The 41,150-nt window shown below is 60.8% G+C and carries 35 protein-coding genes and 1 pseudogene; 26 read left to right on the top strand and 10 right to left on the bottom strand.

Going from position 1 to position 41,150, the window contains the following annotated elements:
• A partial coding sequence (alaC, locus tag LQ215_RS20975; protein ID WP_230152409.1) for an alanine transaminase occupies window positions 1-1,091 on the bottom strand: 1,091 nt, incomplete at its 3' end.
• A gap of 208 nt (window positions 1,092-1,299) precedes the next feature.
• Here alaC and LQ215_RS20980 point away from each other — a divergent pair.
• Together LQ215_RS20980 and LQ215_RS20985 are read left to right on the top strand one after the other, a co-directional pair.
• Window positions 1,300-1,962, top strand: a complete 663-nt coding sequence (locus LQ215_RS20980) for a LysE family translocator (RefSeq protein ID WP_230152410.1) — start codon at window positions 1,300-1,302, stop codon at window positions 1,960-1,962.
• 79 nt (window positions 1,963-2,041) lie between these two features.
• Window positions 2,042-2,530 carry a GyrI-like domain-containing protein gene (locus LQ215_RS20985; protein WP_230152411.1) on the top strand — a complete coding sequence of 163 codons (489 nt, stop codon included), beginning with the start codon at window positions 2,042-2,044 and terminating at the stop codon, window positions 2,528-2,530.
• Window positions 2,531-2,665: 135 nt separating this feature from the next.
• On the opposite strand, the gene LQ215_RS20990 is transcribed toward LQ215_RS20985, so the two are convergent.
• A complete protein-coding gene (locus LQ215_RS20990; protein WP_230152412.1) occupies window positions 2,666-3,151 on the bottom strand; it encodes a GNAT family N-acetyltransferase in 486 nt (161 codons plus the stop codon).
• A 140-nt stretch (window positions 3,152-3,291) separates the two neighbouring features.
• Here LQ215_RS20990 and LQ215_RS20995 point away from each other — a divergent pair, with 140 nt between their 5' ends.
• The 3 genes from LQ215_RS20995 to LQ215_RS21005 all read left to right on the top strand — a co-directional run bounded on the left by LQ215_RS20995 (window position 3,292) and on the right by LQ215_RS21005 (window position 5,465).
• Window positions 3,292-3,726 carry a YybH family protein gene (locus LQ215_RS20995; protein WP_230152413.1) on the top strand — a complete coding sequence of 145 codons (435 nt, stop codon included), beginning with the start codon at window positions 3,292-3,294 and terminating at the stop codon, window positions 3,724-3,726.
• 67 nt (window positions 3,727-3,793) lie between these two features.
• Entirely contained in the window at window positions 3,794-4,138 is a 345-nt protein-coding gene (locus LQ215_RS21000; protein ID WP_003198606.1) for a YciI family protein, read from the top strand.
• Between the two features lie 91 nt (window positions 4,139-4,229).
• The gene (locus LQ215_RS21005) at window positions 4,230-5,465 is read left to right on the top strand and encodes an RNA polymerase sigma factor (RefSeq protein ID WP_230152414.1); all 1,236 of its coding nucleotides are present in this window, start codon (window positions 4,230-4,232) and stop codon (window positions 5,463-5,465) included.
• Between the two features lie 194 nt (window positions 5,466-5,659).
• Here the strand turns inward: LQ215_RS21005 and LQ215_RS21010 are convergent, their stop codons facing one another.
• The 4 genes from LQ215_RS21010 to LQ215_RS21025 form a co-directional block, all read right to left on the bottom strand.
• Window positions 5,660-7,003: an imelysin family protein gene (locus LQ215_RS21010; protein WP_230152415.1), complete on the bottom strand. Its 1,344-nt coding sequence runs from the start codon at window positions 7,001-7,003 to the stop codon at window positions 5,660-5,662.
• A 267-nt stretch (window positions 7,004-7,270) separates the two neighbouring features.
• Window positions 7,271-9,322 (bottom strand): putative bifunctional diguanylate cyclase/phosphodiesterase, encoded by a 2,052-nt coding sequence (locus tag LQ215_RS21015; protein WP_230152416.1) that lies wholly within the window; start codon window positions 9,320-9,322, stop codon window positions 7,271-7,273.
• A 295-nt stretch (window positions 9,323-9,617) separates the two neighbouring features.
• Complete coding sequence (locus tag LQ215_RS21020; protein ID WP_230152417.1) at window positions 9,618-10,214, bottom strand: superoxide dismutase; 597 nt, start codon at window positions 10,212-10,214, stop codon at window positions 9,618-9,620.
• Between the two features lie 175 nt (window positions 10,215-10,389).
• Window positions 10,390-10,992, bottom strand: a complete 603-nt coding sequence (locus tag LQ215_RS21025; RefSeq protein ID WP_230152418.1) for a LysE/ArgO family amino acid transporter — start codon at window positions 10,990-10,992, stop codon at window positions 10,390-10,392.
• Between the two features lie 97 nt (window positions 10,993-11,089).
• Here LQ215_RS21025 and LQ215_RS21030 point away from each other — a divergent pair, with 97 nt between their 5' ends.
• From LQ215_RS21030 to LQ215_RS21050, 5 genes are all read left to right on the top strand, one after another.
• On the top strand, window positions 11,090-11,989 hold the full coding sequence (locus tag LQ215_RS21030; protein ID WP_230152419.1) for a LysR family transcriptional regulator ArgP: 900 nt from the start codon (window positions 11,090-11,092) through the stop codon (window positions 11,987-11,989).
• Window positions 11,990-12,074: 85 nt separating this feature from the next.
• Window positions 12,075-13,067, top strand: coding sequence for an NAD-dependent epimerase/dehydratase family protein (locus LQ215_RS21035; protein WP_230152420.1), 993 nt, complete (start codon window positions 12,075-12,077; stop codon window positions 13,065-13,067).
• A 106-nt stretch (window positions 13,068-13,173) separates the two neighbouring features.
• A complete protein-coding gene (locus LQ215_RS21040) occupies window positions 13,174-14,046 on the top strand; it encodes an ATPase (RefSeq protein ID WP_230152421.1) in 873 nt (290 codons plus the stop codon).
• A 188-nt stretch (window positions 14,047-14,234) separates the two neighbouring features.
• Entirely contained in the window at window positions 14,235-15,077 is an 843-nt protein-coding gene (locus LQ215_RS21045) for a cache domain-containing protein (protein WP_230152422.1), read from the top strand.
• Window positions 15,078-15,198: 121 nt separating this feature from the next.
• Window positions 15,199-15,387 carry a nucleoid-structuring protein H-NS gene (locus LQ215_RS21050; RefSeq protein WP_230152436.1) on the top strand — a complete coding sequence of 63 codons (189 nt, stop codon included), beginning with the start codon at window positions 15,199-15,201 and terminating at the stop codon, window positions 15,385-15,387.
• 820 nt (window positions 15,388-16,207) lie between these two features.
• On the opposite strand, the gene LQ215_RS21055 is transcribed toward LQ215_RS21050, so the two are convergent.
• On the bottom strand, window positions 16,208-16,408 hold the full coding sequence (locus tag LQ215_RS21055; RefSeq protein ID WP_230152437.1) for a nucleoid-structuring protein H-NS: 201 nt from the start codon (window positions 16,406-16,408) through the stop codon (window positions 16,208-16,210).
• Between the two features lie 820 nt (window positions 16,409-17,228).
• Between LQ215_RS21055 and LQ215_RS21060 the strand changes: the two genes are divergently transcribed.
• The 8 genes from LQ215_RS21060 to LQ215_RS21095 all read left to right on the top strand — a co-directional run bounded on the left by LQ215_RS21060 (window position 17,229) and on the right by LQ215_RS21095 (window position 27,946).
• On the top strand, window positions 17,229-18,854 hold the full coding sequence (locus LQ215_RS21060) for an ABC transporter substrate-binding protein (protein WP_230152423.1): 1,626 nt from the start codon (window positions 17,229-17,231) through the stop codon (window positions 18,852-18,854).
• Between the two features lie 306 nt (window positions 18,855-19,160).
• Entirely contained in the window at window positions 19,161-20,762 is a 1,602-nt protein-coding gene (locus LQ215_RS21065) for an ABC transporter substrate-binding protein (protein ID WP_230152424.1), read from the top strand.
• A gap of 173 nt (window positions 20,763-20,935) precedes the next feature.
• Window positions 20,936-22,309 (top strand): OprD family porin, encoded by a 1,374-nt coding sequence (locus LQ215_RS21070; RefSeq protein ID WP_230152425.1) that lies wholly within the window; start codon window positions 20,936-20,938, stop codon window positions 22,307-22,309.
• 75 nt (window positions 22,310-22,384) lie between these two features.
• Window positions 22,385-23,980: an ABC transporter substrate-binding protein gene (locus tag LQ215_RS21075; RefSeq protein ID WP_230152426.1), complete on the top strand. Its 1,596-nt coding sequence runs from the start codon at window positions 22,385-22,387 to the stop codon at window positions 23,978-23,980.
• A gap of 74 nt (window positions 23,981-24,054) precedes the next feature.
• Window positions 24,055-25,065 carry an ABC transporter permease subunit gene (locus tag LQ215_RS21080; RefSeq protein ID WP_014336601.1) on the top strand — a complete coding sequence of 337 codons (1,011 nt, stop codon included), beginning with the start codon at window positions 24,055-24,057 and terminating at the stop codon, window positions 25,063-25,065.
• Between the two features lie 10 nt (window positions 25,066-25,075).
• Window positions 25,076-25,987 carry an ABC transporter permease subunit gene (locus LQ215_RS21085; RefSeq protein ID WP_230152427.1) on the top strand — a complete coding sequence of 304 codons (912 nt, stop codon included), beginning with the start codon at window positions 25,076-25,078 and terminating at the stop codon, window positions 25,985-25,987.
• A gap of 10 nt (window positions 25,988-25,997) precedes the next feature.
• Window positions 25,998-26,966, top strand: coding sequence for an ABC transporter ATP-binding protein (locus LQ215_RS21090; RefSeq protein WP_230152428.1), 969 nt, complete (start codon window positions 25,998-26,000; stop codon window positions 26,964-26,966).
• Complete coding sequence (locus LQ215_RS21095) at window positions 26,966-27,946, top strand: peptide ABC transporter ATP-binding protein (protein WP_028237338.1); 981 nt, start codon at window positions 26,966-26,968, stop codon at window positions 27,944-27,946. Before LQ215_RS21090 ends, LQ215_RS21095 begins: the two co-directional genes overlap by 1 nt.
• 220 nt (window positions 27,947-28,166) lie before the next feature.
• Here LQ215_RS21095 and LQ215_RS21100 read toward each other — a convergent pair whose 3' ends face one another.
• Entirely contained in the window at window positions 28,167-28,556 is a 390-nt protein-coding gene (locus LQ215_RS21100; protein ID WP_230152429.1) for a hypothetical protein, read from the bottom strand.
• A gap of 295 nt (window positions 28,557-28,851) precedes the next feature.
• On the opposite strand from LQ215_RS21100, the pseudogene LQ215_RS21105 reads away from it, so the two are divergent.
• Window positions 28,852-29,004: pseudogene (locus LQ215_RS21105) on the top strand (oligopeptide/dipeptide ABC transporter ATP-binding protein); the annotation flags it as partial.
• 171 nt (window positions 29,005-29,175) lie between these two features.
• On the opposite strand, the gene LQ215_RS21110 reads toward LQ215_RS21105, so the two are convergent.
• Window positions 29,176-29,451 carry a hypothetical protein gene (locus tag LQ215_RS21110; RefSeq protein ID WP_230152430.1) on the bottom strand — a complete coding sequence of 92 codons (276 nt, stop codon included), beginning with the start codon at window positions 29,449-29,451 and terminating at the stop codon, window positions 29,176-29,178.
• A 901-nt stretch (window positions 29,452-30,352) separates the two neighbouring features.
• On the opposite strand from LQ215_RS21110, the gene LQ215_RS21115 reads away from it, so the two are divergent.
• Window positions 30,353-30,715 (top strand): DUF4440 domain-containing protein, encoded by a 363-nt coding sequence (locus tag LQ215_RS21115; protein ID WP_230152431.1) that lies wholly within the window; start codon window positions 30,353-30,355, stop codon window positions 30,713-30,715.
• An 84-nt stretch (window positions 30,716-30,799) separates the two neighbouring features.
• On the opposite strand, the gene LQ215_RS21120 is transcribed toward LQ215_RS21115, so the two are convergent.
• Window positions 30,800-32,383, bottom strand: a complete 1,584-nt coding sequence (locus LQ215_RS21120; protein WP_014336596.1) for a peptide chain release factor 3 — start codon at window positions 32,381-32,383, stop codon at window positions 30,800-30,802.
• 333 nt (window positions 32,384-32,716) lie between these two features.
• Here LQ215_RS21120 and LQ215_RS21125 point away from each other — a divergent pair, with 333 nt between their 5' ends.
• The 6 genes from LQ215_RS21125 to LQ215_RS21150 all read left to right on the top strand — a co-directional run bounded on the left by LQ215_RS21125 (window position 32,717) and on the right by LQ215_RS21150 (window position 41,048).
• Complete coding sequence (locus LQ215_RS21125; RefSeq protein ID WP_003197761.1) at window positions 32,717-33,433, top strand: ABC transporter permease; 717 nt, start codon at window positions 32,717-32,719, stop codon at window positions 33,431-33,433.
• Between the two features lie 25 nt (window positions 33,434-33,458).
• Window positions 33,459-34,361, top strand: a complete 903-nt coding sequence (locus tag LQ215_RS21130; protein WP_230152432.1) for a glycine betaine ABC transporter substrate-binding protein — start codon at window positions 33,459-33,461, stop codon at window positions 34,359-34,361.
• 15 nt (window positions 34,362-34,376) lie between these two features.
• On the top strand, window positions 34,377-35,030 hold the full coding sequence (locus LQ215_RS21135) for an ABC transporter permease (RefSeq protein WP_230152433.1): 654 nt from the start codon (window positions 34,377-34,379) through the stop codon (window positions 35,028-35,030).
• Window positions 35,027-36,184 carry an osmoprotectant ABC transporter ATP-binding protein OsmV gene (locus tag LQ215_RS21140; protein ID WP_230152434.1) on the top strand — a complete coding sequence of 386 codons (1,158 nt, stop codon included), beginning with the start codon at window positions 35,027-35,029 and terminating at the stop codon, window positions 36,182-36,184. The genes LQ215_RS21135 and LQ215_RS21140 overlap by 4 nt, the downstream gene beginning before the upstream one ends.
• Before the next feature lie 501 nt (window positions 36,185-36,685).
• Window positions 36,686-37,849 carry a type III PLP-dependent enzyme gene (locus tag LQ215_RS21145; RefSeq protein ID WP_003197753.1) on the top strand — a complete coding sequence of 388 codons (1,164 nt, stop codon included), beginning with the start codon at window positions 36,686-36,688 and terminating at the stop codon, window positions 37,847-37,849.
• A gap of 673 nt (window positions 37,850-38,522) precedes the next feature.
• Window positions 38,523-41,048 (top strand): PepSY domain-containing protein, encoded by a 2,526-nt coding sequence (locus LQ215_RS21150; protein WP_230152435.1) that lies wholly within the window; start codon window positions 38,523-38,525, stop codon window positions 41,046-41,048.
• Window positions 41,049-41,150: the final 102 nt, after the last annotated feature.

Consider the following 41,150-nt stretch of genomic DNA (forward strand, 5'->3'; position numbering starts at 1 on the left):
AACCCCACCCCCGGCGAGACGCAGACCTTGGCTTCGGCCAACAGCTTCTTGGCAAACTCCAGTGAGCCCAAATGGGCATAGGCTTCGGGAATCTTCGCCCAGACGTACATCGACGCCTTGGGGTTTTCCACCATCCAGCCCAGTTCATGCAGGCCCTTGACCAGCACGTTGCGGCGCTGGCGGTATTGCTCGGCGATGTCGCGCACGCATTGCTGGTCGCCTTCCAGGGCGGCGATGGCGGCCACCTGCAGCGGGGTGAAGGTGCCGTAGTCGTGGTAGCTCTTGATCCGCGCCAGGGCGTTGACCAGTTCCGCGTTGCCCACCATGAAACCGATGCGCCAGCCGGCCATGTTGTAGCTCTTGGACAGGGTGAAGAACTCCACCGCGATGTCTTTCGCGCCGGGCACCTGCATGATCGACGGGGCTTTCCAGCCGTCGTAGACGATGTCGGCGTAGGCCAGGTCGTGGATCACCAGCACGTCATACTGCTTGGCCAGGGCGATGACCCGTTCGAAGAAATCCAGCTCCACGCATTGGGCGGTGGGGTTGGAGGGGAAGCCGAGGATCATCATCTTCGGCTTGGGAATCGAGCCGCGGATGGCCCGCTCCAGTTCGTCGAAGAAATCCACCCCTGGCACCAGCGGCACCGAACGCACCTGGGCGCCGGCGATCACCGCACCGTAGATGTGGATCGGATAGCTGGGGTTGGGCACCAGCACGGTGTCGCCCTGGTCGAGGGTTGCCAGCATCAAGTGGGCCAGGCCTTCCTTGGAACCGATGGTGACAATGGCTTCGGTTTCCGGGTCGATGTCCACCTCATAGCGGTCCTTGTACCAGCGCGAAATGGCGCGGCGCAGGCGCGGGATGCCTTTGGACGTGGAATAGCCGTGGGTGTCTTCACGCTGGGCGACGGTGACCAGTTTTTCCACGATATGCGGGGGCGTGGCGCCGTCGGGGTTACCCATGCTCAAGTCGATGATGTCTTCGCCGCGCCGACGCGCAGCCATCTTCAGCTCGGCAGTGATATTGAATACGTACGGGGGGAGTCGATCGATGCGCGCAAAGCGGCGCGGCGAACCTTGGTCGGCCATTGTTGCCTCGAGATACGTGAGCGCCCGGAACCGTCCGAGCGACGTTGGCCACTGCGGTGGCCTGCGGCGCAAGATAATCGGGCGGATGTCGGATTGTCCAGTAGCGGCGCGCAACTATTTTCGACGACACTGTCGACCTCGCCACGCAGCCTTCAACGGCGGCTGCGGGCAGTTGAATTCGCTGTATCCCAATCGAACGGAATGAATGATGGAATTTTCCAGCGGTTTCCTGCTGAGTCTCTCCCTGTGCCTGGACATTGGCGTGGCCAATATTGCGATGATCACCTTGGCGATGCAGCGCGGTTATTTCCAGGGTTTCGCCCTGGGCCTGGGCACCTGCGTGGGCGACCTGGTCTACGCCGTCCTGGCCCTGGCGGGCATGACCGTACTGCTGCAATACGAGGCGGTGCGCTGGGTGCTGTGGCTGGGTGGCTCGGTGCTGTTGCTGTATTTCGCGGCGAAGATGGTCCATTCGGCGATCTATCACAGCGCCGTGCTCGCCGAGGCTGGGGAGGTGCAGGGCAACTCCTCGCGCCAGGAGTTCTTTCGCGGGATTTTCCTGGCCATGTCATCGCCCAGTGCCATCCTCTGGTTCGCTGCGGTGGGCGGGACATTGATCGCGCGTTCGGGTGGTGGCACCTTGCTCAGCTCGGCGCTGTTTCTCAGCGGTTTTCTCTGCGCCGGGCTGTTGTGGTGCGCGGCCCTGTGCCTGGCGGCGACCCAGGGCGGCAAATTGTTGGGAGATAAACTGCTGCGTTACTCCTATTGGGCATCCGCGGCGATCTTCTGCTATTTCGCGGTGTACGTGATCGTTTCTGGCTACAACGAGTTTGTCGGAAAAGCCATCACCAGCGCCTTGCCTGGAATCTGACAAGCGAAACGGCCCTGGCAATCACGGTTTGGCTTCTATACTGCCAAGCCCGACTTCACGTTTGCTGGAGTGTTGCCGCATGGAAAAGCAAAAAAGCGATTGCACCGCTGAACCGCGCTTTGAACAGGGACGTTTTCAGCTCATCGCCGGCTTTGGTGCCCGGTTTACCCAGGAAACTGCCCAGGATATTCCTTTGCTCTGGGAAAAGTTCCTGCCCTGGCTCGGCAAGGTGCCAGGGCAGAAAGATGAAGTGACCTACGGCGTGTGTTGCAACCCGGACGGCAAGGGTGGTTTTGAATATATCGCAGGGGTGGAAATCAGCCGGCTCGACGACCTGCCGGAACAATACCGCTGGATCGAAATACAGCCGGGGTATTACGCCGTCTTCGAACACAAGGGGTCGTTGAAACAGCTACCGGACACGTTCCAATACATCTGGAACGTGTGGCTACCGCATTCCGGACATACAGCGGCGCAATTGCCGGAGTTCGAGCGCTACAGCGAGGACTTCAACCCCAGGACCGGCGAAGGCACCCTGGAGATCTGGATCCCGCTCCAGCCGAGCTGATCGTTGGGGATCCCTGTGGGAGCGAGCTTGCTCGCGATAGCGGCGGATCAGCCAACGTCGATGTCGACTGATATGCCCTCATCGCGAGCAAGCTCGCTCCCACATTTAGCGCCTATTGATCGTTGAGTCTGTTTGTCAAAACTCCAACCCCATCCGCCGCTCGTAACCGATGCGGCCCTTGTAGGCCTCGCCACTGTCGACCCAGCCCAGCCGGGTGTACAGGCCGATGGCCGAGTCGTTATCGGCATCGACCGAGAGCTCCAGCCCGCGGATTTCCGGCCAGGCGGCTCGCGCCACGGCGGGCAGCGCTTGCAGGCAGGCCTTGCCATAACCTTTGCCCTGGGCCCGGCGGTCGACTTGCAGGGCATGCAGGGTGGCGCTGTGTTCACTGGCCCAGGCGGGCAATACCGGTGGGCGCTTGAGCAGCAGGAAGGCCACCGGCACCTCTTCTGCCAAAAGTGCAAACCCTTTGACCCCGGGGCCGGGCTTGGACAGCAGTGTGTGCAGGGCACCGTGGATATCGCCGGCGAACTTGATCTGTTCGGGGTGGATTTCGATGGCACTGACCTGTTCGCGTTGCAGCGGGGTCAGGTCTTCGTAGGGTACGAGCTGAGCGGTCACAAAAACATCCAATGTTTGCCAGCAGAATAGGATCTGGATTCTAGCGAATTTTTTCTTTGAATTATTTTTGTTGGGTTGTCGATTCGCTGTTTCTCCAAACGACAAAGGGTGTCTTCAACAAAAACCTGCGGAGAATCACCATGAATACCCAAGCCACTGAAACCGAAATCAAGGCCCTGATCGACACCTATCGCCAAGCGGTCATGGCCAAGGACGTCGAAAAGGTCATGGCGCTCTATGACGAAGACATCGTCTCGTTCGACGCGATCCAGGCCCTGCAATTCAAGGGCAAGGCCGCGTACCGGGCCCATTGGCAAGCCTGCATGGAAATGTGCCCCGGCCCGCACAAGTTCGACTTCCATCAGGTCAAGATTACCCCGGCCGAGAACATCGCCTTCGCCCACTGGCTGGCCTATTGCGGCGGCACCAACGACAAAGGCGAGGAACAGGCCTGCTGGATGCGCGTAACGGCCTGCTACCAGCGTGTAGCCGGGCAATGGCGGATCGTCCATGAACATTGGTCCGCGCCGTTCGACCCGATGGCGGGTACGACGCTGTTCGACCTGCAACCCTGATCGTCGGTTTTATTGCCGAGCCTCATTCTGCCGTCCATAGTTGATCAGTCCGATCGCGGAGCCTTCCATGAAGTACCTATGCCTGGTGTATAGCAACGAACACACGCTGCACAACTCGCCCGACAGCCCGGAGGACGCCGAATGCATGGCCTATGCCGAATCGATCCAGGGCAGTGGGCGGATGCTGGCCGCCGAGGCCTTGGAGTCGGTGCAGACCGCTACCACGGTACGCATGCGCGGCGGCAAGCTGTCGATCACCGACGGCCCGTTCGCCGAGACCAAGGAGCAACTGGCGGGGTTCTACCTGATCGATGCCAAGGACCTCAACGAAGCCATCCAGGTCGCCGGCAATATCCCGGCGGCCCGGGTCGGCTGCGTCGAAGTGCGACCGGTACGCCAACTGAACCCCTGAGCAACATTCACAACAGGATGATTTCGATGAAACGTGATCCTGCATCCTTTGCATTGTCCCTCAGCCCAGTGACCCAAGGCCTGCCCGACTGATGTCGGTCGAAGCGGTCAAGGCGCGGGTCGAGCAGGTTTACCGGCAAGACTCGCGGCGGATCCTGGCGACACTGATTCGCCTGCTGGGGGACTTCGACCTCGCCGAAGAAGCCTTGCACGAGGCCTTCTTCATTGCGGTCGAGCGCTGGCAGCGCGACGGAGTGCCGGACAACCCGCGAGCCTGGCTGGTGTCTGCCGGGCGTTTCAAGGCCATCGACAGTTTGCGCCGGCGCGCGCGTTTCGCCGCGTCCCGGCCGCTGTTGATCGCCCAGCTCGAGGAGCTGGAGCAGGGCCAGTGGAGTGACGAAGACGTGGAAGACGATCGCCTGCGGCTGATTTTTACCTGTTGCCACCCAGCCCTGGCGGCGGATGCCCAGGTGCCCCTGACGCTGCGGGAAGTCTGCGACCTGACCACCGAGCAGATCGCCCGGGCGTTCCTCGCCGCCCCGGCGGCCATTGCCCAGCGTATCGTGCGGGCCAAGGCGAAGATCCGCGATGCCAGGATCCCCTACCAAGTGCCGTCCCGCGCGGAACTGCCGGAGCGGTTGGACAGCGTGTTGCGGGTGATCTACCTGGTATTCAACGAAGGTTATTCGGCCTCGATGGGTGCCGAGCTGACCCGCGAAGACCTGACGCGCGAAGCCATCCGCCTCGGGCGCCTGCTGATGGAGTTGCTGCCTGAGGCTGAGGTCATGGGGTTGCTGGCGTTGATGCTGCTGCACGAATCCCGGCGCCCGGCGCGAACGTCGTCGACCGGTGAACTGATCCTGTTGGATGAACAGGTGCGATCCTTGTGGGATGCCGAGCTGATCACCGAAGGCTGTGCGTTGGTGGAAGCCGCGCTGAAGACCCGCCGGTTCGGGCCGTACTGCCTGCAAGCGGCAATTGCGGCGGTGCATGCCGAAGCGCCGACGGCAGAGCAGACCGACTGGCCACAGATCGTCGGGCTTTATGATGTGCTGCTGCGCGCCGTGCCATCGCCGGTGATCGAACTCAACCGCGCTGCTGCCCTGGCCAAGCGCGATGGACCGGAAGCCGGCTTGCGCCTGGTCGAGGCGATCCTGGGGCGTGGGGAGTTACTGGACTATCACCTGGCCTACTCGGCGCAGGCGGAATTCTGTCGTCAACTGGGACGCTTGGACGAGGCGAGGGCCGCTTACCAACGAGCGCTCGAACTGACGCAACAATTGCCGGAACGGCGGTTTATCGAAGGGCGGCTTGCGGGGTTGCAGTGATGGCCCACAAGGATCGTGATGGCTGATCACGCATTTTCGAAACGTCAGAAACCACTGTGGGAGCGAGCTTGCTCGCGATGGCGGTAGACCGGCCAACATCAATGTCGACTGATAGACCCCAATCGCGAGCACGCCCGCTCCCACAGGTTTTGTGGCTTGGCTGGCTGCGTTAACCTTCAGCCAGCCGGCGTTGATCAGAACTCGTGATCAGCGCTGTCCGGGTTCAGGTCGCTGATGCCCAGTTTGCCCGCAGCCTGTTCGATCGAACCGGTCTGCTTGACCAGTGCGGCGATGGCGTCGCGCACGATCTGGTTGCCCGCGGTGTTGCCGGCGGCGATCAGTTGGTCGTAGTGCTCACCCTTGTTGGCGTGATCGACCATGACCTGGATCTTGGCCTCGGTGTCGGCCAGGTCGGCCTTGAGCGCGGTGTCCGCGGCCGGATCGGCCTTGGCGACCAGGGACGACAGGCTCGCGCCGGTCATCTTGGTGCCGTCGACGCGGGTGTATTCGCCCAGGTACACGTTACGTACGCCCTTGGCATCGTAGAAGTGCGAGTTATGGGTGTTGTCGCTGAAGCAATCCTGCTCGTCTTCTGGCGAGTTGGCTTCCAGGGACACCTTCATGCGTTCGCCCGCCAGTTCACCCAGGGACAGGCTGCCCATGCCGAACAGCATCTTGCGCAGGCCGCTTTCGGCGGGTTCGGCTTCCAGGGTGGCGCGGTAGTTGTCGGCCACGTTCGGCTTCCAGTTGCCGACCATCTCTTCCAGGTCGTTGACCAGCAACTGGGTCACGGACTTGAGGTAGGCACGACGACGGTCGTTGTGACCGCCGGTGGCGCCAGCGCCTTGCAGGTAGTCCGACGCCGGGCGGTTGCCCGCGCCCGGGCCGGTGCCGTTGAGGTCCTGGCCCCACAGCAGGAATTCGATGGCGTGGTAGCCGGTGGCGACGTTGGCCTCGGAACCGCCCAGCTCGTTCAGGCCGGCAAGTTTTTCCGGAGTGATGTCCTTCACGTCGACCTTGTCTTCGCCGACCTGGACTTCGGTGTTGGCGATGATGTTGGCGGCGGCGCCCGGGTTACCCAAGGCGTGCTCGTAGGATTTGTCGACGTAGTCGATCAGGCCCTCGTCCAGGGGCCAGGCGTTCACCTGGCCTTCCCAGTCGTCGATGATGGTGTTGCCGAAGCGGAACACTTCGCTTTGCAGGTAAGGCACGCGTGCGGCGACCCAGGCAGCCTTGGCGGCTTTCAGGGTTTCGGCGTTCGGCTTGGCCAGGAACGCGTCGACGGCGGTTTGCAGGGTTTTTGCCGTGGATTCGGCATCGCTGTAGACGGCATAGACCATGTCGGCATAGTGCGCGACAACGGCCTTGGCGGCAGTTTCGTCGATTTTGCCAGCGGCAGCAGGGGCGACCGGTGCCGCGGTGCTGGCGGCAGGCGTTGGCGCTTGTGGCGCGGCGGCCTTGTCTTTGCCTTCGCCGCAACCGGCGAGGGAAATAGCGATGGCCAGCAGACTGGCGGTAGCCAGGGGCATACGAATCATGGCAAATCCTGCTTCGATGATGGATGGGACAGGCGCGAGGGTGCGCAAAACTGCGACATAATGCGAAAGATTTGCATTATGTGTAAAGGGTTGCAGGTGTAAATATTTCTTATTTGATGATGGGAGATTGCCGCCTTCGGCAATGTCTGTAGGAGCTGTCGAGCGAAGCGAGGCTGCGATCTTTCCCCGGACACTTGAGTCTCAAGCGAAAGATCAAAAGATCGCAGGCTTCGCCAGCTCCTACAAAGGCTTGGCGCTCGGGGGGAGTTAGATGATGGAAATCTTGCTGCGCTCGGCCTGCTTCAGGTAAAGGCCCAATTCCCGTGCCGGCAGCGGTTTGCTGTAGTAATAGCCCTGACCTTCGTGGCAGCCCTCGGCGATGATGTAGGCTTCCTGCTCGACCGTCTCGACGCCTTCGGCAATGACCTGCATCCCCAGGCTCTTGCCCAACTGGATGATGGCCCGGACGATGGTTGCATCGTCCTCGTCGTCAAGCAGGTCCTGGACGAAGCTCTTGTCGATCTTGATCTTGTCCAGCGGCAGGCTCTTGAGGTAGCTCAGGGACGAATAGCCGGTCCCGAAGTCATCGATGGCAATCAGCGCCCCGGAGCGGCGCAGGCTCAGCAAATGCTGGGCAGCGGTGGTGATGTCTTCCATCAGGCCGGTCTCGGTAACCTCCAGCTCCAGGCTGCGCGGCGGCAGCCGGTACATCTGCAGGAGATTGTTCACCACCCGCGGCAGTTCGGCGTGGTGCAGTTGCACCGTCGACAGGTTGACCGCCATGCGCAGGTCGAGGAAGCCCTGGTCGTGCCATTCGCGCAATTGCCTGCAAGCCTGGTCCAGCACCCATTCACCGATGGCGATAATGGTGCCGTTCTGCTCGGCCAGGGGAATGAACAGGTCCGGCGGCACCAGGCCGTGCTCGGGATGGTGCCAGCGGATCAAAGCTTCGGTGCCCACCACCCGCAGGTCGCGGTAGCTGATCTGCGGCTGGTACACCAGGCTGAACTGCTCGCGGGCCAGCGCCTCGCGCAAGTCTTTCTCCAGTTCGCGACGACGGCGCATCTCGCTGTCGACGCTGGCGATGTAGAACTGGTAGCGATTGCGCGAGCGGCTCTTGGCCAGGGTCATGGTCTGTTCGGCTTTCTGCAACAGTTTCTCGGTGCTGTCGCCGTCTTCGGGAAAGAGGGTGATGCCGATGGTGGCCCGCAGGCGGATTTGCTGATCGTCGATGGCGAACGGCGCTTCCAGGTCATCGAGGATGCTCTGGGCCAGTTCGGCCGCCTCGTAAGGCTGTTCGATGTCGGCTTGGACCAGGGCGAACTGATCGCCCCCCAGCCGCGCCAGTGCGCCGAGCCGACCACTGTGGGCCCGCAGCCGATCGGCCAGGGCCAGCAGCAACTGGTCGCCGGTTTGATAGCTGAACTGTTCGTTGATGCCCTTGAAGTCATCCAGCCCCACACACAGCACCGCCACCCGGCGTTGCAGGCGTCCGGCGTCCACCAGGATCTTGTCCAGTTGCTGCTGCAGTTGCTGGCGGTTGGGCAGGCCGGTGAGGAAGTCGTACTGGGCCATGCGCAGCAGGCTGTTTTCCGCTTCGTGGCGCAGGTGCGTGTTGCGCTCGATGGATTCGAGCAGTTGGTTGGCCGTATTGATCCACAGGCCCAGCTCGTTTTGTTCGTGACCGCGCAACTGCGGGATCTTGTGCGCGCTGGGGCGATCGGGGTTGATTTCGGTCAGGTGCTCGATGATCCGCGACAGCGGTTTGGTCAGCAGCCAGTGGTAGACCAGGTACAACACCAGGCCCATGGCCAGGGCCCGCAGCATTCCGGAAATGAAAATGATCACCGAACTGACGATGAAGCCCTCGCCGTAGGTGGCGGTGTCGAGGGTAATGCTCAGGTCGCCGTAATATTCGCTATAGGGCCCGCGTCCCACCAGTTGCGTGGTGAAGGTGCGCTCCTTGCCCAGGATCAGGTCGGTCAGCCAGCGGCTTTCGGAGTGCTGCAAGGGCCGGGTTTTTTCGGCGAGCATGGTTTCGCGGGGATGGCCGATGGAAGCCATGCGGACGGCTTCGTCCTGGAACAGGCCCTCGATCACTTGCATGCCCATCTCCCGGTCCAGGCTGTAGACGGCCTGGGTCGAAGGATCGCGGAACATGTCGAGGATCCGCTGGGCGTCACTGGCGACGGCCTGGTTGGTTTTGTAGGCATCGAACACGATCTGGGCGCAGCTCAAGACCATGCCAACGATCAATGCCGAGAGGAGCACGACCCGGAGCAACTTCACAGACAAGCTGTTCTTGAGTTCCAGCTTCAAAGAGTGGTTCCTTGTTCCGTGCGGGTAGCGTCAAGTTGCCATGAGTATTGGCAATCCTGTGATGTCAGTCAAAGGGACAATCAAACACAAGGGTTTTCGCTTGAAACCTGACCGATGTACGTTTTTTCCAGAGTGATTGCTCTACGACCATTGTGTCGGTTGGAAGGCGCCGCAACTTGAGCCCTCCAGGGATTTTTTCTTGGAGTCCAGACCCGAAGGTGTTTTGCCTGCGGTCATTTTTGCCTGGCAAAAAAAACCCGGCACGACGCCGGGTTTTCTTGTCTGGCATCGGCGCTTAGGCGGTGAAGGCTTTGCCTTCGAACTGCTCGGCGACGAATTTCCAGTTGACCAGGTTCCAGAACGCCTCGACGTATTTCGGACGAACGTTGCGGTAGTCGATGTAGTAGGCGTGTTCCCACACGTCGCAGGTCAGCAGCGGGGTGTCGCCGCTGGTCAGCGGGTTGCCGGCGCCGATGGTGCTGGCCAGGGCCAGGGAACCGTCAGCCTTTTTCACCAGCCAGCCCCAACCGGAACCGAAGGTGCCGATGGACGTCTTGCTGAACTCTTCCTTGAACTTGTCGAACGAACCGAAGGCCTTGTTGATGGCTTCGGCCAGTGCGCCGGTTGGTTGACCGCCGGCGTTTGGCGCCAGGCAGTTCCAGTAGAAAGTGTGGTTCCAGACCTGAGCGGCGTTGTTGAAGATACCGCCCGAGGAAGTCTTGACGATTTCTTCCAGGGTCTTGCCTTCGAACTCGGTGCCAGGCACCAGGTTGTTCAGGTTCATGACATAGGTGTTGTGGTGCTTGTCGTGGTGGTATTCCAGAGTCTCTTTGGAGATGTGCGGCTGCAGGGCATCGTGTGGATAGGGCAGCGGCGGCAATTCGAAAGCCATGGTGATTCTCCTAATCAGGTCAGTTGCGGTGAGCGCAAGGCCGATCACGGGCGGCCAGACTAGCGCCGGGGAGTTTGTACTCTTTGCGGCGCAGGAGTCGGATCATAGCACCGGGGGTGCGGCATAACCACGCAACAACTGTGTGGGATAGAGGTTCCAGAGCGGTTTGGAATAATCAGCCGTTGACGATCAATTGCACCGCCACGCTAAACATCATCGCCGCTACCAGCAGGTCGAGGATCCGCCAGGTGCTTGGGCGAGCCAGCCAGGGGGCCAGCCACGCAGCGCCGAAGGCCAGGGTGAAGAACCACAGCAGCGAGGCGCTGGCCGCGCCCACGACATAGGCGCCGGGCACGCTCTGCTGGGCACCGAGGGAGCCGATCAGCAGCACGGTGTCGAGGTAGACGTGGGGGTTGAGCAGCGTCACCGCCAGCGCACTGAGCAGCACCGCCCGTAGCGAGCGCACGGCCTGGTTTTGCCCCTGTTGCAGGCTTTGCTTCGAGCAGGCCCGGCGTAGGGCCAGGCTGCCGTACCAGAGCAGGAACGCCGCGCCGCCCCAGCGGGCAATCGACAGCAGCAACGGACTCTGGGCCAGCAGGGTCGCCAAGCCGAAAACCCCGGCGGCGACCAGCAGCGCATCGAACGTGACACACAGCGCCGCCACGGGCAGATGATGTTCGCGGCGCAGGCTCTGGGCCAACACAAACGCGTTCTGCGCGCCGATGGCCATGATCAGCCCGAGGGCCACCAGCAGACCGTTCACATAACTTTGCCACATGATCTTTACTCCCCATCGATACCTGAATGCTGGCCATTCTCCGGCGGTAAGTTGTATAAGAAAAACCAATCCTGCTGATTGCTCATTAGGAAAACTGATGTTCGATTACAAATTGCTTTCTGCCCTGGCTGCCGTGGTCGAGCAGGCCGGTTTCGAGCGCGCGGCCCAGGTATTGGGTTTGTCGCAATCGGCCATTTCCCAACGGATCAAACTGCTGGAAGCGCGGGTCGGCCAGCCGGTGCTGGTGCGTGCCACGCCGCCCGCACCGACCGAGATCGGCCGCCGTTTGCTCAACCACGTCCAACAGGTGCGTCTGCTTGAGCGCGACCTGCAAAGCCTGGTGCCGGCCCTGGATGAAGAGGGCTTGCCCGAACGGCTGCGTATCGCCCTGAATGCCGACAGCCTGGCAACCTGGTGGGCGGCGGCCGTGGGCGATTTCTGCGCCGAGCATCACCTGTTGCTCGACCTGGTGGTGGAGGACCAGACCGTTGGCCTCAAGCGTATGCGCGCCGGTGAAGTGGCGGCGTGTGTCTGCGCCAGCGAACGTCCGGTGGCGGGCGCCCGCAGCGTTTTGCTGGGTGCGATGCGCTACCGGGCGCTGGCCAGTCCGGCGTTCATCGCCCGGCATTTCCCCGACGGGGTGCGGGCCGATCAACTGGCGCATTCGCCGGCATTGGTGTTTGGCCCGGATGATTTCCTGCAGCATCGCTACCTCGCGTCCGTGGGCGTGGAGGGCGGTTTCGAGCATCATCTGTGCCCCTCGTCCGAAGGTTTCATACGTCTTGCTGAAGTCGGACTGGGCTGGGGGCTCGTACCGGAGCTGCAAGCGCGCGAGCAGGTGGAGCGAGGCGTGCTGGTGGAATTGCTGGCAGATAAACCGATCGATGTGCCGCTGTACTGGCATCATTGGCGCAATGGCGGGCAGTTGCTCGGCTTGTTGACCGAACAGTTGATCCGCTCCTGCCGGCAGTCGCTGGTGCCTTGGGAGGCGCAGTAAACGTCAAGCTGCAGGTAAAAGCGGCGCACAGATAAATTTGCAGGTTGTAGCGCGAGGCTCGTAACCGCATTTCTTAGGAGCATTCATGAAAATTCTGGTCACCGGCGCGAGCGGCTTCATTGGCGGACGCTTTGCGCGATTCGCCCTGGAGCAAGGCCTGGATGTGCGGGTCAATGGTCGCCGGGCCGAAAGCGTGGAGCATCTGGTGCGTCGCGGTGCACAGTTTGTCCAAGGAGATCTGAGCGACCCGCTGCTGGCCCGGGATTTGTGCCTGGATGTCGAAGCCGTGGTGCATTGCGCCGGCTCCGTGGGGCTCTGGGGCCGCTACCAGGATTTCCACCAGGGCAATGTCCAGGTCACGGAAAATATCGTTGAGGCCTGCCTCAAGCAGAAGGTTCGCCGCCTGGTTCATCTGTCCTCGCCGTCTATCTACTTCGACGGTCATGACCACCTTGGGTTGACCGAAGAGCAAGTGCCCAAGCGCTTCAAGCACCCTTACGCTGCCACCAAGTACCTGGCCGAGCAGAAAGTCTTCGGCGCCCAGGAGTTCGGCCTCGAAGTGCTGGCCCTGCGCCCGCGTTTCGTGACCGGCGCCGGTGACATGAGCATTTTCCCGCGCCTGTTGAAAATGCAGCGCAAGGGGCGCCTGGCGATTGTCGGCAACGGGCTGAACAAAGTGGATTTCACCAGCGTGCAAAACCTCAACGAAGCGCTGCTCAGCAGCCTGCTGGCGACCGATTCAGCCTTGGGCAAGGCCTACAACATCAGCAACGGGGCACCGGTTCCGCTGTGGGATGTGGTCAATTATGTGATGCGCCAGATGGAAGTCCCACAGGTCCGGCGTTATCGTTCCTACGGCTTGGCTTATAGTGTCGCGGCCCTGAATGAAGGTTTCTGCAAATTGTGGCCGGGCCGCCCCGAACCGACGCTGTCGCGCCTGGGCATGCAGGTCATGAACAAGGATTTCACCCTGGACATCAGCCGGGCCCGGCATTATCTCGATTACGATCCGCAGGTCAGCTTGTGGACCGCCCTCGATGAATTTTGCGCCTGGTGGAAGGTCCAGACTGCCCGCTGATCGCCCCGTCATGAACCGAGTGCCAGGTTCGGGGTCAATCGGTGCGGCGGGCGAGGGGGTTATACTCGCCGAATCAAGCCATCACCGGTTTCCCAAAGGTTGAACCATGCCCATGCGTAACGATGCCAACGACGACTTCGATGATGTACCGAGCCTGCGGATGCGGGCCGACATTCCCGATGACGATGATTTCCTGCCCAACCGCCAGCCTCATGTGCAAGCGCGTCCGGCGCCCGTTGCCGCGGCCAAGGTCAAAGGGCCCAGCACCGGGCCGCTGTGGGCATTGGTCGGCGCGCTGCTGTGTGCGTTCGGTTTCCTGGCCTGGTGGAGCTTTCAGCAGATTTCTCTGATGGAGCAGCAACTGGTGGCCACCCAGGAGAGCTTTGCACGGATCAGTGAAGATGCGGCGGGACGACTGCAGGAGTTTTCCGGCAAGGTCGTCGCCGGCCAGTCCAATGTGATGAGCGACAGTGAGGCCTTGAAACTGCAGATCAAGCAGTTGGAAAGCAAGCTGCAGGATCAGGGCAAGCAATTCGACAGCAAACTGCTGGAGCAGTACAAGCAACAGCAAGCCACCTTCGGTCCGTCCGCCGACCTGGACAAGGAACTGGCCCAGCTCATTGCACAGGCCACTGAACAGCAGAACACCAACACTCAGTTGCAAGCTTCCAACAAGGAGCTCCAAGCCCAGGTCAAGACGCTGGCGGCGGAAGTTACCGCCCTGAAAAGCCAAGGCGAGGGTGGTGCCCTGGATGCTCAGCTCAAGAGCATCGGTGCCGACATCACCGCATTGAAAAGAGCCACCTCCAACTCGGCCATCGATCGCCTGGAGCAGGACGTGCTCGTGCTCAAGAGCCAGCAGGACAAGGGCGGCAACACCGCCGAGTTCGACGCCTTCCGCGGCCAGGTCACCCGTAACATCAACACCTTGCAGGCGCAGATCCAGCATTTGCAGCAGCAACTTAGCGCTCGACAATAAGCCTGAGTGGACCTGATGTTCGGCCCACGCCTATCCCTATAGGAGCTGCCGAAGGCTGCGATCTTTTGATCTTTCGCTCAAGACTCAATTGTCTGGGAAAAGATCGCAGCCTCGTTGCACTCGTCAGCTCCAACTTACCCCACGCCGTCTACGCTCTTGAAACACCAACAAGAACGAGGCGCGCGCATATGGGTTTTTTTCACAGGATGGTCTGGCTGGGCGCTATGTTTGTGCTGGGGCTGGCACCGGTTCATGCCGCGACACCGGATGACGGCCAGGCGGCCCGGGCGCTGCTGGAAAAGGCCTTGGCCTATTACCACGACAACGGCGACAAAGCCTTTGCCGCCTTCAGTCGCCAGGGGGAATTCGTCGACAAGGATCGCTACGTATTCGTGGTGGATACCCAGGGTGTGATGCTCGCCAGCGGCGGGCCTTCCTCAGCGTTGATCGGGCGAGACGTGTCCGAAGTACTGGGGCCGGACCTGCGCAAAGCCTTCAAGGACGCCTTGAAAACTCCCGAGGCCAGCGGCATCCAGCAAGCCGAGTACCGTTGGCAGAACTGGGCGGACGGCAAGGTCGAGCGCAAGCATGTGTATTTCCAGCGTGTCGGTGAGCGAATCCTGGCCGTCGGCTACTACCTACCCCGGGCTTCCGCCGAACAGGCCCGGGCATTGCTGGACAAGGCCTCCGGCGACCTGCTGAAAAACGAGAAAGCCACGCTGACGGCGATCAACTCCCTCAAGGGCGGGTATTTGCAGGATGACTTGTATGTCTTTGTGGTTGACCTCGATACCCGGCGGTATGTCGGCCATGGCACCAACCTGCGCTTGATCAATACCGATTTTGCCAAGGTCAAGGACCCCGATGGCAAACCGGTGGGCGAGCCGATCCTGGCCATGATCGGCAAGCAGGATGTGGGGGAGTATGAGTATCGTTGGAAGAACCCGGTGACCGGGAAGGTCGAGGACAAGCATGCTTACCTGAAGAAGGTTGGGCATTTTCTGGTGGCTGTGGGGTATTACAGTCCTTGAGGGGGGGCTTCGTTTGTGTGTATATCCGTTGCTGCGGTAACGGCTACTTAGGGTTCCGCTCTTACAGCGGGTCACTTTTGGAAGAGCGCCAAAAGTAACCAAAAGCGCTTTGCCCCACCACTTGGCACCTCGCCTAGGCTCGGTGTGCCCTCACTCCGGCATTGCTCCGTGGGCCCGCCGCGAAGGGCCATCCATGGCCCAGCGCGGCTACCTCGGCATCCATGCCGAGGTGCCCACTGCGCAACGCCTGCGTTCGGCCATCGTGGTTAACGGGGCGCCTGAGATCAACGTCCACCGCGAGGCGGCCTAGTAGCCGACCTGGTTCATGGTGGGACCGCGTTTCTCCTGTGGGAGGGGCTGGGTGCACATGGATTTTGTGTCTGCTGAAAATCCAGTGTGGGAGCGGGCTTGCTCGCGAAATCGGTGGTTCAGTCAATGAGGATGTTGACTGTGCCGGCCTCTTCGCGAGCAGGCTCGCTCCCACAGGGGGCTGGGTGCACATGGATTTTGTGTCTGCTGAAAATCCAGTGTGGGAGCGAGCTTGCTCGCGAAGGCGACATAACAGCCGACGAGGATTTTGAATGTACTGGCCTCTTCGCGAGCAAGCCCGCTCCCACAGGGGAAACGCGGTCCCACCAAGAACCAGGTCGGCTACTAGGCCGCCTCGCGGTGGACGTTGATCTCAGCGCCCCGTTAACCACGCTGGCCGAACGCAGGCATTGTGGAGTGGGTATCCCGGCATGGATGCCGGGATAGTCGCGCTGGGCCATGGATGGCCCTTCGCGGCGGGCCCACGGAGCAATGCCTTCGTTCAGGCACACCGAGCCTAGGCGAGGTGCCAAGTGGTGGGGCATGAGCGTTTTGCTTACTTTTGCGCTTCTCAAAAGTGAGCCGCCGTCAGGGCGGAACCCTAAGCAGCCGTTACCGCAGCAATGGATATGTACCCAGCCAAAAAAACCCTGGCCGGCTGTCAGGCCGCCTTCGCGAGCAGGCTCGCTCCCACAGTTGGATCGGAGTATGACCGGGAAAGCCAGGTCGGCTATTAGGCCGCCTCGCGAGCAAGCTTTGCTCCCACAGGTCCTGCTCAAACAGATCTGATGGGTGTACGACCAGGACAGCCAGGTCGGCTACTAGGCCGCCTCGGGGCAGACGTTGATCTCGGGCGCCCCGTTAACCACGCTGGCCGAACGCAGGCATTGTGGAGTGGGCATCCCGGCATGGATGCCGGGATAGCCGCGCTGGGCCATGGATGGCCCTTCGCGGCGGGCCCACGGAGCAATGCCTTCGTTCGGGCATGCCGAGCCTAAGCGAGGCACCGAGTGGTGGGGCATGAAGCGTTTTGCTTACTTTTGCGCTTCTCAAAAGTGAGCCGCCGTCAGGGCGGAACCCTAAGCAGCCGTTACCGCAGCAATGGATATGTACCCAGCCAAAAAAAACTGGCCGGCTGTCAGACCGCCTTCGCGAACAGGCTCGCTCCCACAGTTGGATCGGAGTATGACCGGGAAAGCCAGGTCGGCTATTAGGCCGCCTCGCGAGCAAGCTTTGCTCCCACAGGCCTGACCTATGTATGACCAGACAGCCTCGCCCCTAAAACAACAAGGCGCCACCCAGTGAAACCGCAGGTTGCGCCGGGTACCACCCTCAACTCATGAGCAATGACGGTGCAACGTCCCCCTAACGCACGAATGCCAGCACAAATGCTCCAGCAGAATCGGATCAAGACCATCGTCAGCATGAATAAAGCAAGCACATCAAGCGCGCAAAAAATGGCGAACATGCTGCAATGATTTACATCTGCCCCCCCGATAACCGACAACCGACTGGAGCGATAAACAGGGATTTCAAACTCAGCCCATAGCCCCCATACCCATCTACGGCGCGGGTTTGAAGTGGTAACACCCGCCCATTCCCGGTGCACTACAGCCGAAAAACGCCCCCGAAAAGAGCGTGATTTACCCCGAAAAAACACCCGCAAACGATCAAATGCGTCAGAAGTTATACAGATGCGACATTAAGGTACGTTCGTGCCACTGTTTCGGACTTGTGACCGCTCTGGATCTTGCATTGGGTATGGGGCCTGCATAAGTATCCGCAGGACGACTCACGAGGTCGCCCTCAAATCCAAAAATGACAACAAATCATGAGGCCAACATGCTTAAACAAGCGGTCATTCCGTTTTTAGTCGGCGCAAGCTTATTAGCCAGCGCACCTTTCGCCCAAGCCGCGACTAACCTGGTGTTCTGCTCCGAAGGGAGCCCGGCCGGTTTTGACCCTGGTCAGTACACCACCGGAACCGACTTCGACGCCTCTGCAGAAACCATGTTCAACCGCCTGACCCAGTTCGAACGTGGCGGCACCGCCGTGATTCCTGGCCTGGCGACCAAATGGGATATTTCCGAAGACGGCCTGACCTACACCTTCCACCTGCGTGAAGGCGTCAAGTTCCATACCACCCCGTACTTCAAGCCGACCCGCGAATTCAACGCCGACGACGTGCTGTTCACCTTCAATCGCATGATCAGCAAGGATGACCCGTTCCGTAAGGCCTACCCGACCGAATTCCCGTACTTCACCGACATGGGGATGGACACCAACATCACCAAGATCGATAAAGTCGACGACCACACCGTCAAGTTCACCCTCAAGGACGTCGACGCCGCGTTCATCCAGAACCTGGCCATGAGCTTCGCCTCGGTCCAGTCCGCCGAATACGCCGCCCAGTTGCTCAAGGAAGGCAAGGCCTCCGACATCAACCAGAAGCCCGTCGGCACCGGCCCGTTCGTGTTCAAGAGCTACCAGAAAGACTCCAACATCCGCTACACCGGGAACAAGGACTACTGGAAGCCTGAAGACGTGAAGATCGACAACCTGATCTTCGCCATCACCACCGACCCGTCGGTGCGCATGCAGAAGCTCAAGAAAAACGAATGCCAGATCACCCTCTTCCCTCGCCCGGCCGACCTCAAGGCCCTGAAGGAAGACAAAGCACTGAAGATGCCTGACCAGGCAGGTTTCAACCTGGGCTACATCGCTTACAACGTGATGGACAAGATCAAGGGCAGCAACGAGCCGAACATTCTGGCCGACCTCAAAGTTCGCCAGGCGCTGGACATGGCGGTCAACAAGCCGCAGATCATCGACTCGGTGTACCAGGGCGCCGGCCAGCTGGCGGTCAACGCCATGCCGCCGACCCAATGGTCCTACGACACCACCATCAAGGACGCCAAGTACGACCCTGAGAAGGCCAAGGCGCTGCTCAAGGAAGCCGGCGTCAAGGAAGGCACCAACATCACCCTGTGGGCGATGCCGGTCCAGCGTCCGTACAACCCGAACGCCAAGCTGATGGCCGAGATGCTGCAGTCCGATTGGAAGAAGATCGGCCTGAACGTCAACATCGTCAGCTACGAATGGGGCGAGTACATCAAGCGTTCCAAAGGCGGCGAGAACCAGGCGATGATCATCGGCTGGAGCGGTGACAACGGTGACCCGGACAACTGGCTCAACGTGCTGTTCGGCTGCGACTCGCTGGCCGGCAACAACTTCTCCAAATGGTGCGACAAGAAATTCGACGGTCTGGTCAAGGAAGCCAAGCGCACCACTGACCAGTCCAAGCGCACCGAACTCTACAAACAGGCACAACACGTCCTCAAGGATGCCGTGCCGATGACACCTATCGCTCACTCGACGGTGTATCAACCCATGCGCGCCAACGTGCAGGACTTCAAGATCAGCCCCTTTGGCTTGAACTCCTTCTACGGCGTCAGCGTCAGCAAATAAAGACAGGCAACGGCGGCGTCCTCAACGTCGCCGTTGCTGTATCTGCCGAGACCAAGACTCAGGAAAACGCCTACATCCAAAAGCACTGCGTACCACAGCAGTTGGTTTAGGACGTATCGCCTTTTCCCACAAGTCTTTCAGGCATTACGCATTTACCGCCTGGCCCACGACTCCTAACGTCGAGGCCTGGATGGCTTGCCAACCCTGCGGCATCGCTACGCAATGGAATGAGCTCAGTGCGCCGGACCTGTCCCCGGAAGGACACCGGTTCACTGTTAAAACACCCCGAACGAGAGAGGGAGCGTCATGCGCCATACCTTGGTTTTATCCGCATTGCTGGGCACCGGCCTGCTGGCCGCGACCTCCGCAGCCCAAGCCGCCGGCGGCAGCCTGGTGTTCTGTTCCGAAGGCAGCCCCGCCGGTTTCGACACCGCGCAATACACCACGGCCACCGACAACGATGCCGCCGAACCGCTGTACAACCGCCTGGCCGAGTTCGAAAAAGGCGCGACCAATGTCGTCCCAGGCCTGGCGACCCGCTGGGACATTTCCGAAGACGGCCTGAAGTACACCTTCCACCTGCGCGAAGGGGTGAAGTTTCATACCACCGATTACTTCACGCCGACCCGGGATTTCAACGCCGACGACGTGCTATTCACTTTCAATCGTATGCTTGACTCGCAGCATCCGTTCCGCAAGGCCTACCCCACCGAGTTCCCGTACTTCAACGGCATGAGCCTGAACAAGAACATCGCCAAGGTGGAAGCGACCGGGCCGCTGACCGTGGTCATGACGCTCAACAGCGTGGACGCCGCGTTCATCCAGAACATCGCCATGAGTTTCGCCGCGATCCTGTCGGCCGAGTACGCCGACCAGTTGCTCAAGAACGGCAAGCCGAGCGATATCAACCAGAAGCCGATCGGCACCGGGCCGTTCGAGTTCAAGAGCTACCAGAAAGACTCCAACATCCGCTACGTCGCCAACGATAAGTACTGGGCGCCGGAACGGGTCAAGCTGAAGAACCTGATCTTCTCCATCAACACCGACGCCTCGGTACGGGTGCAGAAACTCAAGGCCAACGAATGCCAGGTCACCCTGCATCCGCGTCCGGCCGATGTGCCGGCCTTGAAGAACGACCCCAAGCTGCAGTTGATCGAGAAGCCCGGTTTCAACCTGGGCTACATCGCCTATAACACCCGCCACAAGCCGTTCGACCAGGTCGAAGTGCGCCAGGCGCTGGACATGGCGGTGAACAAGCAAGGCATTCTCAATGCGGTGTACCAGGGCGCGGGGCAACTGGCGCAGAACGCCATGCCGCCGACCCAATGGTCCTACGACGACACCATCAAGGACGCTCCCTACAACCCGGAAAAAGCCAAGCAATTGCTCAAGGCCGCCGGCGTCAAGGAAGGCACCGAAATCACCCTCTGGGCCATGCCCGTGCAACGCCCGTACAACCCAAACGCCAAGCTGATGGCCGAGATGCTCCAGGCCGACTGGGCCAAGATCGGCCTGAAAGTGAAGATCGTCAGCTACGAATGGGGCGAGTACATCAAGCGCACCAAGAACGGCGAGCACGACATCAGCCTGATCGGCTGGACCGGCGACAACGGGGACCCGGACAACTGGCTGGGCACGCTGTACAGCTGCGACGCCATTGGCGGCAACAACTACTCCATGTGGTGTGACCAGGACTACGACAAGCTGATCAAGCAGGCCAAGGTCGTCACCGACCGCGACCAGCGCACCGTGCTCTACAAACAGGCCCAGCAGTTGCTCAAGCAGCAAGTGCCGATCACCCCTGTTGCCCACTCGACGGTCAACCAGCCGCTGAGTGCCAAAGTCGAAGGGTTCAAAGTCAGCCCCTTCGGTCGCAACGTGTTCTCGGGCGTCAGCCTGAACCCATAACCGTATAGCCACGCAGCGAGGGTTTCCTCTGGAAGCCCTCACGCAGGCGTCTTGCCTGAATTCGCCGATCAGGCACCATGCAAACGTTTGCTAGCTGTGAATGAGTTGCAAAAACCAATAGCCGTATCACCTAAAAAGACCGGCATCAAAAAGAAAGAAAAGGAGCGTTACCCATGAAACTGAGCAGCACCGCGATACTGGCCCTGGCCATCAGCAGCATCACCGCCACGGCCTATGCAGAATCCCAGAGCCAAGATTTCGTTCCGACCGAACTGGCGAGCACCAGCGCCCAATCCGAAGCCAAGGGTTTCCTCGACGGCCAAAGCCTGTCAGGCACCACGCGTAACTGGTACGCCAATGAGCTGCTGAAGCGGGGCAATTTCAGCTACCAGAAACACGGCGAGACACGTCCCACCGATCGTCGTATCAACTGGGTTCAGGGCACCATTGTCAACTACACCTCGGGCTTTACCCAAGGCACCGTAGGCTTCAGCACCGAAGTCGCTGCCTACAACGCCGTGGTCTTGGACCGCAGCCGCAAGGATATCGCCAACGGCGGTAACCGTACGCTGGCCGAAAACAACGGCGAGGCCGTGGACCAATGGAGCAAGCTGGGCCTGGCCAACGTCAAGGCGCGGGTTTCCAATACCACGCTGACCGCCGGTCGCCAGAACTTCAGTACCCCGATCGTCGATGTCATCGGCAACCGTGCGCTGCCTTCGAGCTTCGAAGGTGTAAGCCTGCACAGCGAAGAGCTCAGTAACCTCTCGTTCGACGCCGGCGTGTTTGACCGCGTATCGCCACGGACCGAACAGAGCCTGTCGAAATTCCGCTCCGAATACACCAACAATAAAGCTGAAACCGATAAGGTCAGCGTCGTCGGCCTGAACTATCAGCCGCTCAAGAGCCTGAAGACCAGCCTGTACGCGTCCAAGGTCGAAGATTTCTGGAACCAGTACTACTTCGGCGCCACCCACGAGTTGGGCGACGCATCGGTGCTGGCGCTGACGACCGGTCTGAACTACTACAAGACCGTGGATGAAGGCAAAAAAGAGATGGGTGAAATCGACAACGATACCTACTCTCTGTCGCTGGGCCTGACCCACCAGGCTCACAGCTTGACGTTCTCCTACCAGGCCGTGAACGGTAACGAGTACTTCGACTACCTGCACGAAACCAACGGCATCTACCTGGCCAACTCCCTGCTGTCGGACTTCAACGGCCCGAACGAGAAATCCTTCCAGATTGCCTACGGCATCAACATGGCCGAATACGGCGTACCAGGCCTCAAGTTCAACGTCTACCGCGCCCGTGGCTGGGGCATCGACGGCACCCACTACACCGGCACCGCCTATGACGTGCGCGGCCTGAACGATGAAAACCACTATGAAACCGGTGTCGGCGCTTCCTACGCCGTACAAAGCGGTCCTCTGAAGGCCACGGCGATCCGTGCCACCTACACAGAACACCGCTCCAGCCGTAATCAACTCGATGGCAGCATCAACGAGTTCCGCCTGGTCACCACCATCCCGTTCAACATTCTCTAAACTGCCACCGGGCGGTCGACTCACGAGGTCGTCCGCCCGGTCTTTTGCCAATTACCCGATTGCAGAGGATTGACGATGAACATGATTCCCCTACGCGCCGCCATCGCCGCCGCATTGCTGAGCGTTGCCGTTGGCGCCACGGCCAAACCCCTGGTGGTTTGCACAGAAGCCAGCCCGGAAGGCTTCGACATGGTCCAGTACACGACTGCAGTCACTGCCGATGCCGTGGCGGAAACCATTTTCAATCGCCTGGCCGATTTCAAGCCCGGCACCACCGAAGTGATTCCGGCCCTGGCCGAATCCTGGGACATCAGTGACGACGGCCTGACGTACACCTTCCACCTGCGCAAGGGCGTCAAGTTCCACACCACGGACTATTTCAAGCCGACCCGCGACATGAACGCCGACGACGTGGTCTGGAGCTTCCAGCGCCAGCTGGACCCGAACCACCCGTGGCACAAACTGTCGAGCGTGGGCTTCCCCTACTTTGAAAGCATGGGTTTCAAGGAACTGCTCAAGAGCGTCGAGAAAGTCGACGAGCACACGGTGAAGTTCAACCTGACCCGCCGCGAAGCACCGTTCCTGGCCGACATCGCCATGGCCTTCTCCTCGATCTACCCGGCCGAATACGCCGACCAGTTGCTCAAGGCAGGCAAGGCCGGCGACCTCAACAGCAAGCCGGTCGGCACCGGGCCGTTCGTCTTCCAGCGCTACAACAAGGACGCCCAGGTGCGCTTCAAGGCCAACCCGGACTACTTCCGTGGCAAACCGCCGGCCGATGCGCTGGTACTGGCCATCGCCACCGACAACAACGTGCGCATGCAGAAGCTCAAGACCAACGAGTGCCAGATCGCGCTGTATCCCAAACCCGATGACATCCCCAGCATCAAGAAAGACCCGAACCTGAAGGTCACCGAGCTGGACGCGATGACCGTCTCCTACACCGCCCTGAACACCAGCCACAAATACATGAGCGACGTACGGGTGCGCAAAGCCATCGACCTGGCCTTCGACAAGGAAGCCTACGTCAACGCGCTGTTCGGCAAGGGCAACGCCACCGTGGCGGTCAACCCGTACCCGCCGACACTGCTGGGCTTCAACCACGATCTGAAGAACCCGCCCCGCGATCTGGACAAGGCTCGCCAGTTGCTCAAGGAAGCCGGCGTGCCGGAAGGCACCGTGTTCACCCTGTTCACCCGCAACGGCGGCGGCCCGACCAACCCCAACCCAATGCTCGGTGCACAGATGATGCAATCGGACCTGGCGAAAGTCGGGATCAAGGTCGATATCCGCGTGATGGAATGGGGCGAAATGCTCAAGCGCGCTAAAAACGGCGAGCACGACATGGTCTCCGCTGGATGGGCGGGCGACAACGGCGACCCGGATAACTTCCTGACGCCTATGCTCAGTTGCGAGGCCGCCAAGAACGGCGAAAACTACGCCCGCTGGTGCAACGAGAAATTCCAGGCGCTGCTCGACCAGGCACGCGCCACGGTGAACCCCGAGGAGCGCGCCAAGCTCTATGAACAGGCCCAGGTGATTTTCAACCAGGACCAACCGTGGATCAGCATGGCCCACACCCGGATGTTCACGGCAATGCGCAAAAACGTAGAGGGCTACGTGATTAGCCCGCTCACCACCAATAACTTCGCCACCACCCAGGTGAAGTAGATAAGAAGACGCCCGGCAACCCTAACCCAGGGATTGCCGGGCACGCCTAACCGGCTGATGAGGTACACCTGAAGATGTTTAGTTTTATTGCCCGCCGACTGGGATTACTGATCCCCACGTTCTTCGGCATCACCTTGCTGACCTTCGCGTTGATTCGCATGATCCCCGGCGACCCCGTGGAAGTGATGATGGGCGAACGTCGGGTCGATCCCGAAATGCATGCACAGGCAATGGAACGCCTTGGCCTCAACAAACCGCTGTATGCCCAGTACCTGGACTACATCGGCAAACTGGCCCACGGCGACCTCGGCGAATCGCTGCGTACCCGTGAAAGCGTATGGACCGAGTTCAGCTCCCTGTTTCCCGCGACCCTGGAACTGTCCATGGCCGCGCTGTTGTTCGCCGGCATCCTGGGCCTGCTGGCCGGGGTGATCGCGGCACTCAAGCGAGGATCCCTGTTCGACCATGGGGTGATGGGCATCTCCCTGGCGGGGTATTCGATGCCGATCTTCTGGTGGGGCCTGATCCTGATCATGTTTTTCTCGGTGTCCCTGGGCTGGACGCCGGTGTCGGGACGGATCGACCTGCTCTACGACATCGAGCCGAAAACCGGCTTCATGCTGATCGACACGCTGCTGGCCGATGAGCCGGGCGCGTTTCTCGATGCGCTGCATCACTTGATCCTGCCGGCCATCGTGCTGGGCACCATTCCGCTGGCGGTGATCGCCCGCATGACCCGCTCTTCGATGCTCGAAGTGCTGCGCGAAGACTACATCCGCACCGCCCGCGCCAAGGGCCTTTCGCCTTCGCGCGTGGTGTTCGTGCATGGCCTGCGCAACGCGCTGATCCCGGTACTGACCGTGGTCGGCCTGCAAGTCGGCACGCTGCTGGCCGGTGCGGTCCTGACCGAAACGATCTTCTCCTGGCCGGGCATCGGCAAGTGGCTGATCGAAGCCATCGGCGCCCGGGACTATCCCGTGGTGCAGAACGGCATCCTGTTAATCGCCTGCCTGGTGATTCTGGTCAACTTCGTCGTGGACATCCTCTACGGCTTTGCCAACCCACGCATCCGTCACCAGCGCTGAGATCAAAACCATGAGTACTCCAACTACCGCGGTAGCAGTCGATCAAAGCCTGCTGTACCCGTCTCCGTACAAAGAATTCTGGCACGCGTTTTCCCGCAACAAGGGCGCCGTGGCCGGGCTGCTGTTCATGATCCTGATCGTGTTCTGCGCGATCTTCGCCCCGTGGGTCGCGCCTCATGACCCGAGCGAGCAATACCGTGACTTCCTGCTGACGCCGCCGGCGTGGCTTGAAGGCGGGCAGATCCAGTTCCTGCTGGGCACCGACGAGCTGGGCCGCGATCTGCTCTCGCGCCTGATCCAGGGTTCGCGCCTGTCGCTGCTGATCGGCTTGTCGTCGGTGGTGATGTCGCTGATCCCGGGTATCCTGCTGGGGCTGTTCGCCGGGTTCTTCCCGCGCCTGCTCGGCCCGACCATCATGCGCCTGATGGACATCATGCTGGCCCTGCCTTCGCTGCTGCTGGCCGTGGCGATCGTCGCCATCCTCGGCCCAGGCCTGATCAACACCGTGATCGCCATCGCCATCGTGTCGCTGCCGTCCTACGTGCGCCTGACCCGTGCCGCTGTGATGGGCGAACTGAACCGCGACTACGTGACCGCCGCCCGCCTGGCCGGTGCCGGCCTGCCACGCCTGATGTTCATCACTGTGCTGCCCAACTGCATGGCACCGCTGATCGTCCAGGCGACGCTGAGCTTTTCCTCGGCGATCCTCGACGCCGCCGCCCTGGGCTTCCTCGGCCTCGGCGTGCAGCCGCCCACCCCGGAGTGGGGCACCATGCTGGCCTCGGCCCGCGACTACATCGAACGCGCCTGGTGGGTCGTGAGCCTGCCTGGCTTGACCATTTTGCTCAGCGTGCTGGCAATCAACCTGATGGGCGACGGGCTGCGCGATGCGCTGGACCCGAAACTCAAGAATGCCGCCTGAGGAGATTCCCATGTCACTGCTAGAAATCAAGAATCTCAACGTCCGCTTCGGCGACGCCACCGCTGTGCCGGTGGTCGACGGCCTGGACCTGACCGTGGAAAAAGGCGAAGTCCTGGCCATCGTCGGCGAATCGGGCTCGGGTAAATCCGTGACCATGATGGCGCTGATGGGGCTGATCGAGCACCCCGGTATCGTCACCGCCGATGCGCTGAACTTCGACGGCAAGAACATGCTCAAGCTGAGCAACCGCCAGCGCCGGCAGATCGTCGGCAAGGACCTGGCGATGGTCTTCCAGGACCCGATGACCGCGCTCAACCCCAGCTACACCGTGGGTTTCCAGATCGAAGAAGTGCTGCGCCTGCACCTGAAGATGTCCGGCAAGGCCGCCCGCAAGCGCGCCATCGAACTGTTGGAAAAAGTCGAGATCCCCGGCGCCGCCAGTCGCATGGACGCCTACCCGCATCAACTGTCCGGCGGCATGAGCCAGCGCGTGGCGATTGCCATGGCGATTGCCGGCGAGCCGAAGCTGCTGATCGCCGACGAACCGACCACCGCCCTGGACGTGACCATCCAGGCGCAGATCATGGACCTGCTGCTGGCCCTGCAAAAAGAGCAGAACATGGGCCTGGTGCTGATCACCCATGACCTCGCCGTCGTGGCTGAAACCGCCCAGCGCGTGTGCGTGATGTACGCCGGCCAGGCCGTGGAAGTGGGCCAGGTGCCACAGCTGTTCGACATTCCGGCTCACCCGTACAGCGAAGCACTGCTGGCGGCGATTCCGGAGCACAGCATGGGCGCCGAGCGCTTGGCGACCTTGCCCGGCATCGTGCCCGGTCGCTACGACCGTCCACAAGGCTGCCTGCTGTCGCCGCGCTGCCCGTACGTGCAGGACAACTGCCGTCAACAACGCCCCGCTCTCGATCCGAAATCCAACAGCCTCGCCCGCTGCTTCTACCCGTTGAACCAGGAGGTGGCGTGATGGCCGTCGTACTTACCGCCCGTGACCTGACCCGTCATTACGAAGTGTCCCGTGGCATGTTCAAGGGCCATGCGACCGTGCGCGCCCTCAACGGTGTGTCGTTCGAACTGGAAGCCGGCAAGACCCTGGCCGTGGTGGGTGAATCCGGTTGCGGCAAATCCACCCTCGCCCGGGCCCTGACGCTGATCGAAGAACCGTCCTCCGGCTCCCTGAAAATCGCCGGCCAGGAAGTGACCGGCGCCAACAAGGCCGAACGCAAGCAATTGCGCAAAGACGTGCAGATGGTCTTCCAGAGCCCTTATGCGTCCCTCAACCCACGGCAGAAAATCGGTGATCAACTGGCCGAGCCGTTGCTGATCAACACCAGCCTGTCGGCCACCGAGCGGCGGGAGAAAGTCCAGGCGATGATGAAGCAGGTGGGCTTGCGCCCCGAGCATTACCAGCGCTACCCGCATATGTTCTCCGGCGGCCAGCGCCAGCGCATCGCCCTGGCCCGCGCCATGATGCTGCAACCCAAGGTGTTGGTGGCGGACGAACCGACGTCGGCGCTGGACGTGTCGATCCAGGCCCAGGTGCTGAACCTGTTCATGGACCTGCAGCAGGAATTCAACACCGCCTACGTGTTCATTTCCCACAACCTGGCGGTGGTGCAGCACGTGGCCGACGACGTGATGGTGATGTACCTCGGCCGCCCGGTGGAGATGGGCCCCAACGAGTCCATCTACAGCCGCCCGCTGCACCCGTATACCCAGGCGCTGCTGTCGGCCACCCCGACCATCCACCCGGACCCGAACAAGCCGAAGATCAAGATCGTCGGCGAACTGCCCAACCCGCTCAACCCACCGTCCGGCTGCGCCTTTCACAAGCGCTGCCCGTACGCCACCGAGCGCTGCAAGACCGAAGAACCGGCGTTGCGGCCGCTCGATAACCGCCTGGTGGCGTGTCACTACGCCGAGCAATTCCTCGACGGCGCGGCGTAAGGCAAAAGGCAAATAGAGCACTTGTGGCGAGGGAGCTTGCTCCCGCTGGGCCGCGAAGCGGACCCTCTTTTTTGGGCCTGCTGCGCAGTCCAGCGGGAGCAAGCTCCCTCGCCACAGATATAGCTCTCACCGCAGGTAAGGCACCCCGCGAAAATGACTGACTATTTCAAACTAAGATTTCCTTTTTCATCCAGAACCTTTTTATTACTCTCCTGAATCCCTACGAATTACCGCGAGCCTCAACCTTCTTTACTTCCGAGTCCTTGGACATCTCTAAGTCAGAGGTGCGTACTTCAACTTTTTCGTTTTCCGCATCGAATATTTCAAAATTAATAACTCCAGACGTTCCGTTATATATATTTTTGTCGGAGTCCCTATAATGCGCCGCTGCTGTCCCTATACCCCCATACTGCTCAATAGCAAAACTTTGCCCTTGTTTAATATCCAGTGTGCGAACAAAAAAATGTAGCCACTCTCCTTTGGCATTAGTGCCTTCAAAGGAATATCCCTTATCGGACGAATTTCGTTGAGCCGAAACATCGGTAGTAGAAAATCCAGACGGTGAAGTCCCCGTCGCCCGCAGCTCGCCTGTAGTAACTTTGGTACTCATCATGCGTCTCCTTGTCCGTTATTAAAACCGCCATTAACGAATACATTTATAGGGGGACGCAGGAACGCTCGTCCACTGTCAGTTCTGACAGGTGAAGAGACTTTATTGCGATAAGCAAATCGCTCCGTTTCAAAAAAAAGCATAACTAAATGCGGGAGGACGACATCCGATATTCTTTATTATCCTGGTAGTTTTCAGCGCTGGACTCCCCCTAAAAAATCAGGTTGTTTAGTTCGGGGACAGGGTGAATATCATCCAGAAATGTTGTGTGCCATAAGGGAGATGCCTACACGGAAACCCGCGCCCCCCACCGTCCGGCTGCGCCTTTCACAAGCGCTGCCCGTACGCCACCGAGCGCTGCACAACGGAAGAACCGGCCCTGCGGTTGCTGGATAACCGGCAGGTGGCGTGTCACTACGCCGAGCGGTTCCTCGACGGCGCGGTGTAAGGCTAAAAGACAACAAAGCACTCAAGGAAGAAAAACACTTGTGGCGAGGGAGCAAGCTCCCTCGCCACAGGGGTAAATCTTCGCCTTGGGTCATGCGCCCTGCATGAAAAACCCCTCCAGCCCCGATTGACTCTCAGTTGGGCCTGGAGGGGTTTTCTTCAGCTCAGAAATCTACGTCTGGCTATCGCCTTCGTCAGCATCGCCCTCACCACCATCACCGCTATCGCCACCGTCGTCGGGCTCCGGATCGTCTATGGTCGAGTCATCGTTATCCTGATCGCCTGGCTCCTCTGTGGTGGTCGCGGCAAGCATCAACCCGCCCTGCGTCACTTGCCCACTCGACGCGTGCTGCTCGTGCTCATCGCACTCCGCCCACGCCGCTGTGGAGCCCAGCGACAACATCACCAACACCTTCAGCAAAAACATCATGCGTAGCAGCTTGTTCATAGCCAATTCCTTCTTTTCCGGATAAAGCCGGGACCTGACGGTGCTCAAGAAAATCTAGTTCTGAACAGGCCGGTTCACCAGATAAGACGCTCCCGAACCACCATAAATGCCCCCGCCTGACAGATTGGTTTCGAATAAGTGTTATCTCCAAACCTACTAACGCCTGGAACCCGTGTGGGAGCAAGGCTTGCCCGCGATGGCGGCGGTACAATCCAACATCCAGGCAAGCTGACCCACCGCTATCGCGAGCAAGCTTTGCTCCCACAGGAAACGGTACCGAACACAAGTTCTGGCCCACTGAAGATCCAGTATGGGAGCGAGCTTGCTCGCGATGACGCCAACACATCCAGCATCCTGGCATGCTGACCCACCGCTTTCGCGAGCAAGCTTTGCCCCCACAGAGGGATCTGTGCCGAACACAAGCTTCTTGCCCACTGAAGATCCACTGTGGGAGCAAGGCTTGCCCGCGATGGCGCCAGTACATCCAACATCCTGGCAAGCTGACCCACCGCTTTCGCGAGCAAGCTTTGCTCCCACAGGAAACGGTGCCAAACACAAGTTTCTGGCCCACTGAAGATCCAGTGTGGGAGCAAGGCTTGCCCGCGATGGCGCCAGTACATCCGACATCCAGGCAAGCTGACCCACCGCTATCGCGAGCAGGCTCGCTCCCACAGAGGGGTTATGGGTGACCGGAGATTGAGGACTGGCACAGAACCAGTGTGGGAGCGAGCCTGCTCGCGATGACGCCAACACATCCAACATCCAGGCAAGCTGACACTCCGCTATCGCGAGCAAGCTTTGCTCCCACAGTTACTTCACAAAGTTCTTTAACGGGAGCTCGCATCCGCGAAAGGCGCCGCCTGCGCTATCGTAGGCCGAAATTCTTCAAAGGCTCCCCGACATGAATCTGTCGCAAACCCTGATGCAACTGGAACATAGCCTTTTGTCCCAAGACACACGGCGTGACGCAGCGGCAATCTCTCGCCTGATCGCCGAGGATTTCATCGAGTTCGGCGCCAGCGGTAGCATCTGGACCAAAGCCGAGGTGGTCGAGCAATTACCTCAACAATCCTTCACTCAACGCACCACCAGCGAGTTTTCAGCCAAACCGCTGTCGGAGCACACCGTGTTGGTCACCTACCGTTGTCACAACCTGTCCGCCGATAGACAGTCATCCACCCACAGCCTGCGCAGTTCGATCTGGCGCAAGCGAGGTGAAGAATGGGAAATGGTGTTCCATCAGGGAACACCCATTCCCCGGTGAAATTGTCCATGTTCAAGACAAAGCACAGGCCATAAAAAACCCCGCAACTTTCGCAGCGGGGTTTTCGGTTTCAACGCTTGATGCTTAGTGGTGCTCCCGCGTCGCGCGGAATTTCACGTCCGGCCAGCGCTCTTCCATCAGCGCCAGGTTGACCCGGGTCGGGGCCAGGTAGGTCAAGTGACCGCCGCCGTCCAGCGCGAGGTTTTCCACGGCCTTGTTGGAAAATTCCTCGAGCTTTTTCTTGTCGTCGCATTCGATCCAGCGGGCGGAGTACACGGTGATCGGCTCGTACGAGCACTCAACCTTGTATTCCTCTTTCAAGCGGCTGGCGACGACGTCGAACTGCAGCACACCGACGGCACCGAGGATGATGTCGTTGCTGCGGGTCGGGAAGAACACCTGGGTGGCGCCTTCTTCGGCCAGTTGCTGCAGGCCCTGGCGCAGTTGCTTGGACTTGAGCGGATCCTTCAGGCGTACGCGGCGGAACAGTTCCGGGGCGAAGTGCGGGATGCCGGTGAAACCCAGGGTTTCGCCTTCGGTGAAGGTGTCGCCGATCTGGATGGTGCCGTGGTTATGCAGGCCGATGATGTCGCCGGCAAAAGCCTCTTCCAGTTGCTCGCGTTCCGAGGAGAAGAAGGTCAAGGCGTCGCCGATGCGCACGTCCTTGCCGGTGCGCACGTGGCGCATCTTCATGCCCTTTTCGTATTTGCCGGAGCAGATGCGCATGAAGGCGATGCGGTCGCGGTGCTTGGGGTCCATGTTCGCCTGGATCTTGAACACGAAGCCCGAGAATTTCTCTTCCACTGGCTCCACGGTGCGCTCGTTGGCGACACGGGCCAGCGGGCGCGGGGCCCAATCGACCACGGCGTCGAGCACATGGTCCACACCGAAGTTGCCCAGGGCGGTACCGAAGAACACCGGGGTCAGTTGGCCGTCGAGGAACTCCTGCTGGTTGAACTCATGGCAGGCGCCCTGCACCAGTTCCAGTTGCTCGACAAAACGGTCGTACTCGTCGCCCAGGTGTGCGCGCGCTTCGTCGGAGTCGAGCTTCTCGATGATCTTGACGTCAGTGCGCTCGTGCCCGTGACCGGCCGTGTAGACGATGATGTAGTCGTCGGCCAGGTGGTACACGCCCTTGAAGTCGCGGTAGCAACCGATCGGCCAGGTGATCGGCGCTGCCTTGATCTTCAGGACCGCTTCGATCTCGTCGAGCAGTTCGATCGGGTCGCGGATGTCACGGTCGAGTTTGTTGATGAAGCTGACGATCGGCGTGTCCCGCAGACGGCAGACGTCCATCAGCGCGATGGTCCGTGGCTCGACGCCTTTACCGCCGTCGAGGACCATCAGCGCCGAGTCCACCGCGGTCAGGGTGCGGTAGGTATCTTCGGAGAAGTCTTCGTGGCCCGGGGTGTCGAGCAGGTTGATCATGTGATCGCGATACGGGAACTGCATGACCGACGTGGTAATGGAGATACCCCGTTGCTTTTCCATTTCCATCCAGTCGGAGGTGGCATGGCGGTCGGATTTGCGAGATTTCACCGTGCCGGCGACCGCAATCGCCTTGCCCATCAGCAAGAGCTTCTCGGTGATGGTGGTCTTACCGGCATCGGGGTGGGAAATAATGGCGAAAGTGCGGCGTTTCGCGACTTCGGCGGCCTGTTTGGTCATGGGAAATCGCCTGGCAGGTGATTCAAAAAAGGGCGGCGATTATAGCTCAACTTGTGCCAGGAACCGAACCGTTGAGCACATCCGGGGTGGCCAAATGCTGCTCTACATGGGAACCTTTTGCCCCGTGGAGGCGTCCACCCCCCTGATACGAGTAACCGTCAGGGGCTGAAAAATCAGCAAGTTAGCCTGACGAGGCTGCGCTCATGGCTCGATTTACCTGCCGTTTTTACCGGCATGGAAAAGAGCTGCTTCTCGCGAACGTTTTCCCGGCAACCCATGATGGTCTGCCGCCCGGGACAGCGTGCGCCGACTGAAAGACAAAGGAGTCCGCCTGTGGCTATCCGCTATGGCAAAGGGCTTATCGGGGGTGCGGTCGTCGTCGCGCTCCTGGCCCTGTTGGTCCACTGGATCGGCATCGATACGATCCAACGCTACCACGACGATCTGCTGTTCTACCTGCAAGCGCACCTGCTGCTGGTACTGGCCTCCATGCTGGCGGCCCTGCTCGTGGGCATTCCCGCCGGCATCGCCCTCAGCCGCCCCGGCATGGTCGGGCGCGCCGAACGCTTCATGCAAGTGTTCAACATCGGCAACACCGTGCCGCCCCTGGCCGTGCTGGCCATTGCCCTGGGCATCCTGGGCATCGGCAGCGGTCCCGCTATCTTCGCCCTGTTCCTCGCCTCGTTGTTGCCCATCGTGCGCAACACTTATGAAGGCCTGAAAAACGTCCAGGGCTCCCTCAAGGAAGCCGCCGTCGGCATCGGCATGACCCCGCGCCAGGTGCTGTGGAAAGTCGAGTTGCCCAACGCGGTGCCGATCATCGTCGGTGGCGTGCGTGTGGCCCTGGCGATCAACGTCGGCACCGCGCCCCTGGCGTTCCTGATCGGCGCCAACAGCCTCGGCAGCCTGATCTTCCCCGGCATTGCCTTGAACAACCAGCCGCAGCTGCTGCTCGGCGCGGCCTGCACCGCCCTGCTGGCGCTGCTGCTCGACGGCCTGGTGACAATGGCCAGCCGCCTCTGGCTGGAACGCGGTCTGCGACCGTCATAAGCCGGCTGGATAAAGGAAATCGTTTATGAAGAAGTTGAGCTTGATACTGGGCTGCGTCCTGCTGTTCGCAGGATTCGCCCAAGCCGCTGAAAAACCGCTGATCCGCCTTGGCGCCCGGGTGTTCACCGAACAGACGCTGCTGGCGGAAATCACCGCGCAATACCTGCGCAGCAAGGGCTACGATGCGCAGATCACCGGCGGCCTGGGCAGCAACCTGGCCCGCAGCGCCCATGAAACCGGGCAACTGGACATGCTCTGGGAATACACCGGCGTGTCGCTGGTGGCCTACAACCACGTCACGGAAAAACTCGACAGCGCCCAGTCCTACGCCCGAGTGAAAGAACTCGACGCAAAAAAAGGCCTGGTCTGGCTCACGCCGTCGAAATTCAGCAACACCTATGCCCTGGCGCTACCGGAAGAAGTCGCGAAGAAGTATCCGCAGATCAATTCCATCAGCCAGTTGAACACGGTCTTGCAGGCCGAGGCCGACGAGAACCACCTAGTCGCCCTGGACACCGAGTTCGCCAACCGCTCCGACGGCCTGGCGGGCATGGTCGAGCAATACGGCATGAACCTGACCCGCAAGAACATCCGGCAGATGGACGCCGGCCTGGTCTACACCGCCCTGCGCAACAGCCAGGTATTCGCCGGCCTGGTGTACACCACCGACGGCCGGTTGAACGCGTTCAAGCTGAAGTTGCTGGAAGACGACAAGCATTACTTCCCCGACTACACCGCCGCGCCGGTGGTGCGCCAGGCGTACCTCGACGCGCACCCGCAACTGGCCGCGCAGCTCAAGCCCCTGGCCGAGCTGTTCGACGATGAAACCATGCGCCAGCTCAACGCCCGCGTGGACGTCAACCACGAAAGCCCTTCCACCGTTGCCGCCGATTTCCTGCGCCAGCATTCCCTGCTCTCAACCCAATGACCTGGAGGAAAAGCCATGGATTTTCTTGACGCCTTTTCCCATCTGGACTGGCCGCTGGTACTGCGCCTGACCTGGCAGCACATCACCCTGGTGGGCATCGCTGTGACCCTGGCGATTGTCGTCGGCGTACCCCTGGGCATCTTCATGACCCGCTTCCCGACGCTCGCCGGCCCCTTGCAGGCCAGCGCCACGGTGCTGCTGACGATTCCGTCGATTGCGCTGTTCGGCTTGCTGCTGCCGTTCTATTCAAAATTCGGCCAGGGCCTGGGCCCGATGCCGGCGATCACCGCAGTGTTTCTCTATTCCCTGTTGCCGATCATGCGCAACACCTACCTGGCCCTGACCGGCGTCGAACCGGGCATCCGTGAGGCCGCTCGCGGCATCGGCATGACCTTCGGCCAGCGCCTGCGCATGGTCGAACTGCCCATCGCCGTGCCGGTGATCCTGGCCGGCGTGCGCACCGCCGTGGTCATGAACATCGGCGTCATGACCATCGCCGCCACCATCGGCGCCGGTGGCCTGGGCGTGCTCATCCTCGCTTCCATCAGCCGCAGCGACATGTCGATGCTGATCGTCGGCGCCGTGCTGGTCAGTCTCCTGGCCATCTTCGCCGACCTGCTTCTGCAATGGCTGCAACGCTCGCTGACTCCTAAAGGACTTCTCAAATGATCGAACTTCAAAACCTCAGCAAAACCTTCAAGAGCAACGGCAAGGACGTCAAGGCCGTGGACTCGGTGAACCTGACCGTCAACGAAGGCGAGATCTGCGTGTTCCTCGGGCCGTCGGGCTGCGGCAAAAGCACCACGCTGAAGATGATCAATCGCCTGATCCCGCCCACTTCGGGCAAGGTGTTGATCAACGGCGAAGACACCACCGGCCTGGACGAAGTGACCCTGCGCCGCAACATCGGCTATGTGATCCAGCAGATCGGCCTGTTCCCGAACATGACCATCGAGGAAAACATCACCGTGGTCCCGCGCCTGCTCGGCTGGGACAAGCAGAAATGCCACGACCGCGCCCGCGAATTGATGAGCATGATCAAGCTCGAGCCCAAGCAGTATCTGCATCGCTACCCTCGTGAACTGTCCGGCGGCCAGCAGCAGCGCATCGGCGTGATCCGTGCCCTGGCGGCCGATGCGCCGCTGCTGCTGATGGACGAACCCTTCGGCGCGGTGGACCCGATCAACCGCGAGATGATCCAGAACGAGTTCTTCGAGATGCAGCGGGCGCTGAACAAGACCGTGATCATGGTCAGCCACGACATCGACGAAGCGATCAAGCTGGGGGACAAGATTGCGATCTTCCGCGCCGGCAAACTGGTCCAGTTCGATCACCCGGACACGCTACTGGCCCATCCGGCCGACGAGTTCGTCAGCAGCTTCGTCGGCCAGGACAGCACGCTCAAGCGCCTGCTGCTGGTCAAGGCCGAAGACGCGGCGGACAACGCCCCGTCGGTCAGCCCCGAAACGCCAGTGGGTGAGGCACTGGAGCTGATGGACGAACATGACCGTCGCTACGTGGTGGTCACCTGTGCCGAGAACAAGGCCCTGGGCTATGTGCGTCGTCGCGACCTGTACCGCCAGACCGGCACCTGCGGCCAATACCTGCGCGAATTCAACGCCACCGCCGCCTACGACGAACACCTGCGGATCCTGCTGTCGCGCATGTACGAATTCAACCGTTCGTGGTTGCCGGTGATGGATGCCGAGCGGGTGTTCCTCGGGGAGGTGACCCAGGAATCGATTGCCGAGTACCTGAGCTCCGGACGTTCGCGCGGGGGCAAGACCAGCATTGTCTCGCCGGCCGAGACAGCGTCGGCCTGATCGGCCACGACTGCCTTTGTGGCGAGGGAGCTTGCTCCCGCTGGGTCGCGCAGCGGCCCCAAAAAAGCGATGAGCGCTTCGCACTGGAGCGCCAGCCCGGTCAAGCGGGAGCAAGCTCCCTCGCCACAAAGGCAAAAGCCATATTGAGCAAGGTCGAAAACCAATCCAAGGGAACATCAATCTGTCACGCAGGTCGGTTACATCATGAGCTGTCGCGGGCCGCACGACGGATGTGTGCAAAAACGCGACATTTTTAGTTGATCTCAGGCCCCTCACGCCCTAAAGTTCGCGCCGAACGTCCATGCTGGAAACGATCCATCCGGCTCAAGTACTGACGACGAGACAGCAAGGCCAAGGGCATCACGCATCCCGTGGCCTTTTTGCTTTCGGCGACATGCCTTGGGAAGTAGGCGAACCAAAGTGGGGATACGGAGGACGTTCACGGGGGCTGCTTGCCCTCACACCCATTGATCCTGATGTTTGCCAGTAGGAGTCCCAAGTATGTCGATCCAGGTCGAAGATTATTTCGCGCGCGAAACCTTCCAGAAAATGAAAGCGTTCGCCGACAAGCAGGAAACCCCGTTCGTGGTGATCGACACTGCGATGATCTCCCAGGCCTATGACGACCTGCGCGCCGGTTTCGAATTCGCCAAGGTCTACTACGCGGTCAAGGCCAACCCGGCGGTAGAAATCATCGACCTGCTCAAGGATAAAGGCTCGAACTTCGACATCGCCTCGATCTATGAGCTGGACAAGGTCATGAGCCGTGGCGTCGGCCCGGACCGGATCAGCTACGGCAACACCATCAAGAAATCCCGCGACATTCGCTACTTCTACGAGAAGGGCGTGCGCCTGTATGCCACCGACTCCGAAGCTGACTTGCGCAACATCGCCAAGGCCGCGCCGGGCTCGAAAGTCTATGTACGGATCCTCACCGAAGGCTCGACCACCGCTGACTGGCCGTTGTCGCGCAAGTTCGGCTGCCAGACCGACATGGCCATGGACCTGCTGATCCTGGCCCGCGACCTGGGCCTGGTGCCGTACGGCATTTCGTTCCACGTCGGCTCGCAACAGCGCGACATCAGCGTCTGGGACGCGGCTATCGCCAAGGTCAAGGTGATCTTCGAACGCCTGAAGGAAGAAGACGGCATCGTCCTGAAGCTGATCAACATGGGGGGTGGCTTTCCGGCCAACTACATCACCCGCACCAACAGCCTGGAAACCTACGCTGAAGAGATCATCCGCTTCCTCAAGGAAGACTTCGGCGACGACCTGCCGGAAATCATCCTGGAGCCGGGCCGTTCGTTGATCGCCAACGCCGGCATCCTGGTCAGCGAAGTGGTGCTGGTGGCGCGTAAATCCCGTACCGCCGTCGAGCGTTGGGTGTACACGGATGTGGGCAAGTTCTCCGGCCTGATCGAAACCATGGACGAAGCCATCAAGTTTCCGATCTGGACCGAGAAGAAAGGTGAAATGGAAGAAGTGGTCATCGCCGGCCCTACCTGCGACAGCGCTGACATCATGTATGAGAACTACAAGTACGGGTTGCCGTTGAACCTGGCTATTGGGGATCGTCTGTATTGGCTGTCGACCGGGGCCTATACCACCAGTTATAGCGCGGTGGAATTCAATGGCTTTCCGCCGTTGAAATCGTTTTACGTGTGATGTGTTTGGGCGCTTGAGCTTATAGTTCTTGCCCTGTTGCGTAATGAAAAACGGCGCTTTTTCAGGAATGGAAAGCGCCGTTTTTTTTGAGAGGGGTATTTTGCCGTGCGGTTGGTGTGTATATCCGTTATTTCGGTAACGGCGGCTTAGGGTTCCGCTCTTACAGCGGCTCACTTTTGAGAAGCGCAAAAGTAAGCAAAACGCTTCTGCCCCACCACTCGGTGCCTCGCTTAGGCTCGGCATGCCCGAACGAAGGCATTGCTCCGTGGGCCCGCCGCGAAGGGCCATCCATGGCCCAGCGCGGCTAACCCGGCATCCATGCCGGGTTGCCCACTCCACAATGCCTGCGTTCGGCCAGCATGGTTAACGGGGCGCCGAGATCAACGTCCACCGCGAGGCGGCCTAACAGCCGACCTGGCTCTCCCGCTCGTACACCCATTAGATCTGTGGGAGCAAAGCTTGCTCGCGAATACGGTGTTCCAGTCGATGAAGATGTTGGATGTGCTGACCTCTTCGCGAGCAAGCTCGCTCCCACAGGATTTCGTCGCTCAGGTCATCACTGGCCGCTCATGCAAATGATCGGGGCTTTTAAGTGTGTTTATGAATGGTTCTCGATAACACACGGCATAATGCGCACCGTGATGAACAGTAATGGATGAACAAGGCGGGCTACGTGTTGAAGAAAACCCTGTTCCAGTTGCACTGGTTGTTCGGCATCAGTGCCGGGCTGGTCCTGGCGTTGATGGGCGTTACCGGGGCGGTGGTGTCGTTCCAGAATGAAATCCTGCGGGCCTTGAATCCACAAGTGCTTATGGTCGAGAAGCAGCCGGCCGGCGTCCTGCCGCCCGCCGAACTGGTGGAACAGATCGAGGCCACCTCCGGCAAGACCGTGGCCATGCTCTGGGTCGAGACCGACAGCGGCAACGCCGCGCGGGTGATCTTTGCGGCGCCTCCTGGGGAAAAACGCGGCGCCATGCGCTATTTCAATCCTTACAACGCGCAGTTCATGGGCGATGTGACGGGCCAGGACTTCTTCGGTCTGATGCTCAGGTTGCACCGCGTCCTGACCCTGGATGATGTTGGTCGGCAAATCACCGGTGCCTGCACGCTGATCCTGGTGTTTTTCTGCCTGTCCGGGCTGTACCTGCGTTGGCCGCGCCAATGGAAAAGCTGGCGCGCCTGGCTGACCCTCGACTGGGGGAAAAAAGGCCGGAGCTTCAATTGGGACCTGCACTCGGTGGCGGGCACCTGGTGCCTGGTGTTCTATCTGCTGGCGGCGCTGACCGGGCTGACCTGGTCCTACGAGTGGTACAACAAAGGCGTGACCCGCCTGCTTTCCGATTCACCGAACGACGAACGGGTACGCAATCGCGGCCCGGTGCCGAGCGGCCCACTTCCCGTGGCCGACTACCGGGCCATGTGGAGCAGCATCTACAGCGCCGCCGGCCCGGGCCTGTCGGCCTATAACGTGCGCATGCCGCCCGTGGCCGGACAACCGGCGACCGTGTTCTACCTGCTGAAAAACTCGCCCCACGACCGGGCGCTGAACCAGCTCACCCTCGACCCGGCCACCGGCGTCATCAGCCAGCACAGCCGCTACAGCGACAAGCGCCTCAAGGCGCAGTTGCTGACCAGTGTCTATGCCCTGCATGTCGGCAGTTACTTCGGCCTGGTCGGGCGGGTCCTGATGACCGTCGCCGCGCTGACCATGCCGCTGTTCTTCATCACCGGCTGGTTGCTGTACCTGGACCGCCGCCGCAAGAAGCGCCACGTCAGAAACGCCCGCCAGGCCCTGATCGCCAACACGGGCAATGCGCCGGCCTGGCTGATCGGCTTCGCCAGCCAAAGCGGTTTTGCCGAGCGACTGGCCTGGCAGACCGCCGGCCAACTCCAGGCCGCCGGCTTGCCGGTGAACGTCCAGCCACTGGCCGGCGTTCGTGAGCAGGACCTGAACGACGCCACCCATGCGCTGTTTGTCGTCAGCACCTTTGGCGACGGCGAAGGACCGGACAGTGCCCGCGGTTTCGAACGCAAGGTGCTGGGCCAGGCCTTGAGCCTGGAGCGCCTGCAGTATTCGGTGCTAGGCCTGGGCGACCGACAATATGAACACTTCTGCGGCTTCGCCCGGCGCCTGCACGCCTGGCTGGCGGAACACGGCGGCAAGACCCTGTTCGCGCCGGTGGAAGTGGACAGCGGCGACCCTTACGCCCTGCGTCACTGGCAACAACAATTGGCGGAGCTGACCGGCCAAGCCCCGCTGGACACTTGGCAGGCACCAAGCTTCGAGAACTGGACACTCAGCCAGCGCACTCTGCTCAACCCCGACAGCAGCGGCTCGGGCGTGTACCTGCTGGGCCTCACCGCCCCGGGCCCGAGCAGTTGGCTGGCCGGTGACCTGGTGCAAATCCTGCCGCGCAATGACCTGTTGGCCATCGAACATTTGCTCGACGGGCTCGGCCTCTCCGGCCACGCGCGCGTGCAGGTCGATGGCCTGTCCCAGAGCCTTGACCAGGCCCTGGCAACCCGACAACTGCCGGAAAACCGCGCCCACCTGGTCGGCCTGCATGCCCAGGCGCTGGTGGATGCCCTGGCACCGCTGGCGATACGCGAGTACTCCATCGCCTCGATCCCGGCCGACGGTATGCTGGAGCTGATCGTGCGCCAGGAACGTCACGCCGACGGCAGCCTGGGCGTCGGTTCCGGCTGGCTGACCGAACACGCACCACTGGGCAGCGCCGTCAGCCTGCGGCTGCGCCGCAACAGCAGCTTCCATCTGCCGGCCCAGGGTGTGCCGATGATCCTGCTGGGCAACGGCACCGGTCTGGCCGGCTTGCGCAGCCTGCTCAAGGCGCGCGTCACCGAGGGCATGCAGCGTAACTGGCTGCTGTTTGGTGAGCGCAACCGCGAACACGATTTCCACTGCCGCGATGAGCTGCAGGAGTGGGTGACCTCAGGCGACCTGGAACGCCTGGACCTGGCCTTCTCCCGGGATCAGAAACAGAAAGTCTACGTCCAGGACCGCCTGCTGGAATCGGCCGCGCTGCTCAAGCAATGGCTGGCCGACGGCGCGGTGATCTATGTCTGCGGCAGCTTGCAGGGCATGGCATCCGGGGTGGATCACGTGCTCAACAACGTGCTGGGGCGCGAGGAAGTGGAACGGCTGATCGAGCAGGGGCGGTATCGGCGGGATGTCTACTGACAGACACTTAACTTGAATGCACATTAAGCCCCCTGTGGGAGCGAGCTTGCTCGCGATGGCGGGTCGTCAGCCAACACTTCATTGAATGACACACCGCCATCG

Source organism: Pseudomonas brassicacearum, assembly GCF_918698105.1.
In the GTDB taxonomy this organism is placed as follows: Bacteria; Pseudomonadota; Gammaproteobacteria; order Pseudomonadales; family Pseudomonadaceae; genus Aquipseudomonas; species Aquipseudomonas brassicacearum_F.

Bases quoted from the DNA above. Each gene is read 5' to 3' on its own strand.
- LQ215_RS20980 (WP_230152410.1), top strand. From the start codon at position 1,300: ATGGAATTTTCCAGCGGTTTCCTGCTGAGTCTCTCCCTGTGCCTGGAC.
- LQ215_RS20985 (WP_230152411.1), top strand. From the start codon at position 2,042: ATGGAAAAGCAAAAAAGCGATTGCACCGCTGAACCGCGCTTTGAACAG.
- LQ215_RS20995 (WP_230152413.1), top strand. From the start codon at position 3,292: ATGAATACCCAAGCCACTGAAACCGAAATCAAGGCCCTGATCGACACC.
- LQ215_RS21000 (WP_003198606.1), top strand. From the start codon at position 3,794: ATGAAGTACCTATGCCTGGTGTATAGCAACGAACACACGCTGCACAAC.
- LQ215_RS21005 (WP_230152414.1), top strand. From the start codon at position 4,230: ATGTCGGTCGAAGCGGTCAAGGCGCGGGTCGAGCAGGTTTACCGGCAA.
- LQ215_RS21010 (WP_230152415.1), bottom strand. From the start codon at position 7,003: ATGATTCGTATGCCCCTGGCTACCGCCAGTCTGCTGGCCATCGCTATT.
- LQ215_RS21020 (WP_230152417.1), bottom strand. From the start codon at position 10,214: ATGGCTTTCGAATTGCCGCCGCTGCCCTATCCACACGATGCCCTGCAG.
- LQ215_RS21025 (WP_230152418.1), bottom strand. From the start codon at position 10,992: ATGTGGCAAAGTTATGTGAACGGTCTGCTGGTGGCCCTCGGGCTGATC.
- LQ215_RS21030 (WP_230152419.1), top strand. From the start codon at position 11,090: ATGTTCGATTACAAATTGCTTTCTGCCCTGGCTGCCGTGGTCGAGCAG.
- LQ215_RS21035 (WP_230152420.1), top strand. From the start codon at position 12,075: ATGAAAATTCTGGTCACCGGCGCGAGCGGCTTCATTGGCGGACGCTTT.
- LQ215_RS21040 (WP_230152421.1), top strand. From the start codon at position 13,174: ATGCCCATGCGTAACGATGCCAACGACGACTTCGATGATGTACCGAGC.
- LQ215_RS21045 (WP_230152422.1), top strand. From the start codon at position 14,235: ATGGGTTTTTTTCACAGGATGGTCTGGCTGGGCGCTATGTTTGTGCTG.
- LQ215_RS21055 (WP_230152437.1), bottom strand. From the start codon at position 16,408: ATGCCCCACCACTCGGTGCCTCGCTTAGGCTCGGCATGCCCGAACGAA.
- LQ215_RS21060 (WP_230152423.1), top strand. From the start codon at position 17,229: ATGCTTAAACAAGCGGTCATTCCGTTTTTAGTCGGCGCAAGCTTATTA.
- LQ215_RS21065 (WP_230152424.1), top strand. From the start codon at position 19,161: ATGCGCCATACCTTGGTTTTATCCGCATTGCTGGGCACCGGCCTGCTG.
- LQ215_RS21070 (WP_230152425.1), top strand. From the start codon at position 20,936: ATGAAACTGAGCAGCACCGCGATACTGGCCCTGGCCATCAGCAGCATC.
- LQ215_RS21075 (WP_230152426.1), top strand. From the start codon at position 22,385: ATGAACATGATTCCCCTACGCGCCGCCATCGCCGCCGCATTGCTGAGC.
- LQ215_RS21080 (WP_014336601.1), top strand. From the start codon at position 24,055: ATGTTTAGTTTTATTGCCCGCCGACTGGGATTACTGATCCCCACGTTC.
- LQ215_RS21085 (WP_230152427.1), top strand. From the start codon at position 25,076: ATGAGTACTCCAACTACCGCGGTAGCAGTCGATCAAAGCCTGCTGTAC.
- LQ215_RS21090 (WP_230152428.1), top strand. From the start codon at position 25,998: ATGTCACTGCTAGAAATCAAGAATCTCAACGTCCGCTTCGGCGACGCC.
- LQ215_RS21095 (WP_028237338.1), top strand. From the start codon at position 26,966: ATGGCCGTCGTACTTACCGCCCGTGACCTGACCCGTCATTACGAAGTG.
- LQ215_RS21100 (WP_230152429.1), bottom strand. From the start codon at position 28,556: ATGAGTACCAAAGTTACTACAGGCGAGCTGCGGGCGACGGGGACTTCA.
- LQ215_RS21110 (WP_230152430.1), bottom strand. From the start codon at position 29,451: ATGAACAAGCTGCTACGCATGATGTTTTTGCTGAAGGTGTTGGTGATG.
- LQ215_RS21115 (WP_230152431.1), top strand. From the start codon at position 30,353: ATGAATCTGTCGCAAACCCTGATGCAACTGGAACATAGCCTTTTGTCC.
- LQ215_RS21120 (WP_014336596.1), bottom strand. From the start codon at position 32,383: ATGACCAAACAGGCCGCCGAAGTCGCGAAACGCCGCACTTTCGCCATT.
- LQ215_RS21130 (WP_230152432.1), top strand. From the start codon at position 33,459: ATGAAGAAGTTGAGCTTGATACTGGGCTGCGTCCTGCTGTTCGCAGGA.
- LQ215_RS21135 (WP_230152433.1), top strand. From the start codon at position 34,377: ATGGATTTTCTTGACGCCTTTTCCCATCTGGACTGGCCGCTGGTACTG.
- LQ215_RS21140 (WP_230152434.1), top strand. From the start codon at position 35,027: ATGATCGAACTTCAAAACCTCAGCAAAACCTTCAAGAGCAACGGCAAG.
- LQ215_RS21145 (WP_003197753.1), top strand. From the start codon at position 36,686: ATGTCGATCCAGGTCGAAGATTATTTCGCGCGCGAAACCTTCCAGAAA.